Raw genomic sequence first — 44,166 nt, forward strand, 5'->3', positions numbered from 1 at the left:
ACCTCCTCCTACTCGATTAGTACGAGGGATAATAGGCGCCTCTCATACAAAATTATTTCTTCTCTTCTAAACGAGTTTTAATATATTTAAATCCGTTCTCTATATGCTCTTTCATAGCAATAGCAGCTTCATCTTTATTTCTATTTTCTAATGCCTGAATAATTCTTTTATGTTCTTCATAAATTTCGTCTTTCCGGCTTTCGCTGTAAGACGAAACATTTCGATTATGCAGGATTACATCATTAATTTGTCCAATCAAATTGGTAAGTGTATTATTATTTGCATATTCAAATAAGGTTTCATGTATTGAGGTATTGATTTCTGTGTATTTTGTATAATCGTTAGTTACCTTTGATTTCTCCAGGAGTATTTTTAATTTTTCTATTCCTGTTTCATCAATTTGTTCTACTGCTAACTGGATTGCTTTTACCTCCAAAGCTTCGCGACACTGATATACTTCAACGAGTTTCTGAGATGAGAATTCTTGAACAACTACCCCACGCCAAGGAATAATTTTGACAAGTCCTTCGGAAGCCAACCGTCTAAAAGCTTCACGAACTGGGGTTGAGCTTACATTCATTTGTTCACTCACTGCTGTCTCAGTAAGACGCGTGCCTGGTTCTATTTCTCCATTAACAATAGCTGATTTAATATTGTCATATACAACCATATTTAATGGTTTCCGGTTGACAGTTTTAATTTTGGATATGCTCAAAACATTTCCTCCTTAGGCTGCCCAATTTATATGAACTTCCTCTTTTACAAATAACCATTTAATTAAAGAATAAATGACCATTATTACAATTACAATTAAAATTTAAAAGATGTGATTTTGCAATGATTATACTAACAACCTGCTCTGACATAATCATTGAATCACTGCAGCTACTTGGAAATCTGTTAATTCATTCTTAAATGGAGTAAAAGGAAAAAGAAGAATCGCCATGCTATGCATCGTGATTCTTTTTATTTTTGCTAAAAAGCTTCGCCTCTCTGGCTTTTCTTTCCTGCAAAATTTTGATTTGTAATGTCACCAACACCGCCTCTCACAAGTAATGGATCGATTCCTCAAGCTAACATTTTAAAGGGAAGAAAAAAATATTTTATATATTCTATAGAATATAGTATTGAATATTTTAAATAATCAACCTATAATAAAGTCTAACTAAAGTAAATAGTAATAATTGTTCAAATTTTTACGATTTACTGTTAGATAATCATTTTTCATATAGGAGGAATAAAATTGAACCGAATTTTGATGGGTAAAGGTGCACGTACGATTGTAGAAATATGTGCGGGTGTAAAACCAGGCGAGCAGGTTGTGATTGTTACGGAACCAAGACAAATGAAGATTGCTGAAGTTATTGGTTCTGCAGTAGATGCAGTGGGTGCTGAACCAACGATTGCAGTGATTACTCCACGCGAGTCTGATAGTCAGGAGCCGCCGGCAACAGTTGCAGCTGCAATGAAGGAAAGTGATGTTTTCATTAGTGCGGTATATACATCCATAACTCATACAAAAGCAGTAAAAAATGCGGTAGCAAATGGTTCAAGAGGGGTAATGTTAACTCAGTTTGATGAGCAAATGCTTATAAAGAGTGGGGTAAATGCTGATTTTCCGAAAGTAGCCCCTATTTGTTACGCAGTTGCCGAGGCTCTTGAAAATGCAAACGAAATTATTTTAACAACTCCACATGGAACAAATTTAACAATGTCGGCTACCGGCAGAAAGAGTAATGCAATGACATGTATGGTGAAACCTGGGCAATTTGCACCAGTGCCAACAGTAGAAGCGAATGTCTCACCGCTTGAAGGAACAGCAAATGGGACGATCGTTGCAAATGCGAGTATTCCTTATATCGGTATTGGAGTAGTAGATGAGCCAGTTACTGCCATTGTAAAAGACGGAATGATCACTTCTATAACAGGTGGAAAAGAGGCAAGAATTCTTTCTGATAATCTAGCATCGAAGAATGATCCAAATGTTTATAATATTGCTGAAATTGGAGTGGGTCTAAACCCAGAATGTAAGTTTATCGGTTCCATGCTAGAGGATGAAGGGGTATATGGTTCGGTACATATTGGAATCGGTTCTAGTTTGACTTTAGGTGGTAACGTAGTTGCTGCTTGTCATTACGATTTAATTATGACAGATGTAACTCTAGTCGTTGATGGTCAGACAATTATTAAAGACGGCGAAGTCTTAGTAGGACAAACTGCAATAGAAACCGTTTAAACATAGGGCGTTAAATCAAGGGAAAAGCTAGATTAATAGTATCTCCCAAACGCTAATCAAACAAAATGGAGGAGAAATCTATGAAAAGAAGTTATTTATTGTTCCTGCTGTTTACTGCTTTTTCACTTTTGTTAGTGGCATGCAGTAATAAAGAAACGGCTACAACAAAAACTGAGAATGGCAATGAAACAAAAGAGGAAGCCCCAAAAGAACAAGTATTAACAATTGGATTACCGACCGATATTGATACATTTGATATTCATAATACGACCAGTAGCGGTACAGAGGCAGTATTAACCAATATGTTTAGCTATTTATATAAAAGAACAGACCAACTAGAAGTTCAACCCGATCTTGCTGAAAGCCACAAGATAATTGATGATAAAACGTGGGAATTTAAATTAAAGCCTGGTATCACTTTCCATAATGGCGATCCATTAACAGCAGAAGACGTAAAATTTACTTTTGAAAGAGTCGCAAAAGATACCTCTTTAAAAAGAAATTCATATTTTGTTAATTTTGAAGAGGTTGAGGTAATTGATGAGTTAACGTTGAGAATTCATACGAAGGAAACTGAGCCATTAATGTTAAATAGAATTTCACGAAATGGTTTAGGAATTTTGCCTAAAAAGTACATTGAAGAAAATGGATTAGACACCTTTTTGAAAAATCCAATTGGCTCCGGTCCATATCAATTTGTTGAATGGGTAAAGGATTCTCATATTACATTTAAGCCATACAATGATCACTTTGAACTTAAGCCTGAATGGGATAAAGTTGTATTCCGTGTCATTCCAGAAACTTCAACTCGTGTTGGTGAATTAATTGCTGGAGGAATTGATTTAACTTCCACAATTCCGCCAACTGAATGGGATCGAATTAATGACAATGAAGGCACTTCAATTACTGAAGGAGATACAACAAGAATCATGCAGCTTATTGTTCGTCATACGGAAGGTTCCGTAACTTCAGATCCACGTATACGTGAGGCAATTGACCTTGCTATTAATGATGAAGTGCTAGTAAAACATATTAATAAAGGTGCGGGAATTCCTACACAAACAGGTACGCCTCCTGGGGTAACTGGGGCTCATCCAACATTAAATAACTCTTTCGTTTATGATCCAGAGCGTGCGAAGGAATTACTTGCTGAAGCTGGATATAATGGGGCTGAAATTAACCTCCAATCACCAAACGGAAGATATACATTAGATAGTGATGTAGCACAAATCATTCAAACAATGCTTGAAGAAGTCGGTTTTAAAGTGAAATTAGAATTAATGGAGAACAGCCATTATTTAGATGTTTACGATGCAAGACAAAACAAAGAGTTATTCTTAATTGGTTTATCTAACTCATTATTTGATGGATCCCATGCATTAGAATATTTCTACACTGAAGGTGCTAAAGGCATGACTGATTATAGCAACCCAGAATTTGATGAGCTTTTTGCTCTTTCTGAGAAAAATATGAATCTTGAAGAGAGAGAACAACAGCTACAAAAAATGCAAGAAATTGTCGCTAAGGATCTCCCGAATATTAATTTATATCAAATGAAAACAGCCTACGCAATAAGGGATCATATTACATTTGATGCTTCATTAACTGAACATTTTTATATTCCTAACATTCATAGAAAATAAAATGAGGGATATTTGAAGGGAGGTATTCATACCTCCCTTCAATAAATAGGGGTGAAATCATTGAGAAAATTTTTAGCCAAGAGACTAATGCAATTAATACCTGTCCTCTTCATTATTTCCTTCATTGTGTTCGGATTAGTATATGTGGCAGGTGACCCTGTTACATTAATGCTTCCTGAAGAGGCTACGGCAGAGGAAAAAGAAACATTAAGAGAAGCACTCGGATTAAACAAACCATTCATCGTTCAATATGGTATTTATGTACTGAATTTATTGCAAGGTGATTTTGGAGAGTCATTTAGATATAACACGGATGCATTATCGCTAGTTTTAGAGAGAGTGCCAGCTACATTAGAATTAGCTTTTTACTCAATGCTCATTGCAGTAATCATCGCGATTCCCTTAGGGATACTATCAGCTACGAGAAAGAATTCAATAATTGATGTTTTTGCTTCAAGTACTTCAGTACTAGGAAAAGCTTTGCCAAACTTTTGGATGGGAATTATGCTTATTCTTTTATTTGCTGTTAATTTCAAACTTTTCCCGGTGTCTGGCAGGGGAACGTTTGCCCATGTTATTTTACCAGCAGTTACATTAGGAACTGGAATAGCAGCAGAAATTACCCGTTTAGTCCGCTCGAATGTTCTGGAGATTTTACAGCAAGATTACATTAAAACAGCAAGAAGTAAAGGTTTAAGGGAATTTTTTGTTGTGTATAAACATGCGTTTAAGAATGCCTCTATTCCTGTTATTACAATTATGGCATTGCAAACATCGTCAGTTGTATCTGGTGCGCTAGTTACTGAAACGGTATTTGCATGGCCAGGTATCGGGCAACTCATTGTTCAATCTGTTAATGGACGTGATATGGCAGTGGTGCAAGCAGCAGTTTTTGTTATTGCCATTATGGTAATCAGTATCAATTTAATTACGGATATTTTATACAGACTTGTAGATCCAAGAATCAAATATTAAGGTGGGGAAAACCTTGACCATAAATGTTCAGATTGAAAAACACAAAAAGATTACTAGAAATCGATCAAAGGGGTTTATTTTAGGATTAAGGTCATTGTTAAGAAGTAAATTAGGCTTAACAGGATTTATTATTTTTTTGATCGCTTGTGTTACAGCAGTTTTTGCTCCGATCATTGCTCCGCATAACCCTGCTCAAATTAATACAGCCCATATGTTTGTTCCTCCGGTATGGATGGAAGGCGGGATGAAGGAATACATTCTAGGTACGGATAACTTAGGAAGGGATGTTTTAAGCAGAGTCATATATGGTACCCAAATTTCCTTGTTAGTCGGCATATTAGCTGTTGTTGTTTCTGGTGCCATTGGACTTGTCTTAGGTCTAGTTGCTGGATTTTATGGGGGCTTTATCGATAATGCCTTAATGCGAGTAGTTGATGCGTTTCTAGCTATCCCAAATATTTTATTTATGCTTGTTATTTTAGGTGTATTGGGTCCAAGTTTATGGACATTAATCATCGTGCTTGGTGTTACGAACTGGATCATATATGCAAGAATGATCCGCGGAGAAGTATTGAGTATTAAAGAACGTGAATACGTCATGGCATCTAGATCAATAGGAACAAAAAACTTTCAAATTATTTTCAAGCATGTATTACCAAATGTTTTTTCTTCATTTATCGTTATTTCAACATTGAGTGTTGCGACAACGATTATTTTAGAGGCATCTTTAAGCTTTCTAGGATTAGGGGTTCAAGCTCCAACCGTTTCCTGGGGTGGGATGTTAAGTGAAGGTCGAAATCATTTAGCGACAAGCTGGTGGATTGCAACTTTTCCAGGTATCGCAATTACGATAACGGTTTTAGGCATCATATTTATGGGCGATTGGTTGCGTGATTTACTTGATCCGCGATCCTAGATGTATAGGGGGAAGATGAAGGTGAAGGTGCAAAAAAAGGAAACATTATTAGAAGTGAAAAATTTAAAGGTTGGTTTTGATACTGATAACGGCCCTATCCTAGCTGTAAATGATGTTTCTTTCAAAATTAATAAAGGTGAAATCGTTGCAATTGTAGGAGAATCAGGGTCTGGAAAAAGTGTAACAGCCAATTCAATCATGGGACTAATATCAGCACCAGGAAAAATTAACAATGGTGAAATCCTATTTGATCAAAAAAATTTAGTTTCAGTGTCGCTAAGAGAAATGAGATCAATAAGAGGGAACGATATCTCGATGATTTTCCAAGAACCGATGACTTCTTTAAATCCATTGTTTACAGTAGGCGATCAAATTGAAGAAGCGATTCGCTTACATCAAAAGGTATCCCGGAAGGAAGCGAAGGAAAAAACAATTGAAATGTTAAAAAAGGTAGGAATTCCACGGTCCGAGAAAGTGTATTCATCCTATCCTCATTTACTAAGTGGAGGCATGCGGCAACGTGTCATGATCGCAATGGCTTTATCCTGTAATCCTAGATTATTGATAGCGGATGAACCGACTACTGCGCTGGACGTAACGATTCAAGCACAAATACTAGAACTTATGAAAGATATTATTCGTGAACAAGATACGTCAATTATATTAATCACCCATGATCTTGGGGTTGTTGCTGAAATGGCTGACCGAGTCATTGTCATGTATGCAGGACAAGTAGTTGAAGAAGCAGATGTATTTAAATTGTTTAAACAGCCAAATCATCCGTATACAAAAGGTTTATTAAATAGCACTCCGAAAATTCATGAAATGTATGAAGAACTGATTTCCATTGAAGGGATCGTTCCAAGTCCATCTGAAATGCCTAGCGGCTGCTTTTTTCATCCAAGATGTCCTGAAGCCAGGGCAGAATGTTCCATAAAAGCTCCACAGCTTCTTCCGATGGGCACTGACAGTAGTGTGCGTTGTTGGCTACATAATGAACAGAAGGAGAAGGAGGCTGCTAATCAATGATTGAAGTAAGTGGGAATAAGAAGGATCCTTTATTAGAAGTAAAAGGCTTAAAAATGTATTTTGACGTTACAGAAAAGAGATTTGCAAAAGAAAGACAATACTTACGAGCAGTTGATGGTGTTGACTTTTATGTTCATCGAGGGGAAACACTCGGAATAGTTGGAGAATCAGGTTGTGGAAAGTCGACTACCGGAAAACTCATTATGCAATTATTAAAACCAACTGAAGGCACAATCGTTTTTGATGGCAGTGATTTAAGTAAACTGTCAAATGAAGAAATGCGCAAAAAGAGAGAAGATTTGCAAATGATTTTCCAAGATCCATATTCTTCATTAAATCCGAGAATGAGAGTTTTTGATATTATTGCTGAGCCATTAATTAGTCATCATGTTTTGTCAGGTAAAGACTTATATGATCGTGTGTTGGAATTGATGGAGGTAGTCGGGTTAAATCAAGCGCATGCATACCGGTTTCCACATGAATTTAGCGGTGGGCAAAGGCAGCGGATAGGAATTGCAAGAGCACTTGCTTTAAACCCAAAATTAATCGTTTGTGATGAACCTGTATCAGCATTAGACGTTTCGATTCAATCACAAATATTAAATTTATTAGTTAAATTACAGAAAGAGTATAACTTAACCTATATTTTTATCGCACATGGTCTTCCAGCCGTCAAGCATGTGAGTGATCGGATCGCAGTCATGTATTTAGGAAGAATCGTTGAAATCGGAAATAAAGAACAACTATTTAATCATACAAAACATCCGTATACTGAGGGATTGTTATCTGCTGTACCGATCCCGGATCCCGAAATGAGAGATAAGAAAAAACGGATTATCTTAAAAGGAGACATTCCAAGTCCTGTTAACCCTCCGTCCGGATGCAGCTTCCACACTAGATGTATGTATGCAACGGAAAAATGTAAAGAAGTAGTTCCTCAATTGACGGAGCAAGAATCGGGGCATTTTGTGGCATGTCATTATCCGATTGCAAACAAAAATTAATAGGGGTGACTATACATGTATGATCAACGCAAGAATAAAATCCTTTCTCATATGAAGGATCATGAAGTAGAAACGTCCATTATTACTTCGAATTTAAATATTTACTATCTAACTGGCTATTACAGTAATCCTCGTGAACGGCTAACGGCTTTAATTATCAATGCTTCCGGAGAGGATGTTTTGATTGTACCGAGCTTGGACAGACAGGGAGCTGAAATCGCAAAAGTAACAAAGGTAGTGGATTATAATGATCATGAAGACCCTTATTTATTACTAAAAACATTAATAAATAGCAGTAAAGTCGCTTTAGAAGAAAATCATTGGACACTAGAAAGGTTTAGAAAGCTTTCTCAAAATGTCTCAGATATTGCATCTGTTGATATCGGTCCCTGGATTGATCAAATACGGAAAATAAAAAGCGCTGACGAGATATTAAAAATTAAACGAGCTATTTCGATAACGGAAGAAGCTTTGGAATATGGCATTAGTCTTTTAAATCCTAAAATAACCGAAAAAGAGCTGGCCCTTGAAATAGAATATAAAATGAAAAAATTAGGCGCGGATAAATTAGGTTTTGACGTGAAAGTCATATCTGGCGAACGGTCTTCGCTCCCTCATGGAAAGCCGAGTACACAACCCATTAAAGAAAATGCTTTTGTATTATTCGATATGGGTGTGAGCATTGAAGGATATGTTGCAGATATTTCAAGAACGGTCGTGCTAGGTGAACCAACAGAAAAAATGATTCATATATATGAAACAGTCAGGGAAGCATTGGAAAGGTCAATAGCTGCTGTTAAGCCTGGAGTTAAAATATCAGAACTAGACAAAATTGCAAGAGATTATATTCAATCACAAGGTTATGGGCCGTATTTTATTCATCGCCTTGGTCACGGATTAGGACTCGATTTACATGAATATCCTTCCATACATGAAGGCAATATAGATGCACTTGAACAAGGCATGGTGTTTACCATTGAACCCGGAATTTATATTCCTGAAATTGGCGGAGTCCGTATAGAAGATGATGTTTTAGTAACTGTGAACGGAGTCGAAGTATTAACAAAAGCGGATAAACAATTACGAGTAAAGGTGAGATAACAAATCGAAACAATCCAAATCGCAAAAAATGTCCTTAAGAATAATGTAAATGTAACAGAAAGTGATAAGCTGCTCGTTGTCATCGATTCTACTAAAAAAGAATTAGGTGAGATTTTTTACAAAGCTGGAAAAGAAATTGGAGCTGAAACGGTTCTTGTTCAATTTGAACCAAGTAGTAAATCGGGTGTGGAGCCACCGAGTATTGTGGCCGAAGCGATGAAAATGGTTGATGTTGCTCTTTGTATTACGGAAAATTCTATATCTCACACGAAAGCAAGAATAGAAGCCGCAAAACATAAAACTCGGGTAGCAACTATGCCGGGATTAACGCTGGACATGTTAGTTGAGGGTGCGCTCAAAGCAGATTATATGGACGTGAAGAGAAATGGTGATTTGCTTGCGAAAGTTTTAGATGAGGGAAAAGAAGTCGTGATAAAAACATTTGATAAAACATTATCTTTTATTATAGATGGTCGAAAAAGTAAAGCGAGCAATGGGCTATTATTAAATCCTGGAGACTCCGGGAATTTACCTTCTGGGGAAACGTTTCTTGCACCGGTCGAAGGTACTGCTAACGGAGAAATAATTATTGATGGGTCGATTGCTGATATTGGAAAAGTAGAGAGTCCAATTCTATTAAAAATAAAAGATGGAAGACTTATTGAAGCAGAAGGAAAAGAAGGTCAAAAATTACTTCAGTTATTAGGTGATGGAGACGGAAGATTCTTAGGTGAGTTTGGAATTGGGACGAACCGTGCTGCACGAATAACAGGAAATATTTTAGAAGATGAAAAAGTATACGGCACATGTCACATTGCTTTCGGAACGAATATTTCCTTTGGTGGAAGAATAAATGCTGGTGTTCATTTAGATGCAGTGGCTAAAACTCCAGAGATACTCATAGATGGGAAGCTGATTGTTGCTGAAGGGAAAATTCAATTATAATTTTTAAGATTTAAAAAAGATTTAAGCATGAATGTTTTTATGCTGTACTATTAATTAAAAACTAATGGGTTCCCTCTTTATGAAACACTTAAAATGATTAAATAGCTAAAGAAAATTATTGTCTTTAGTAAGGAGAAGAATATGAGCATTTCAAAAATTAAATCAGTGGGCAGGCAGCCATTAAATGTGATGGTATATGAGAACATTAAACATGCCATTATCGAAGGGGATATTGAACCTGGCACTCGATTAACGGAAACAAAAGTTGGGGAACAAATGAACGTCAGTACTACCCCAGTCCGAGAAGCATTTCGCAGGTTAGCTTCTGAAGGGCTATTGAAAATTATCCCGTGGCGAGGAGCCATCGTGCAAGAGTTTTCTGGACAAGAGCTGATCGAAGTATACCAATGTCGTGAGTCGTTAGAAGGATTAGCCATTAAATTAGCCATTGAAACTATAGATAGTGAAGGAATAGAGAAGCTTGAAAGTTTAGTTGAAGAGTCTAAAGAGATGGATGATCTATCTGAATACGTTGAAATAAACTCCACAATCCATAATACCATATTAGAATACGCTCAAAACGAGACCCTTTCAAACTTACTTGGGCAGTTAAATGATGTGATTTATCATAACCGCAATATGTCTTCCTATAGTAAGCAAAGAAGAAACGAAATCTATTATGAACATCTTCAAATCGTCAGTGCAATCAAAAATGGTGATAAAGAGCAAGCGCAAAAAGCGATGGAGCTCCATGTTAATAATGGATATAGGTATATAAAAGAGAGATTGAAGAAATAGTTTTTTGGGCCAGCATCTTTTAATGGGTGCTGGCTGTTGTGGTTATGGGAAGTATGTAACAGATCCCTTTTATTCGTATAAGAATATAATACTCTGTTAACCAGTTAATCTATGATTCAAAATTTTTCTCCAAATCACATCGGATAGTGTAAATACACCTCTTAAATCTACAATTTAATTCTTCTTACGATTAGTTTCGAATGTTAAAATCATCTTTCATAAACTTATTCTTAGGACAAGTGTTATTACAATTACAATGTTCGCTTTAACACTCTCATTAAAGAAATATTACTGATGAATTTCATAAAGGTTTCTACATTCCCACGAAATTGACCCATTATTCTCGTAACTTATTATTTACGGTATTTCTATGTTTAATGTATTGAATATTTACGGAACCGTTTTCATAAATATTATTATCATATTATTAGAATTTTTAATCTACGGAACCGGAACCGTAAAAATATAGGGAGTGATGGTCATCCCAACAATTCGTGATGTGGCCAAAGAAAGATACAACGTTGCTAAAATCTAAAAGAAATTATCAGGATAAATTGTTGAAGGTTAATGAGGAATCAATGAAAAATTAAAGAGTTTTATTATGAAATTTCATCTGTAAGGAAAGAGTATGAGGAAAAAATTAGATAGAAGTGAAGAATTAAAAGGAGCAAAAAAAACAGATAGAAAGAGCTAACAACAAGAGAACCCGGTCATTTGATGATCCTCTACACTGCTTTAATAATTAATTAAAATATTGAGAGTCTGTAATGCATACTTGTATGCCCTTTATTATATGCCAAAATAGCTACCCGCTTTTTCTTAAGTGGATAGCTATTTTTAGGTTTGTCAATCTAATTAGGCAATTCCTGCTTTCATTAGCATTCCATCTAAAGGACGATCCATTTTGCTTTCCATCCACTTGGCAGTTTCAAGGAGATGTTTAAGGTCGACACCAGTTTCAATACCTATTCCATGCAACATGTTGACCATGTCTTCAGTGCAGACATTTCCTACAGCCTTTGGTGCGAATGGGCATCCGCCAAGTCCGGCAATAGAGGAATCGAATCTTCGTACACCTGCTTGATAGCCGGCGAGTGTATTGGCAAGGCCTAAGCCTCGTGTATTATGGAAATGAAGTCCTAGGGATAAATCCTTGCCAAAGTGTTCAAAAAAAGTTTTTATTACGATTTGTACTTGTAGTGGATTAGCTATACCGGTTGTATCTGCAAGGGTGATTTCAGAACAACCGGCTTCCAAAAACTTTTCCGTAACATCTAAAACCCTTGATAATGGTACTTCACCTTCAAATGGACATCCAAAAGCGGTACCGAGGACTCCAGAAACCCCCTTGTTAGATTCTACGCCTTCCTTAATAACCTTCGAAAGTTCATTTACCGCTTGTTCAACGGTCCTTTTTGCATTTTTTTGGTTAAATGTATCGCTCGTTGCGGTGACAACATGCAAAAAGTTCACATCAGTTTGGAGAGCGCGTTCAAGACCGGAGCGACTTAAGACAAGGCCTCCATAGCGGACATCATTTCTTTTTGGCAGTAGTTTAAGTAATTCTTCAGCATCTGCCATTTGTGGCACAACTTTTGGATTTACAAAGGATACGGCTTCAATATTACGAATTCCTGAATCTAACAACCTTGAAATTAATTCAACCTTTGTTTCAGTAGGAATTATTTTGCGTTCATTTTGTAAACCGTCACGGGGACCCACTTCACAGATTTCAATCATTTTACTTCCTCCCTTAATAGTTTATTATTTTTTATTTTTTCTAAGTTCTTCAAAACATTGTCGCGTCCCTGGAAAATATGTTCATGCATCGCAATTCGAGCGCGGTCCGATTCTTTATTTTTGATAGCCTCAAGGATGGTCTTGTGAACCTCTAGAGATTGTCTAAGTTGAAAGTTGTTATACCAATAGAATGATCGAAAAACAATTGGTATAACGATAACCTTAGAAAGATGAAAATGAATATGTGAATTTTTCGAGGCATCTAATATTGCCTCGTGAAACTTTTGATTCACATCTACTATATTTCGAATACTGAACATATCAAATTCAACATATTGGTCTATTACTGTTTCATATAATTCATTTGCTTTTTCCATTTTATCAATATCATTTTGAGTTCTATGAATGGCGGCTTGACCGGCTGCATAACTTTCAAGCAGTGTTCTTAAGTCGTATATTTGTTGAATATCCTTTTTTGTAAAATGCCTTACTCCTACTCCTCGTTTTAGGGGAATCACAAGACCTTCAGCTTCAAGTTGTCTTATTGCCTCTCTGATAGGAGTTCTACTTAAGTTCATTTGCTTGGCAAGCGATTCTTCAGCCAATCTTATACCGGGCTCAAACTCTCCAAGAATAATAGCCTCTTTTATAAATTCGTATGCATCCATGCTAACACCTCTAATCAATTGTATACAAAATGAAAATATTATTCAATGAACATTCAGTAAAATGCAATAAATTAAAAAATTTAGAATATTATATTGACTTTTTGTATACAGAGAATTAAATTTGTATACAAGAATAGGAAAATTCTAACTATAAAGAAATGATCTTTTAGTGTGGACAGGAGGGACTGTGATGGCCGAACAACGATTGCCATTAGAGGATGTACGTGTCATTGAGCTTGGTACTCTATTAGCTGGACCATTCTCTGGAAGACTACTCGGTGATTTTGGGGCTGAAGTCATTAAAGTTGAGCCGCCGGGTAAGGCTGACCCAATGAGAAATTGGGGGAAGTCTAAGGATAATGTAGGTCTTTGGTGGCCTATTCAATCAAGAAATAAAAAATCCATTACTTTGAATTTACGAGAGGAAGAAGGTCAGAAAGTTTTAAAGGAACTGGTCAAAGAAGCTGATGTTCTAATAGAAAATTTTCGCCCCGGTACAATGGAAAAATGGAATCTATCCTATGAAGAGTTATCTGAAATTAACCCTAAATTGGTTATGGTTCGTACCTCTGGTTACGGCCAAACTGGGCCATACAAACATCGTGCAGGTTTTGGAAGTGTCGGTGAAGCAATGGGAGGCTTGAGATATGTTACTGGCTTTTCTGATCGACCGCCTTCAAGGATTGGTGTATCAGTTGGAGATACATTGGCTGCTCTTTACGCAACCATTGGTTGCCTAGTTGCATTGCATGAACGAAATCATTCCGGAAAAGGTCAGATAGTCGATACTGCTCTATATGAATCTGTATTTTCAATAATGGAAAGCATTATTCCAGATTACTTACTTGCTGGCTATGTGAGGGAAAGGATGGGGAACATCCTTCCGGGTGTAGCTCCATCAAATATCTATTTTACAAAGGATAAAACTTACATTGTCATAGGTGCCAACGCAGATGGAGTATTCCGTCGCCTTTGTGAAGCAATGGAACAGCCTGAATTATCAGATGACCCACGTTTTGCAACTCACCATGCAAGGGCAGAGAATATGAAGCTACTAGATTCTATGATTGAAAATTGGACAAAAACACTTCCAGCAAAAGAAGCTCTCTCCATACTAGAGGAAAAAGGCGTGCCATCAGGACTTATTTATAATGCAAAAGATATCTTAGAAGATCCTCATTACAGGGAACGGGAAATGATTATTAAACTTGACCATCCTGAACTTGGAGAATTCCCAATGCCGGGAATTGTTCCAAAATTAAGTAGATCCCCAGGTAGAGTCAAACATTTAGGTCCTGAAATGATGGGAAAACATAATAATGAAATTTACAAACGGTTACTTGGTTTTAATGATGAAAGAATAAAGGAATTACAGAATAATAATATTATTTAAGAGGGCTGAATAATGGGAAAAACTTTATATGAAAAAATTTGGGGAAAACATATAGTTGTCGAAGAGGAAAATCAGCCATCAATTCTATATATCGATTTACATTTAATTCATGAGGTAACTTCACCACAGGCATTTGAAGGCTTAAGGATCAATAAACGAAGAGTGAGAAGACCGGATTTAACTTTAGCGACAATGGACCATAGCATTCCAACAACAAACCGATCCTTGCCTATTAGCGATGAAGTAGCAAAGAAACAGGTAGAAACACTTGTAGAAAATTGTAAGGAATTTGGAATTCAGCTTTTTGATTTACACAGCAGATATCAAGGTATTGTTCATGTCATTGCTCCAGAATTAGGTATTACCCAGCCTGGACAAACCATTGTATGCGGTGATAGCCATACTTCAACTCATGGAGCCTTTGGAGCCCTTGCTTTTGGGATAGGAACGAGTGAAGTAGAACATGTATTGGCAACCCAAACTTTAAAACAGTATCAATCTAAAACACTAGCAATCAATATAGAGGGAACTCTTCCTCAGGGAACGACTGCAAAAGACTTGATTCTCTCGATTATAGGGAAATACGGACATGATTTTGCAACTGGATATGTGATTGAGTACCGCGGGGAAGCGATACATAATTTATCGATAGAGGAACGGATGACTGTTTGTAATATGAGCATTGAAATGGGTGCAAGGGCAGGATTAATCCAGCCAGATGAAAAGACATTTGATTACCTGAAAGGAACAGTTTGTGCGCCAAAAGGAACTGAATGGGAAGAGGCTTTATCTGAATGGAAACAATTATACTCCGATGAAGAAGCGGTCTTTGATTTAACAATTGAATTTGATGCTACTGAAGTGATTCCTCAAGTAACATGGGGAACGAATCCCAGTCAAGTTGTAGGAATAACTGAAAGGGTACCTTCTTTGGAGGGGCTTCCTACAAGTCAATTGCGGTCAGCAGAAAAGGCATTGCACTATATGGGACTTACACCCAATGAACCGATAACAGATATTAAAGTCAATAAAGTTTTTATCGGCTCCTGTACAAATAGTCGGATTGAAGATTTGCGTAAAGCAGCTAAAATCGTAAACGGTTACAAGATAGCCGGTCATGTAGAAGCACTAGTGGTTCCTGGTTCACAGCTTGTAAAAAAGAAGGCTGAGGAAGAGGGAATAGATCAAATCTTTTTGGAAGCTGGATTTGAATGGCGAGAAGCAGGATGCAGCATGTGCCTTGGCATGAATGGCGATAATGTGTTACCCGAGGAACGATGTGCTTCAACGTCAAACCGTAACTTCGAGGGGAGACAAGGCAGAAATGCCAGAACACATTTGGTTAGTCCAGAGATGGCAGCGGCTGCAGCGATTGCTGGATATTTTGTAGATGTAAGAACTTGGCCGACTAAAGAGAATAAGGAGGTCAGGATTAAATGAAGTCTTTTACTGGATTCACTGGAATCGTAGCCCCATTGGATGTATCCAATATTGATACAGATGCGATTCTTCCAAAGCAATTTTTAAAGAGAATTGAAAGGACAGGGTATGGTCAGTTTCTTTTTTATGAGTGGCGTTATGAAAATGGAAAGGAAAGATCAGATTTTGTATTAAACAAGGATCCTTACCGAAATTCTCAGATTTTACTTACCCGAAAAAATTTCGGATGTGGTTCATCAAGAGAGCATGCTCCATGGTCAATAGTGGATTATGGCATCAAAGTGATTATTGCGCCAACATTCGCGGATATATTCTATAACAATTGCTTTAAAAACGGGATATTGCCAATCGAATTAAGGGAAGAAGATGTGGAGCAGTTATTTCAAAAAACGGCCGACTCAAATGGTTACCAGCTATCGATAGATTTAGAAAATCAAATTGTAACAGATAATGATGGATTTATTGGTCATTTTCAAATAACACCATACCGAAAAGAGCTCTTGATTAAAGGACTGGACGAAATCGGCTCTACCTTACAATTTGAAACACAAATTGCCTTATTTGAAAAAAACAGGGGTATCTATTATCGTCTTGATTCCAATATGTTTATACAAAACTCTTAATGTAAGCGGAAAACAACCTAAAAGCCAGTTGGAATCAATTTATTCAAATCAAAAAGAACAAAGCAGCAATACAAATTATCTCTTATCCTGAAAAAATGAGGAGGATTATTATGAATTGGAAAAAAATGATTAACTTGAGTAAGTTAGCTGCTATGAGTTTGTCTCTAATGTTGATTGCTGCAGGGTGTAATACACAAGACTCAGCGACTGAAACAACTACAGATGGTAAAGGTGAGAAAAAAATCGATGAAATTGATATTTCTGTTACGCATTACCCGACTGGCTTGTATGCAGTGCCATACGATGTAGGAATGGAGAAAGGATTTTTTGAAGAAGAAGGAATTAAAATTAATAAAATCATTGGAAGCAGTGGTGGAGGAACTACAGTAAGGAATGTTTTATCTGGAGATCTTCCGTTCGGTGATGTGTCTGCGTCTGCAGTCTTCCAATCATATTTGGCGGGTGCCCCGTTGAAAATTGTAAGCGGAGGAGTACAAAGTGTCGGTGATGTAGTTTATGTTACACGAAAAGATTCAGATATTAAAAAAATTGAAGATATTGTTGGGAAAACATGGGCGTTTACGAATCCAGGATCAGTGACAGAGACTACCTCCCAACTTGTTTTTGATGCTGCAGGAATTGATCCGAAATCATTGAAACTAGTGGCTTCAGGTGGGGTGAGTGAAGGGTTAACATTATTGAAAGCAGGAGAAGTGGACACATCACTACTGTTAGAACCGGCTTATTCAGTTCAAAAAGATGACTGGAATGAATTGTTACGCGTATCCGACCTTGTTCCTCATTACCAACAAAGTGTGATTATTACTAGTCCGCAGGTGATTAAGGAAAACCCAGATCTTGTTAAACGCTTTCTTACTGCCTATCAGAAATCGGTAGAATGGACATACGCTAATCCTGAAGAAGCAGGTAAGATTTTTGCTAAGTCCGCAGAAATTGACGAAGCAGCTTCTATAGCCGCAATTATCAGCTTAAAGGAAGCGAAACATTGGAGTAGCAAAATCGAAGTAGATTCTATCAATAATGTAATCAAGGGTATGAAACTTGCCAATACATTAAAAGAGGGTCAGGAAATCGTCTGGGAAGAAATTTTGAACATGGACTTCATTCCTGAAGACCAACGATTGGATCCATCCTTACTAGAAAGTAATAAATAATTGTTCATTAATGATTACAGCGGTTAGATATGATTTCCTTTTTTTGAATAACCGCTGTAATTACTATAAATCTTAGAACAAAGGGGAGGATACATATGGCTGAACCATTAATGAAAGTTGAGAATCTGACAAAAGTGTATACAAGCGACTCAAAAGATGTAGTCGCTTTACAGGATATTAATTTTACAGTCGAGAAAGGGGAATTCATCTCGATTGTTGGTCCAAGCGGATGTGGCAAAACAACATTATTAGAGGTATTGTCTGGACTGCGGCAGGCGACTTCGGGTTCGGTTAATATCAAAGGAGAAGCAGTAAATGGTCCCCAAAGGTCCATTGGAATTGTCTTTCAAGAAGAGTCTACTTTTCCCTGGAGAACTGTTGCAGAAAATGTAGAGTTTGGACTTCAAATGCAGGGTAGACCAAAGGCAGAGTATCGAGAAAAGGCAAAAAAAATGATTGAGCTCGTAGGTTTAAAAGGGTTCGAAAACTCATATCCTCACCAATTGTCGGGTGGAATGAGGCAAAGAGTGGCTATTGCGCGAACATTAGTAACCGAGCCAGAAATTGTTGTCATGGATGAGCCGTTTGGAGCATTAGATGAACAAACCCGACTGATACTAGGAGGAGAACTCCTTAAAATTGTAGAAAAAACGCAAGCGACAGTAGTGCTTGTCACTCACAGTATTCAGGAAGCTGCTCTGTTATCAGATAAAATTGTCGTCTTGTCCGCTAGACCAGGGAGAATTAAGCATCTGATTGAAAGTTCGCTGCCGAAACCGCGTGATGCCCATGCTTTGACAACTCCTGAATTTGCAGAAATCACACAAAAGCTCTGGTCAAGCCTAGAGGAAGAATCTTTAACGAAAAAATCAGTAATCGAATACAAGGAAAACAAGGTGGTAGGACAATGAGTCTTCATAAAGTTGTCCAAATTCTCATAGTCACCAGTTTATTAGTTTTATATGAAATTGCTACACGTATGTTATGGCTGGACCCATTTACTTTTATCCCTTTTTCTACGATGTTTATGAATATGATAGAAAACTTAAGTAATCCAGAATACGTAATAAATCATTTTGGCCTTTCAGCTTTGGAAATTTTGGCTAGCTTTATTGGAGCGGTGATTTTTGGAATTCTTTTTGGAATCATACTTTGGCGTTCAGATTTTGCTCATCATGTTCTTCAACCGTACTTAATGCTATTTTATGCGATTCCTTTTTTTGCTTTATATCCTATTTTTATTAGTGTTTTAGGTGTGGGGCAATTACCAGTCATTATTATAGGATTGCTGTTTTCAATGCCAGCAGTGATTACTAATACAGCAATTGGTTTCCGTGAAATTCGTAAGGTTCTTGTAAAGGTTGGATACTCGTTCAATCTTTCGTTCCGCCAAATGCTGTTGCATATTTATTTTCCGGCAGCATGGCCGTTTATCTTCACAGGAATTAAACTTGCTGCGGCCTATTCTATTATTGGTGTGCTCGCAACAGAGTTTATCTTGTCTGCTCGCGGATTAGGTTATACTATTTCTTATGCTTATAACAATTTTGATATTAATGGGATGTATGGTTCAGTTCTCCTTGTAATCATGATCGCTTTAATTGTTAATATCGTCCTTGGCTTTATCGAAAATAAGGTGTACAGAAGAAATATGTAATAGCCTAACAAAAAGCCTACATTGAAAGAGAGGAGAGTTTCATGAAATCAATTACTTCAGATCAAAAGTGGTATAAAATTGGAAGGTTTATGGTCCCCGTAGTAATTATCCTTTTATGGCAGATTATTTATCAAATCATAGGAGCGCCAGCTATGGCTTCTCCTTGGCAAAGTATTGCTGATTTAGGCAAAAACGCAACGATTTGGCTGGGGGATATGGGTAACACTCTTATAACTCTGTTAATCTCTTTTTTAATTGCAGCCATATTGGGTGTAACTCTTGGTTTTTTTATTGGATTAAGTTCTTTTTGGACAAAAACAATCTCTCCCTTGCTATTAGGATTATATTCGATTCCAAAAGTGACACTATATCCAATTTTTCTTTTAATCTTTGGATTAACAATTCAAGGAAGAGTAGCATTCTCTGCTTTTCACGGAATCTTTCCCATCATGATCATCTGTATGGAAGCAACGAGAACGGTTCCTAATATTTACCTTAAGTTAGCAAAGTCCTACCGTATGAGTTTTGTGCAAAAAGCAAGGCAAATACTTATCCCTGCAATTATGCCTCAATTAGTAGTCGGCCTTCGTATGAGTTTCAGTCTTTGCTTTTTAGGATTAATATTGGCAGAAATGTTTGCTTCCTATGAAGGATTAGGACACCGTTTAGTTCATTATATGTCGCTTAATGAACCGGCAAAAATACTGGCGCTGATCCTCATTATTATTTTTATTGCATTTTTCTTTACTTACTTGTTTCTTCTTTGGCAGGAAAAGAACGAATTAAAGATTGGTAAGCGTAAAATGAATTTATCATAATTCAAAATAACCGAGTTTGGGTTCATATATTGTCATAAAAATATCGCAATAAATTCGGTTGCCTGCATTCTGTAATACGACTTAAAGTCGTTGAATTTATTAAGAGCAATAGCATAAAGGGCAGTAACGTAAATCTGGGTAATGGGGAGTCAGTCTTTAGAAAAAGAGATGAGTAGCTTATGAGTAATCTAATGGTGAAACATAGAACGATTCCTATAGCTGATCCATGGCGTATGCTAGGTTTCCTATTTTTGGCTCAGTTAATGGTTGCCTTTGTAGGGAGGAGTATTGGGCCGCTAGGTTTGTTAATAGGGGAGGATCTTTCTTTATCAAAATCCCAAATTGGCATGCTACCCGCGGCTCTTTTTTTTGGCCAGGCCATGGCCTCCATTCCTTCCGGATATCTGACTGATCGGATAGGTTCTAGGAAATTGCTTTTAGTGGCAGCTTTATGTTTAGGGATTAGCTTTTTATCAATGACTTTTCTCTTGAATTTCTGGATGGTCATAATAATTGTGGTGATAGGTGGAGTCGGTTATGGTTCTATGCATCCAGTTACAAACAGGGGGATCGTCTATTGGTTTCCTCTCCGGCAGCGTGGTACCGCTATGGGGATTAAGCAAACCGGCGTAACTGCAGGTTCTGCTCTTGCCGGACTTCTTTTACTTCCTTTGAGTGCGAAGTTTGGTTGGCGTCCTGTCCTATTAGTTGCTTGTATTCTTTTGCTGTTTGGCGGGGTACTTTCCTATTATTTTTATAGAGATCCGCCAGAACAAAAGCAGTCCAAGGTTCATTCAGATTTGGGCATTTTCTATAAATCAATGTTTAATATGCTGAAAAACAAACCTTTAATGCTCGTAAGCTTAAGTGCAATGGGGTTGAACGGTTCTCAAATGTGCTTAAATACGTATATTGTTTTATTTGCCTATGAAAAGCTTGGAATCTCCTTGTTTTTATCAGGAATGCTCCTAGTGATTTCAGAAGTAAGCGGTACACTTGGGAGAATCGTTTGGGGGATGATAAGCGATCGCTTGTTAAATGGCCAACGAGTAATAATTTTAATGATGATTACTTTTTTAACAGCCGTTTCGAGTATGACCATCGCATTTATCCCTTCCGCTTCTTTTTGGGTGATGGTGCCTATCATTGCGATTTTTGGTTTCGCCGTTTCGGGATTCAATGGAATATGGATGAACCTTGCAAGTGAGTTGGTACCGCCAGAGCAATCAGGGATTTCAAGTGGTATTAGCTTAACTTTAGGCTCGGTCGGGGTTATGATTGTTCCTCCACTTTTTGGATTGATGGTCGACCAAGCCGGAAGCTTTACAAATGGATGGCTGCTGATCACAGGGATAATGGTTATTGTTTTTACAATGTTAAGCTACCTTTCCATTATAAATAAAAGAAGCAATGCCGCAGTTTAATGCAAAATATTGATTTGGAAGGAGATTTACAATATGGAATTTGATCCGTCTAAACTGGGTAATAAAGAGGTATATAAATTATTGACCGGGGCGGTTGTACCAAGACCAATCGCTTGGGTATCTACGACCTCGGAAGAAGGCGAGCTCAATCTCGCACCTTTCAGTTTTTTTACAGTAGCCTCGAGAAATCCGCCTATGTTATGTATTTCTATTGGACCGGGTGTCGGAGAGCGAGAAGGTACGGAAAAGGATACATTAGTGAATATACGTTCTCAAAAGGAATTCGTTATTAATATTGTAACGACTCCACTCGTTAACGAAATGCAAAAAAGCTCGGAGAACCTTCCGAGTCATGTGAACGAATTTGAAGCGTCCGGACTCACCCCGATTGATAGCTATTTGGTAAAACCGAAACGAGTAAAGGAGGCTCCGATTCACATGGAATGTAAACTAGAACAAATCATCCAACTTGGCAGTGACCACTTAATTATTGGAAGGATGATCCATTACCATATTGATGATGAGTATTATTTAGGAAACTATAAAGTTAATCTGGAAAAATTACAGCCACTTGGCAGGCTCGCGGGAAACTACAGTGAGAATAAAGATTTTTTCACACTACCAAAACTATAAAGTCTGCCGTACTAAAATTAAGCTTTAAAGAAATGATAGATTTACAAGACCGAAAAATTTATTAAAGGAGGATTTCATGACAGAGAAATTCCAAGGATTTGGAGAAAATATCAGTTTTGGAAAGAGACCTGCAGTCCTAGTAGTTGATTTTATAAACGGCTTTACAGATCCAGAATGTAAGCTTGGATCTAATTTAGATAATGAAATTAACCGAACTAAGAAACTACTTGATGAAGCAAGAGCTCATGAAATTCCAGTGATTTTTACTACAGTTGTGTATGAACCTCATTATCAAGATGGTGGATATTTTATTGATAAGGTTCCAGCACTGAAATGTTTGTTGCATGGAAGTGAGTGGATTAAGGTAGATGAGCGTCTTGAAAGGAGAGATGAAACAGAGCCACTTATTCAAAAGAAGTATGCGAGTTCTTTTTTTGGAACATCACTGTCCTCTATCCTTTCATATAAACAAATAGACACACTTATTATTGTAGGTTGTACAACTTCGGGTTGTATTAGAGCTACTGTTGTTGATGCCCTTCAACATGGATACAGATCGATAGTGCCTGAAGAGTGCGTAGGTGATCGATCTCAAGAGGCTCACCGAGCAAATTTATATGACATACAGACTAAGTATGGTGAAGTAATTAGTGTCAATGAGGTATGCGAATATATTAAAGGTTTATAAGAGATATTTGATTTTATTAATTTTAGGAGGATTAGCATATGTATAGGGTAGCAGTTGATGTAGGAGGAACATTTACTGATATTGTTCTTCAAAATGAGAATACTGGTGAAATTATTGGAACAAAAACTCCTTCAACTCCTTCAGATCAATCGATAGGTTTAATGAATGGAATTAAGAAAATTTGTGATGAAAACAATGTAGATATCTCTGAGGTTCAATCAATTATTCATGGAACAACTGTAGCAACGAATGCTGTCCTGGAAGGAAAAGGAGCCAAGGTTGGTCTAATAACGACTGAAGGGTTTGAACAGATTTTACACGTTGCAAGATCATGGACACCTGCCCCTATCAGTGCGTGGATGGGGTTTTTAAAACCAGACCCTCTTGCTGATCTTGTTTATACAAGAGGAGCAAAAGAAAGAATAACTGCTCAGGGAGAAATCCTCATAGCTCTTGATGAAGAACACATATATAAGGAGATTCAATCACTTTACGATGAAGGAGTTGAAAGTTTAACTATTAGTCTTGTAAACTCCTATGCTAATCCTACCCATGAACAAAGGATTCGTGAAATAGCTGAAGAAATTAACCCTAATATACTAGTTAGCATTTCATATGATATTTTGCCTGAATTCCGTGAGTATGAAAGAACACTTACAACTGTTATGAACTCCTATGTACGTCCCTCAATGCAAAAATACTTAAGTAATATACAAATTAAACTGAAGGACCATAAACTTAATAGTCGTATTAGTATTGTTCGTTCAGATGGTGGATTAATGAGTATACCAGCTGCTTCTTCACGTCCAGTTCATACAATGCTTTCTGGACCATCAGGTGGTGTTACAGCATCTGCAATGATAGGTATTCAGACTGGGAATCGCAATGTAATTTCCTTTGATATGGGAGGGACTTCTACTGACGTTTCGTTAACCTTTGATGGGAAACCACGTGTATCTCGTGAAACCAAAGTAGGGGTTTTTCCAGTAAAATCTCCGTCTCTAGAAGTAGTAAGCATTGGAGCGGGTGGTGGTTCTATTGCTCATGTCCCTCTAACAGGTGCACTTCGTGTAGGACCTCAGAGTGCAGGTTCTGAGCCAGGACCAGCAAGCTACAATCGAGGTGGAAAAGAACCAACAGTTACTGACGCCAATGTTGTACTTGGTTATTTACCACCAAGCCTTGTAGGTGGAGAAATGAAGTTAAATGTTGAGGCTGCAAAGAAAGCACTAGAAAGTGTGGCTGAAAAGTTAAACACTGATATTTACCGTGCTGCTCAAGGTGTATACGATATTGTGAATGAGAATATGTATGGAGCTACTCGAGTAGTTTCGGTAGAGAAAGGGTATGATCCCCGTCAGTTTTCACTTCTTGCCTTAGGTGGAGCAGGTCCACTTCACGCAAATGCTCTAGGAAAACTAACAGGAAGTTTCCCAGTGATTGTTCCGCCTACACCAGGAGTGTTATCGGCATTAGGATTCTTACAATCTGATATTCGAAATGAGTATTCAAAAACATATATTCAAACCATTAGTCAACTTGATAGAACTATCCTCATTTCTGAATTAAATAAACTTCATCTTGAATGTGATGAATGGCTTGAACAAGAAAAAGTTCAAGTGTTGCAACGAAACATTAAGTTTGAAGTAGATGTACGTTATTTTAGACAGGGTCACGAGATCCCAATGGAGGTGACTATAGAAGAGTTAGAAAAAGAAGGACCACTTATTTTATCAAAGCGTTTTGATGTAATCCATGAACAAATTTATGGATTTAAGATGGAAACAGAAGTTGAAATTGTGAACATTAGAGCCGTGGCAATTGGAAAAGTTTTGTCCCCGTCCATCCCACTTTCAGATGAAGGAACTGAAGACGCTACTCATGCAATAATAGACGAGGATCATGAGGCCTATTTCAATGGAGAGTTTGTTAATACACCTATCTATGAACGAAATTTATTAAGGCCAAAGAATAAGTTGGAAGGTCCAGCTATCATTAGTCAGAAGGATACAACTACATTAGTCTTACCGGGTTACACAGCGGAAGTTGATAAAAATATGAACATCCTTATTAAGAAAGGAGATTTATAATGACGAAAATTGATTCCATTACCGTTGACATTATTGAAAACGCTTTAAAGAATATAAAAGAAGAAATGGATGTAACGTTATTTCGGTCAGCTATGTCTCCAGTAATCAGAGAGCAGCATGACTGCTTCCCGATGATCACAGATTCAGAAGGTAAGATGGTGGTAGGAAACTTCGGTTCACATGTTCCTGAAGTCGTAAAGCAATTTCCAGAAGGAATTAATGAAGGCGATGTTATTTTTGTAAGTGATCCATATAGTTGTGGAGGTTCGATTTCTCATGTTAATGATTGGATGATTATATTACCTATTTTTAGTGAAAATAAACTTGTTGGCTATTCATCAATGTTCGGGCATGTAATGGATGTTGGCGGCCCAGTTCCTTCTAGTATGCCTGTAACGGCAACTTCAATTTATGGGGAAGGTGTTCGTTATCCACCAGTCAAGCTATATGATAAAGGTGTATTAAATGAAGCAATTATTAGAATTATTAAAGCTAACACAAGAACGCCAATGGAAAACTACAGTGACTTAATGGCAATTGTTGCCTCATGTCGAACAGCAGAAAAGCGTGTAAAAGAACTATGTGAACGATTTGGTGTAGAAGCTTATTTTGGTGCATTGGATGCATTGTTAGAGCGTACTAACAAAATGATGCGTCAATTGATTCAAAACTTTTTACCAACGGAACCAGTTTCGTTCGAAGATTACATTGATGATGATGGTTTAGGGAATGGTCCTTTTAAAATGAAGCTTACTATATGGCGTAAAGGAGACCAAGCTTATTTTGACTGGACTGGAACAGATAAACAATCGCCTGGGCCGATTAACTATTTTTTAAGTGAACCAATGTTTAAAATGTTTATTGGTGCCTTCTTAATTTCAGTATTTGATCCAGCTATCAATTTTAATGATGGTTTCTATGATGTACTTCACGTAGAAACACCAGAAGGAACTTTAATGAGACCAATTGAACCAGCTGCTCTTGGTTGTCGTACCCACGCATTAAGTCGGTTGTTTGATGTGCTAAGCGGAGTACTATCTATTAACACACCCCAGAATAGCCCTGCCGCTGGATATGGGACTAGTCCGTATTTTATTTACTCCGGCTATGATGAAGAGAATAACTATTTTAATCTAATGGAAGTTATGTATGGAGGGTTACCAGGTCGACCAATAGGTGACGGTCTTGATGGACACTCATGGTGGCCAGCATTTGTAAATATTCCAACTGAGTATCTCGAAACCTATTATCCGTTGCGTGTAGAATACTATCGTACCGGTATTGATTCTGGAGGTGCTGGGCTCCATAGGGGTGGAAATTGCAATGAAAAACTCTATACCTGCCTTGCACGTGGTACCGTTTCCATTCATGATGATCGTGCTACTCTGCAACCTTGGGGAATTAATGGTGGAGAACCAGGTTCTTCATCTTCAAAACTACTAATTAAAAAAGATGGGACTAAAATCCCGTTGGCTTCTAAGGTGGACAACATTGAAGTTGAACCAGGAGATCAAATTTTGTTCATTACAGGTGGTAGTGGTGGATGGGGAGATCCTATTGAACGTGGACCAGAAAAGGTTTGTTTAGATGTGAAAAGAGGATTAACTAGCATTGACAAAGCCAGATCTTCATATGGAGTAGTGCTTAAACCAGTGACACTAGAAATAGATAAAGAAGCAACATTGATGCAAAGAAATCAAATAAAAAGCAATAGAGGCAACTTAGCAGCTTTTAACTTTGGAAACCGAGGTGAAGTAGTAAAAGTTTAAAAAATCTTACTCAGGGGTGGATCAAGTGAAAGACTATAGTACATTGATTATAGAAATATCAAATAATGTCGGAAAAATTAAGTTAAATAGACCGAATAAAGGGAATTCAATAACACTAGAATTAGCGAAAGAATTATACGAGATATCTGAATATTATAAAAATAACGAAGAAGTTAAAGTAGTGGTTTTAGAAGGTAATGGAAAGCATTTTTCAGTAGGAGGTGACCTTGCGTCATTTGCTGATACGGGGGCTAACATTACTGCTCATTTAAGAGAGGTAACCGTTTTTTTACACAAAGCAATTAACAATTTTGTAAGTATGAAGAAGCCAGTAATTGCTATTGTGAATGGTACCGTAGCTGGAGCGGGAATAGGCTTAATCTGTTCTGCAGATATAGTGATTGCTTCTGAAAAAGCTCAATTTGTTATGGCGTATACTAAAGCTGGTTTGACTCCGGATGGTGCATCTAGTTATTTTTTACCTCGTTTAATTGGAATGAAGAAGTCCTTGGAATTAACACTTTTAAATCGAATGATTTCAGCTGAAGAGGCAGAATCTTGGGGGTTAGTTACCAAGGTATGTAAAGAAGAAGAGATAGAAAGCGAGGTAAAAGAGATTGAAATTAATCTCGTAGAAGGCGCCACAGAAGCTTTAGGAAAAGCCAAAGCTCTTCTTTATGAATCTTTTAATAACTCACTATTAGAACAGATGGAATATGAGTCCTTAGAGATATCCAAAAGTGCCTCAACTTCAGAAGGTTATGAAGGAATCTCCGCTTTTTTAGAAAAACGGAAGCCTAATTTTATGAAAAAAGTTTACTAACAAAGGAAGTAGAATCGGAATAGGAAAGATAATTTATGAGAAAATATTGGGTAAACTTGTTGTGAATCAGAGGGGGAACTAACCGTATTGATCTTCACTGATTTGTCTATGTTACTGCACCCGAAAAGTTTTACATTATTGTGGTAGCACTTGTACCTTAACACGTGAAGCATAAGTGCATTGGCATTAATGGGTGACTATGCAAAATGTAGTTGAATTACAAAAAAAGTATTAATAATCTTAACAAGTGCAAAAAAATTATTCCTTTAATTAAAAATAAAAGGTCTGGATATTTAATTCCAGATCCTTTTATTTTTTCTAAAACTTCGACAAAGAATCCAATACATCCGCCAAAACACTGTATGAATCCTTCAAATACCTGCTCGTTGTCGTAATGTTGCTGTTGTCGGCGAGCTCCGTACTTTCACATTGGATAGCTCATATACACGAAGGCATGCGTAAGTAAATAAATTATTGCTTGCTCTCTCCGGAACTTTTCCTCCGGATATACTCCCCTGCTTTTGACGGGTTTCTTCCTTATTATATATAAAAGATCTTCAAACTCCTTCTCGGTTAAGACACATGATGTTCTCAAAATGAATTCATTAATATCCTGATTAATTGGAAATTTAGAGAATAGCAATCAATAAATAAACGAATATAAAAAATAATCTAATTTATCTGCTATAATAAAATATAAAAATCAAATTGGAGATTTTAAGATAGTTATAGAGGAGGGGACAATTTGTTTGATTTTCAAAAAATAAAAAGTGAATTTCTTTGGTTTCAGGAGTTAGATTCTTTTCAAAATTTCAAAGAGAAATTAGAACCATCATCTAAATTACCGGAAATTTGCTTTTTAGGTATTCAAACACTGGATACAGTTGAGTTTATTCGATTGAACAAAGAACAAAACAAATTTACCTCCTTAGAGAAAAGGATAGGCTCGATTGTTGATGTTGAATTACTGCCCCAATGGATTGAAAAAAGTGAATTTTTTGAGGTCACTGTTCTTAGGATTAATGGTAAAGTCTCTGGATGGATGGAGACAACAGCTTTACTTTCTACTATTTATGTCCAGGAGCGGGAAAAAAATAGACTTCAACAAATTGAAATTGAAGAAAAAAACTTAGATCTAAAATCAATTTTTGAAACCACATATGATGAAATTTTTGTAGCGGATAGCAATGGTATTACATTGAGAGTTAGTTCAGCACTTGAGAAGATATTAGGAATCAAGCGTGAAAATATTATAGGAAAATCGGTTTATGAGCTTGAAAAAGAGAGGATATTTTCCCCTTCCGTGACTAGAATTGTACTTGAAAGTAAGGAGAAGGTCTCGGTTGTACAAAAAACGAATAATGGAAGAATTCTTCTGGCAACAGGGATACCGATAAAGGACAAGGATGGACGTATTTTGCGTGTTGTTAGCGGTTCAAGAGATATTACAGAGATAGAGAGACTTCAAAAAGAGCTGGCTGAAACCCGGTCCCTAATTAAGTGGTATAAGAAACAGTTAGATGAAGTAACGCCAATTACTACAGAAAAAATAATATACCAAAGTCCCAAAATGGAGAAATTAATGGAACAAGCAAAAAGAGTAGCTGAAGTAGACTCTATAGTGCTCATCACTGGGGAATCAGGTGTTGGAAAGGAAGGCTTAGCGGAATTTATACATCTTAATAGCAGCAGGTCGGACAAACCGTTTGTAAAAATCAATTGTGGCAGCATATCTGAATCATTAATTGAATCTGAACTGTTTGGATATGAAAGAGGAGCATTCACTGGAGCTTCTAAAGATGGAAAAATAGGTCTAATTGAGGCATCTCATCAGGGCACCTTATTCTTAGACGAAATAGGAGAGCTTCCTTTGAATTTTCAAGTAAAGCTTCTTCGAGTTCTTCAAGAAAGAGAAATTACTCGAGTTGGAAGTACGGTAGCAATAAAAGTTGACATTAGAATCATTGCAGCAACAAATAGGGATTTGATTAAGGAAATTGAAAAAGGAACTTTTCGGGAAGACCTATATTATCGATTGAATATTATTCCAATGCATCTCCCTCCATTAAGGGAACGAAAAGAAGATATTGTCCCCTTAATACATTACTTTCAAGGAGTGTATAATGCCCGATATCATCTAAATAAACAATTTTCAAATCAAGTTATTCATAGGTTACTTTCTAATCCGTGGAATGGAAACATTCGAGAATTAAAAAATACAATTGAAAGACTTATCGTTTTATCAGATGGTCAGTTGATAAAAACAGAGGATTTACCATTTACTTTGAGTCCAGACGATAATGTTAGCGCAGATCATGCTATTGAGGTAAGAGAACTATTACCACTTAAAACAGCAAAGGCGTTATTAGAAAAAAAAATGATGGAACTAGCTACTCAAAAATACTCCACCACTAGTGAAATTGCGAAAGTATTAGAAGTAAATCAATCCACTATTAGTAGGATTGTTAAGAAAGTTCAATGCAAAAATGCATAATGTTTATGCAAAAAAACATATTACAAAGGCGGCCTAAATTTACGGAATATTTAAAATATAATAAAATCATTATGCGTTTTTGCATAAATATATTTAGAAAAAAGCAAGAGATCCCTCAATCTCTTGCTTTTATTTTTGGCACAGTACTTGCAAGTATTATTAGCAAACGTCATAAACAGGGAGCTGATTTTAATCATTGCTAACGAATTATAAAGTTGGAGTTGTTCAAATGTCATGCGTATTAGGTGATAAAGCTGCAAATATGGAGAAAGTCATGCTCTATATTAAACAAGCAATTGATCAAGGGGCAAAGCTCATTGTACTTCCTGAGCTATTCTCTACAGGTTACTGTGTTGAGGACTTAGATATAAAACTAGCTGAAACTTTAAATGGCGAGACTATTAGTAAATTACTTAATGTATCACAAGAGAACGATATTTATATTGCAGGAGCAATTATCGAAAAAGGCAATGAGCATGGAATGCTATTTGATACTGCATTTCTTGTTGGTCCAGAAGGATTAGTTGGTCATCATAGGAAGATACACCTTTGGAACGGAGAAAAGGACCGATTTTTAAAAGGGGATGATTACTCAGTATTTCAAACAAAGTTAGGATCAATAGGGCTACAAGTTTGTTATGAAATAGGTTTTCCTGAAGGGGCTCGAATTCAAGCCCTTAAAGGAGCAGATCTAGTACTTTATCCATCTGCGTTTGGGTTACCTAGATTATATGCTTGGGAGATTGCTTCTCGTGCACGAGCTTTGGAAAATGGAATTTTTATTATTGCAGCTAATCGTGCGGGAAGGGATAAAAATGTTGTGTTTGCTGCACATTCAAAAATTATTTCTCCTAATGGTTCTGTTGTTGTTACCGCAGGAGAAGAGGAAGGAATTATTGTTGGAGAAGTTAATTTAGACTATGTAGCTCAACAAAGAAAAGAAATTCCTTATCTTGATGACATAGAACAAATCAAAATTCTAAATCACCTAACAGATTGTTTATCATACCGAATTTAAGGGAGGGAAAGATAGTGAAAAGTACACGTAAAATGAGCGCCTTTATTATGAGTATAACGATGATTTTAGTTTTGTTTATCAGTGCATGCAGCTCTTCTAATACGAGTTCCAATGCCGGAAAAGGCAACTCCACTCTTGAAGCCATTAAAAAGAATGGGAAGGTTACTGTAGGAACCGAAGCTGCATTTGAACCATTTGAATTTATAGAGAATGGAAAAATAGTAGGCTATGGATCTGACATTCTGGCTGTTATTGTAAAAGATTTAAATGTTGAACTGGAGCAACTGGATCTTCCTTGGCAGGGAATTCTCCCAGGGCTTGATGCAAAAAAATTCGATTTTGTGGCAACTTCAGTTTCTATTACGCCGGAACGTGCTGAAAAGTATGACCTAACCGTACCGATTGCAGATGGTACATTAGCAGTCCTAAAAAGAAAAGGGGATTCCTCGATACAAAAGCCTGAAGATATTGCAGGGAGGGTAGTTGGTACACAATTAGGATCCGGACAATTAAAAGGATTACAGGCATATAATGAGGAGTTGAAAAGTAAAGGAGAAGGTGTAAAGGAAATTAAAGAATATGTTGGGTACCCTGAAGCCTATCAGGAACTAGCGACAGGTAGAATTGATGCCGTTATTAATACAAAGGCGAATTTATCGACAATATTGAAAAAGAATCCAGATACTTATGAAATGGTTGATACATTTGGTGAACCGATGTGGCTATCTTGGGCTGTTAGAAAAGGAGACAAAGAACTTCTTGAATATCTAAATAGTAAAATTTTAGAGTTGCGTGATAATGGACAATTAGAAGAAATGCAAATGACATGGTTTGGATTTACGATGGAAATTCCAGATTCCGGCTACCTGCCAGAATAAAGGGTAGGGAGAGGAGCGTATGGATATTAAATTTGATTTAATTATCAATAGTTTACCGGTTTTGTTAAAGGGAGCCATGATTACCCTCCAGATGTCAATATTAGCCATAATCATTGGAACATTATGTGGATTATTACTAGCCATTTTCTTGCTCAGTAATAACAAGTTTTTAGAAGTTCCTACGCGAATATTTATTAATTTAATGAGAGGTATTCCTTTCTTAATTCAGATTTTTATTGTGTATTACAGTTTTTCAAGCTTTGGTATAGAGATCCCAGCATTTGCAAGTGGAGTATTGGCAATGGCCCTCAATACAGCTGCCTTCCAAGCTGAAATAATAAGGGCAGGTATTGAATCTATTCCAAAGGGGCAAAGCGAAGCAGCTGTCGCCTTAGGTATTTCCAAACGGCAATCGATGTTGCGAATTATTATTCCACAAATGTTTGTGAAGATCCTCCCTTCTATTACAAATGAGCTAATTACTTTATTGAAAAACTCATCACTTGTTTCTGTAATAGCTGTAGTTGACCTAACTCGTGTTGGGCAGCAGATAGTTAGCACAAGCTACAGTCCGGCAGAAATTTATATTGCTGTAGCATTATTATATTTCCTAATGAATCTAGCAATTTCACAAGGAGCAAGATTTATAGAGAGAAGAACGGCCATCTATCGCTAGGGAGGTTGAAAAATGTTTTTCGATGTAACGATGGTAACCCGTTATGGCGTAGTCATGTTAGAAGGGTTTCTAACTACTTTATATATTTGCTTCATAGGACTTCTGCTTGGTTTAGTGTTAGGAGCCGTTGTTTGCTGGATTAAAATGAGGTTTTCTAAATGGGGTTCGGGTTTAGCTAATGTCTATATTGAATTTTTCCGAGGAACCCCCTTTTTAATCCAGCTTTTTCTTTTATATTATGTCGGTCCGGTATTTGGTATCGACCTAAGTGCAACGGTAGCAGGGATACTAGGGCTGAGTCTTTACGGTGGGGCATACTTTGCAGAGATTTTTCGATCTGGGATACAGTCAATTCCTAAAGGACAAATTGAGGCAGCTCGTGCATTAGGAATAGGAGAGAAAGCCATTTTGGCAAGAATTGTGATTCCGCAGATGTTAGGACTCATTATTGCTCCTTTAACTACTCAAATCATAACATTAGTTAAAGAATCGGCTATTCTTTCAGTTATTACTGTTCAAGAGTTAACGTTTGTTGGCCAGCGTGCGATTAGCGAAACATATAATTACGTTGAAGTTTATACGATGGTCGCACTATTATATTGGGCACTGGTCACCACCTTATCCGGACTATTTAAGAGATGGGAGAGATATTCGACTGAATATATGAGAGCTAAAAAAACCCCCTCTAATGGAATCTTAATAATAAAAAAACAGGATATGAATATTAAAACTTTGTCCTGATGAAAGAAGGGAGAAAAATGACTGAAACATTAACGAAAACAGAAGCAATTATAGTAAAAGGATTAAAGAAATCTTTTGGTCACCAAGAAATATTATCATGTATTGACTTAAATATTAAACACGGTGAAGTTGTTTGTATTATTGGACCTAGTGGTTCTGGGAAAAGTACGCTGTTACGCTGCCTAAACCTATTAGAGAGTCCAACAGGAGGAAATATATCTATAGATGGTGATGATATTTTTCCGCAAAAAGACACTTCTAGGAAAAATGAAATGAACCTGCGCCAAATTCGCTCTAAAGTTGGAATGGTCTTTCAACAGTTCAATCTTTGGCCACATAAAACCGTCATAAATAATTTAATTGAGGCCCCTTTGCTTGTTCACAAAAAGGATAAAAAACAGGCAGTGGAATTTGCAGAAAAACTATTGAAGAAGGTTGGATTAACGGAAAAGCGTGATGCATACCCTTCTAGTTTATCAGGAGGACAACAGCAGAGGGTTGCTATAGCAAGAGCACTTGCGATGGAGCCTAAAATAATGTTATTTGATGAACCGACATCCGCACTTGATCCCGAGTTGGTAGGAGAAGTTTTAAAAGTCATGAAGGATTTGGCCTCCGAAGGTATGACGATGATTGTGGTAACCCATGAAATGGGTTTCGCTCGTGATGTAGCTGATAGGATTATCTTCATGGATCAAGGCATTGTAGTGGAGGAAGGGCCGCCAGCAGAAATTTTTTCACATCCAAAAAGTGAAAGATTACGCCAATTTTTGACTAGCGTGCTTGGAAATAAATAATAACTTTAGTGATTATGAGGAGGAGATATTATGTACGAACCAAATAAACAATATGTTAAACAAAAATTGAATTTACCATTCACAGGAATTTGTTCCTTTGGTAAGTATCCGATTTGTACAAATCTAGATGAACTGGATGCAGATATTGCTATTATTGGAGTTCCGTATGATATGGGAACCCAATGGCGTTCTGGTACTCGCTTTGGCCCGCGCAGTATTAGGGAAGGGTCTACCCTTTATAGCTTTGGATTAGAAGGTTCCTACGATCCGGAACGAGATACTATGTTTTTAGCACCACCATTAAAAATTGTCGACTGTGGAGATGTTGATATTGTTCATGGCGATCTTAAACAAAGCTTCGAAAATATTGAACTAGCAATAAGGAAAATAGTATCAAAAGGGGCATTCCCTGTTGTATTAGGTGGAGATCATTCCATTACAATTCCAGTGGCAGAGGCCTTAGATTCACTAGGACCTTTATGCGCCATTCAAATAGATGCTCACTTGGATTGGGCAGACGAGCGATCAGGACAACGTTATGGTCATGGAAGTCCAATGAGACGCATGGCTGAAATGGATCATATTAATGAAATGGCTCAGCTCGGCATTCGTGGAATTGGAAGCAGTAAAAAAGGAGATTTTGATGATGCTAGGGCTTACGGAAGTGTGATTTTGAGTCCGAAAGAAATAAGAAAAATAGGGATTGAAGGTGTATTAAGCCGTATTCCAAAAGGTGGTCGCTATTTCCTTACAATGGATATAGATGGCCTGGATCCATCACTTTGTCCAGGAACAGGTACCCCATCTCCGGGGGGCTTTTATTATGATGAAGTAAACGAATTATTAGAGGCCATTACAAATCACGGAGATGTAGTAGCATTTGATCTTGTTGAAGTAGCTCCTTCCTATGATCCTACAGGAATGACAGGCCAAACAGCAGCACGGATAATTCTCGATCTATTGGGATTCATCACAAAAAAATGGGAAACAAAAAAGAGCACTGTAGTAGAGAGTGAAACAGTTGATGCATGAAAGTGAGGGAAATGAATTGGAAAAAAGAGAATTTTTAATTCCAGGTGGAACAGGTTATTCATTTAAATTAAATAAAGGACAATATTTGAAAGTTATAGACGTAGAAGGGAAGCAAGTCGCTGACTTCATTGCAATAAGTGTAGATAAAAGGGATGAGTACTTATCTACTGCACATACTCGTACAATGAATGGACGGCTCTTCGTTACGAAGGGTGATAAGTTGTTTAGTAACTATCGCAATGCCCTTTTAGAAATGGTAGAAGATACTATAGGCGTGCATGATACTCTTTATCCTTGTTGTGATCCACAACGGTATAAACTGGATTTTAATGTTGAAAATCATAGAAATTGCCGGGATAATTTTGCAGAGGCTCTTAAAGAATACGAGATTGATTATGGATTTATACCAGACCCACTTAATTTATTCCAAAACTCTCCAATCAATCACGATGGCACCTTTGCTGCTATCGTTGAACCAGAATCACAACCTGGAGACTATGTTGTATTTAAAGCATTTTCAGACCTGATTATTGGAATCTCTGCTTGTCCACAGGATATGGTACCAACCAATGGATATAATATTACAGATATTAAGGCGGAAATTTTCAATAAATGGTAAAGAGTAAATTTAAATCCACTCTATTTGAAAAATAGTAGACATAGGGAAAAAGGAATCACGTACAGGAGTATCGTGATTCTTTTCTCTTTCCTAACCTGAAATTTAATCTTAGCAGTTTCATATAATCCTTATTAATAATTGTTCAAATAACCTTTACTTCCAAGTCTTCGCCACACATATAGCCATTGCGAACGAAATAGAGTTAGATAGGGAATAAACTCCTGTTGTTTTATTAATAATAATGTATCTGATATTTAACTTGAATTTTCTGATAATATTTATTATTCTAAATATTATATATGTCGACGGACGACAGCTGTTAGATAGGGAGCCTGAAGCCAGCTAAAAAGACTCAAGAATAGTTCAGAAATCAGCAATACGTTAATAATGGCAATTTCTGTTTAATCATTAATGATCATGTTCAAAAAAATCTATAAAAAGGACTCCCAATTAAGGAGGTGTTAGTAAAAGAAATTTTTTTTGTAAGAAAGACAATAAATCTATTAAATTCAAGGAGGATTATTCATGAAAGGTTTTAAGAAATACCTTTTAACAGCTATTTCAATTGCTTTATTAATCTTTTTATCAGCATGTGGTAATAAAGAAACAGCTAATAACTCAGCAAATAGCGGTGACGGCAATGAAGTTCAGAACTTAACAATAAAACTTGCCCATGAGGTTGCAGAAAATACTTCTCAACATAAAGGTTCTCTTGCATTTAAAGAATATATAGAAAAAGCTTCCGATGGAAAAATCAAAGTTCAAGTGTATCCGAATGGACAACTTTTCGGAGATAAAGATGTTTTTCAAAATATCGTTGCAAATAATGTTCAATTTACGCAAATAGATATGGCGAAATTGGTTGGTGATGACCCACGTTTTAATATTCCATCATTACCATTTTTATTTAAAGGGGATGATGAGGCCGTTAAATTCTGGGAAGGCGAGAAGGGTAAGGAAATTCTATCAAGCCTTGAGAAAGATGGACTTTATGGTCTTGCAATGTGGCCGAATGGACCGAAGCATCTTACAAACAACATTAGACCTATTAAGTCACCAGAAGATTTAAAAGGCATAAAATTCCGCACTCAAGGTGGTCAAGTATTAGAAAAGGTATTTTCAACAGTCGGGGCTGGCTCCGTATCGATGCCATTCACTGAACTTTATACTGCCCTACAACAAGGGACAGTTGATGGTCAAACAAATACATTTGTAAACATTGAATCAAAAAAGTTTGACGAGGTTCAGAAGTATTTAACTATTACAGGAGAAGCACGGGTAGACTTAGCGTTTTTTGTAAACAAAGAATTTATGGATAGTTTGAATGAACCGACACGAAAGATTATTGAAGACGGTGTAAAAGCGTCTACAGAGGCAGCAATAAAAGCTGCTAAAGAAATGAATAAGGAAGCCCTAGAGAAAATCAAAGATAGAGGAAATATGGAAATAACGGAACTATCCGATGAAGATCTACAAGCATTCCATGATGTTTGGGCTCCTGTTTATGATGCATTTTCTGATGTAATAGGTCAAGAGTATATTGAAGCTGCTAGACAAGCCAACAATTAATTGATGAACAAGATTGTGGAATTATTTCCATAATCTTGTTTCATATTTCTTTTATTTGGAAAGGAGGCTATTTAATGAAAAAGGTATTTCAGATTTTTGAGAAAGTGGAGGAAAGAATAGCTGTAATTCTATTTATTCTTGGGTCTATTATTTGTATCTATGGTATTTTTATGCGTTATGTCCTTAATGCTCCGGTTACTTGGTCAACTGAAATTTTTGAAACACTAATGGTTGCCTCTATTTTTATTGGTTTTGGAATGGCGCTAAAGGATGAACGTCATATAGTAGTAGACTTAGTCTATGATAGGATGTCTCCAATTAATAAAAAGGTGATGAATATAATTAGTAACTTACTTGGATCAGGGTTTAGTGTTTATCTAACAATCATGGGCATTAAAATGGTGAATGTTGCTCAAAGTCAGGGGAGGGTAAGTATTGATGTTGGGATTCCGATTTGGATTACTTACTTAATTATGCCAATCGGAATGGCGCTGCTTTCATTGTATTTCCTATTAAGAACTGTCAAAGCAATTCGTACCCCAGCTCATAAGGAATTATATGACAAAGAAGATAGTGTTAAAAATGCAATTTAGTAGAATGGGGGTCCGTTATGAATCCAACAGTGGTATTACTTATTTCATTTTTTGTTCTATGTTTGATTAGAGTTCCTATTGCTGTCAGTCTTGGATTATCGAGTATTTTTGCATTATTTTTAATTGATTTCACTATGTATCCAGTTATAGAAAAAATGTTCCTATCCGTTAATTCATCAGCTTTAATGGCAATTCCTGGATTTGTTTTTGCAGGTATTATAATGGCCAGGGGCGGCATTTCTTTCTATTTAATAGAAGCACTAAAATCATGGGTTGGTCACTTTAAAGGAGGACTTGCACTTGCAACAATCCTAGCTTGTATGATTTTTGCTGCTATTTCTGGTTCTAGCCCAGCGACAGCAGCAGCTATTGGCACGGTCATGATTCCGGCAATGGTTGAAGCAGGTTATAGCAAACGGTATGCAATGGGACTTGTTGCAGCCGCAGGAACCCTTGGGATATTATTACCACCTTCTATCCCACTAATTATTTATGGAGTTGTTTCCGAACAATCAATTGGAGACCTCTTCACTGCTGGTATTTTACCAGGTATACTCTTAGGCTGTCTTTTAATGATTTCAGCTATTATTAATGCGCGAATAAAAAATTACGGTACAATGCCAAAAGCCAGTATGTCAGAGAGAATTAAAAAATCCCGAAAAGCTTTATGGGGATTTATTTTGCCAGTTTTAATTTTAGGTGGTATTTATACAGGTATAATGACTCCTACGGAAGCTTCGTTTGTTGCGGCTCTTTATGCAATCATTATTTCTGTGTTTGTATACAAGGAAATGAAACTTGAATTATTTTATAACGTCACGAAAGAATCAATTAATATCACTGCTATGATTTTCCTAATCATAGCATCAGCAAATATATTCGGAATGTTCTTAACAACTGAACAAATTCCTCAAACGGTGGCTCATTGGATTGAATCAAGTTCTACAAATGTATGGGTATTTTTAATAGGTGTCAATTTAATGTTCTTTGTATTGGGAATGTTTCTAGATGCTGTTTCTATCATTCTCATTACTTTGCCGATTTTATTACCAATATTAATCATGTTTGACTTAAATTTAATTCACTTCGCAATTATTATGACAATAAACATGGAGCTTGCGATGATTACGCCGCCTGTCGGGTTGAATCTGTTTGTGGTAAGTGGGATAACAAGGGAAAAGGTAGGAAATGTTGTACGCGGTGTTGTCCCATTCTATGCAATATTGATAATAGGTCTGGTTGCTGTCATAATTTTCCCTCAGATTTCACTATTGTTGGTTAAGTAGTATAAAAATTTATTAGGAGTGAATCTAATTGAAAACAAAAGAGGATTTATTAACCTATGATATTACGAAAATTTCTAACTTGATTAAGGAGAAAAAAGTGACTCCAGTAGAAGTTACTTTACAGCTGCTAGATCGAATTGCAGATGTTGATCAGGTAATCAACTCTTTTATTACAGTCGATCGAGAGGATGCAATTAGACAAGCGATACAAGCTGAGCAGGAAATAGAAGCAGGTATATACAGAGGTCCGCTTCACGGAGTTTCTATAGGGCTAAAAGATTTAATTTATACAAATAACATGAGAACTACAATGGGATCTGAAATATATCAAGACTATATTCCAGAATACAATGCCACCGTTGTTGAAAAATTGAAACAAGCTGGAGCTATTATCATTGGAAAATTAAATACACATCAATTTGCATATGGTCCTACTGGTGATCGCTCTTTTTTTGGCCCAGTAAAAAATCCTTATGATACACAAAGGATAACTGGAGGATCAAGTAGTGGGTCTGGAGCGAGTGTATCTGCATGTTTAGGCTTTGGATCTTTGGGAACCGATACAGGTGGATCTATAAGAGTACCAGCTTCCTTTTGCGGAGTTGTTGGAATAAAACCAACATATGGGAGAATTAGCAAATATGGAGTTTATCCTCTTTCTTGGACACTTGATCATGTTGGTCCATTAACTCGAACTGTAACAGATAATGCAATTTTTCTAAATTCTATTGCAGGGTATGATCCTAATGATCCTAGTTCAATCCAGCGCGATACTGAAGACTTTTCCCGATTTATAGGAAAAGGAATTGAAGGCATGAAAATAGGGCTACCTTCAACATACTATTTCGATGATTTGAACGGAGAGGTAAGGAACATTATTGAAAAATCCATTGAGGAATTACGTGATCTTGGGGTGACTATTAAAACTGTTGATTTACCAAACATTGAAAAGTTTGCGGAAGCCCATAAGGCCATTTTAAGAAGCGAGGCATATGCAGTTCATGAAAAAAATTTGATGGATTATCCAAATCAATGGGATGACGAGGTAAAAGAGCGTCTATTAACAGCACTTGATACAAAAGGGTATGAATATGCACAAGCTTTGCAAACTCGTCAACTTGCTAAAGATGAGTTTAACAAGGCTTTAGAGGAAGTCGATGTACTGCTCACTCCTACCTTGCCGATATTACCACCGAAAATTAATGAACGTCATGTCGATCTAGAAAAATATGAAGGACAACACATACGTTGGTCGATTATAAAGTTAACCGCACCTACAAACTTTAATGGCTTTCCAAGTTTGTCCTTACCATGTGGATTTTCTTCTGATGGAATGCCAATCGGTGTACAGTTTATTGGTCGGGAATTTGACGAAGCAACATTATATCGCTTTGGCTATATCTTAGAACAAAAGCTTTCTATTAATACATCGAAATTTACCATTGATAAATAATAGAAGGGCCAGACTTTTGTTTTGTGAGGATGTTCAATGGATGAAAAACAACCGAAATTTCGTATGTCTTTTAACAATGTTAAATTGAGGTGTTTTCACCTCTTTTTTCATAAGGGGAAATAAACATTTCTTCACTATATTCCCTTGTTTATTTATTTATTTATGGAAGAGGAAGAAAGTTTTCAAACTCTACTCCTGTTAGTCAGCAGAATTCTCTAAAATACTTTTTTTGGAAGAGAAGTCTGGAATTCCTAATGATTTGGTAACGAATAATGCTTTAAAACCTTAAATAAGAGACCAGGTACTTAAAGAAGTCCTGTTTTAATGAAAAGTGACCAATCTTTGAAGTGAACCCAAAAAGTTAGACACGAATATTAGGCAGCCTCTTGGGCATGAGTTCGGTATTGTACGGGACTCATGCCCTTTAGTTTTGCCTTAATTCGTTTGTGATTATAGTAGTAAATGTAATTTTCTAATTCTAGTTTAAAATGCTCCATACTCTCGAATTCTTTGAGATATAGTAATTCAGACTTTAATAAGCCAAAGAAATTCTCTATGACTGCGTTATCTAAACAATTCCCCTTACGGGACATACTTTGGACGATTCCACGTTCTTTTAATGCGTGTCGATATTGCTTCATTTGATAATGCCAGCCTTGAATTGTTTCGTTGTCCTCATCAGCTGTTTTTAAATCTTGGATATCACTCAAAGGATTCTGCTACAGCTTATTATTTTGATTGCCCAGGAATAAAACTTCGCAGCGAATTTAGTCGCCGGTTGATGGGAGAGAATTATATGATGAGTATTACATAAGAAAGGGAGGAGTGAACGTGTATTATGTATATTATGTGACGAGTTTGATTTTGATAAGTTTAAATTAGGAGCTAAGCTTCTTTGCTAATTAAGTGGGATGAATAGTCGATTTTCATATTAATCTTTATTTATCACTTAAGAGGAAGGAGATATTAGAGGTATTTCATTAGAAAACGCAACTCTAGCATTGAACAAATAGGGTGCTCAAATCTATGTATCCATAGTATTGAAGCACCCATTTTTCACTAGCTGTTCTTAATAATCGTATTCGTGTAAAAGATACTGCTCATTTATTAAATGTACACAAGCTTTCGCTATCATACTGTTTCTTTGACGGCGTACCCTAGTTCACTCAATTTCTCCCGGATTTTTTCTTTTGTTTCTGTAGTGGCAGGGACTAACGGTGAACGCACGGTGCCGCCTGTAAAACCTAGAACTTCAAGCCCTGCTTTTAAGTTCCCCGGGAACGGAATTGCGTCCACAATATTGTAAAGACCTATCAATTTTTTATTAAGCTCTGCCGCTGCTTTCACATCGTTTTCTTTTACTATTAGGTCGTACATCTTAACAATTTCCTTCGGGATAAGATTTGGAATAACACAAATTGTTCCATGCCCTCCAATCGCAAGCGTCGGCAGTAACGTATGCTGATAACCTGTTAAAACAGAAAAGTTTGGAACGTCTTTCGTTGCATCAATTGATTGAGAAATGATATCAAATTCTGTTGTGTTTTTTATTCCTACAACCCCATCAATCTGACTTAATTCATAAATTAGTTCTGCATCAATTTCTACTCCTGTTCCTCCAGGATAGTGATAAACAATGATACCTATACTTGAATTTGCGGCAATTACTTTAAAGTAATCGACAATTCCTTCTCTTGTCGTTTTCAAGTAATGTGGTGTTAGGATCAATGCGCTTTGTGCCCCTGCATCTGCAGCAAATTGTGTAAGTGCAATAGTGTCTTCCGTTCTGTGGCAACCTGTTCCAGCAATTACGGGAACACGACCATTTACATCTTTGATAACTTCCTTAATCAGTTCCTTTCTCTCTTCTGTAGTTAATAACGTATACTCACCTGTACTTCCGGCTACCACTACTCCATGTACACCAGATTCAATTAAATGATTGATAAGCTTTTTGTTTCTAATAAAATCAATACTTCCATCCTCATTAAATGGTGTTGTTAAAGCTGGAATAATTCCTTTAGGTACATACATTTCTATACCTCCCGTTTGTTTTTTGTTTTAATGGACTAATGGTATTACCTTTTGAGGAAAGTATAACAAAGAGTGAATTAAAAGACAATACTAAATTTACAGAAAATTATAACATGTTGAAAAATAAAAAACTCATGATGGTTCCTCTTAAAATGTAAGTAATGAACAAACATTTTTTAGTTCCATCTTGAGCTTGTAGTTCACTTATAGTATTAATCGTTATTAATATCATACTCACTATTCAATTGTTTTTTTTGCTCTAAAACTTCAATTTCTGTATTACGCTTTACATGTTCTGACATGGATCGGTGGGCTTTTTCTGGATCCTGAGATATGATTGCAGCTGCGATAGCGGACAATTCATCAATCGCTATTTTACGGTATTGTTTATCAGCAACTTCTGCTAACATAAGGGATGCCCTATTAAAGACCTCATTAATGCCAAACATAATCGCTTCCCTAATAGAATTTTTAGAAGCTATAGCTATTTGGTTGTGAAAAGAAACATCAAGTTCAACTAACTTTTCCCAGGAACCATTTTCTGCTTCATTCTTATACAACTCTAGAATTCTTAATAACTCTGTGACATCTTCATCAGTTCTTCTTTTGGCCGCCCAAAATGCAGTTTCTGCTTCAAAACTTCCCCGAAATTCCGATAAATCTTCAATAGTTGCTCCTCGAAAACGAATTAAAGCATTAAAAGCTTTTGATAAATGAGTAGATTTCGAATCGGTTATAAATGTACCTCCACTTTTTCCTCTGCTTACTTCAACAATTCCCGCACCCTCCAAAGATCGTATCGCTTCTCTTAATGTAGCACGGCTTACGTTAAATACAACTGCCAGATCTCGTTCATTCGGGAGACGATCTCCTGGATTTAGACTCCCACTCGAAATAGCGTCTTGAATTTGTTCCGCAACGTCTTCAAAACCACGTATTTGTCGCGCTGCTGAAAATATCCCATGCATATTTTTTGAATCATTATTTGTATTCAACTAATCTATCTCCTTTTCTTAAGAAGTAACAATAACAAGACAGTTTATAGAAAAAGGTCATGATGAACTTACTTTATTTTTCCTTTTATTAGGTAAACCTTCACGTAATATATGTTATGAAAAAAATCCCACCTTGTAAAGCTGATAACTTGGTTAACGTAAAGGAACAACTTTGTACTATGATTTACATAAAGATATTCTATTTTCCTAGAGTTTTGAACCCAATTCTGCCATGAAACAATTCACAAACCTATTTATCTCTTATCTTCTAAGACTGGATTCAGTGGGTGTATATATCTAGAGCATTAATAAAACACTGTTTGTTCTTTACTTTAATACTTTTTAAATTTTCTGTATTTTTAGTATTGTCTTTTAATTTCCTCTTTGTTATAC

39 protein-coding genes and 2 pseudogenes are annotated in these 44,166 nt (G+C 36.7%); 34 read left to right on the forward strand and 7 right to left on the reverse strand.

Translation table 11 applies throughout. The features are described from left to right. Positions 1-52 precede the first annotated feature (52 nt). A complete protein-coding gene (locus tag V7127_RS21680) occupies positions 53-715 on the reverse strand; it encodes a GntR family transcriptional regulator (protein WP_335345653.1) in 663 nt (220 codons plus the stop codon). A gap of 528 nt (positions 716-1,243) precedes the next feature. Between V7127_RS21680 and V7127_RS21685 the strand changes: the two genes are divergently transcribed. The 9 genes from V7127_RS21685 to V7127_RS21725 all read left to right on the forward strand — a co-directional run bounded on the left by V7127_RS21685 (position 1,244) and on the right by V7127_RS21725 (position 10,647). Then, positions 1,244-2,236: an aminopeptidase gene (locus V7127_RS21685; protein WP_335489556.1), complete on the forward strand. Its 993-nt coding sequence runs from the start codon at positions 1,244-1,246 to the stop codon at positions 2,234-2,236. Positions 2,237-2,316: 80 nt separating this feature from the next. Further along, the gene (locus tag V7127_RS21690) at positions 2,317-3,879 is read left to right on the forward strand and encodes an ABC transporter substrate-binding protein (protein WP_335489559.1); all 1,563 of its coding nucleotides are present in this window, start codon (positions 2,317-2,319) and stop codon (positions 3,877-3,879) included. A 60-nt stretch (positions 3,880-3,939) separates the two neighbouring features. Continuing rightward, on the forward strand, positions 3,940-4,854 hold the full coding sequence (locus V7127_RS21695; RefSeq protein WP_335354716.1) for an ABC transporter permease: 915 nt from the start codon (positions 3,940-3,942) through the stop codon (positions 4,852-4,854). A 31-nt stretch (positions 4,855-4,885) separates the two neighbouring features. After that, positions 4,886-5,770 carry an ABC transporter permease gene (locus tag V7127_RS21700; RefSeq protein ID WP_335489591.1) on the forward strand — a complete coding sequence of 295 codons (885 nt, stop codon included), beginning with the start codon at positions 4,886-4,888 and terminating at the stop codon, positions 5,768-5,770. Positions 5,771-5,785: 15 nt separating this feature from the next. Beyond that, positions 5,786-6,799: an ABC transporter ATP-binding protein gene (locus V7127_RS21705; protein ID WP_335489562.1), complete on the forward strand. Its 1,014-nt coding sequence runs from the start codon at positions 5,786-5,788 to the stop codon at positions 6,797-6,799. Further along, positions 6,796-7,803 carry an ABC transporter ATP-binding protein gene (locus V7127_RS21710; RefSeq protein ID WP_335489565.1) on the forward strand — a complete coding sequence of 336 codons (1,008 nt, stop codon included), beginning with the start codon at positions 6,796-6,798 and terminating at the stop codon, positions 7,801-7,803. The genes V7127_RS21705 and V7127_RS21710 overlap by 4 nt, the downstream gene beginning before the upstream one ends. 15 nt (positions 7,804-7,818) lie before the next feature. After that, positions 7,819-8,904 carry a M24 family metallopeptidase gene (locus V7127_RS21715; RefSeq protein WP_335489568.1) on the forward strand — a complete coding sequence of 362 codons (1,086 nt, stop codon included), beginning with the start codon at positions 7,819-7,821 and terminating at the stop codon, positions 8,902-8,904. A gap of 186 nt (positions 8,905-9,090) precedes the next feature. Beyond that, the gene (locus tag V7127_RS21720) at positions 9,091-9,849 is read left to right on the forward strand and encodes an aminopeptidase (RefSeq protein ID WP_335345646.1); all 759 of its coding nucleotides are present in this window, start codon (positions 9,091-9,093) and stop codon (positions 9,847-9,849) included. 141 nt (positions 9,850-9,990) lie between these two features. After that, on the forward strand, positions 9,991-10,647 hold the full coding sequence (locus V7127_RS21725; RefSeq protein WP_335489571.1) for a GntR family transcriptional regulator: 657 nt from the start codon (positions 9,991-9,993) through the stop codon (positions 10,645-10,647). 855 nt (positions 10,648-11,502) lie between these two features. Here the strand turns inward: V7127_RS21725 and V7127_RS21730 are convergent. After that, on the reverse strand, positions 11,503-12,387 hold the full coding sequence (locus tag V7127_RS21730) for a hydroxymethylglutaryl-CoA lyase (RefSeq protein ID WP_335489574.1): 885 nt from the start codon (positions 12,385-12,387) through the stop codon (positions 11,503-11,505). Next, complete coding sequence (locus tag V7127_RS21735; RefSeq protein WP_335345643.1) at positions 12,384-13,055, reverse strand: GntR family transcriptional regulator; 672 nt, start codon at positions 13,053-13,055, stop codon at positions 12,384-12,386. The genes V7127_RS21730 and V7127_RS21735 overlap by 4 nt, the downstream gene beginning before the upstream one ends. A 190-nt stretch (positions 13,056-13,245) precedes the next feature. On the opposite strand from V7127_RS21735, the gene V7127_RS21740 reads away from it, so the two are divergent. The 13 genes from V7127_RS21740 to V7127_RS21800 all read left to right on the forward strand — a co-directional run bounded on the left by V7127_RS21740 (position 13,246) and on the right by V7127_RS21800 (position 27,588). Beyond that, positions 13,246-14,448, forward strand: a complete 1,203-nt coding sequence (locus V7127_RS21740; protein WP_335354718.1) for a CaiB/BaiF CoA transferase family protein — start codon at positions 13,246-13,248, stop codon at positions 14,446-14,448. Positions 14,449-14,460: 12 nt separating this feature from the next. Next, entirely contained in the window at positions 14,461-15,888 is a 1,428-nt protein-coding gene (gene leuC, locus V7127_RS21745) for a 3-isopropylmalate dehydratase large subunit (protein ID WP_335345641.1), read from the forward strand. Then, a complete protein-coding gene (gene leuD / locus V7127_RS21750) occupies positions 15,885-16,511 on the forward strand; it encodes a 3-isopropylmalate dehydratase small subunit (RefSeq protein WP_335489577.1) in 627 nt (208 codons plus the stop codon). The genes leuC and leuD overlap by 4 nt, the downstream gene beginning before the upstream one ends. Positions 16,512-16,621: 110 nt before the next feature. Beyond that, positions 16,622-17,686 (forward strand): ABC transporter substrate-binding protein, encoded by a 1,065-nt coding sequence (locus tag V7127_RS21755; protein WP_335489579.1) that lies wholly within the window; start codon positions 16,622-16,624, stop codon positions 17,684-17,686. A gap of 95 nt (positions 17,687-17,781) precedes the next feature. Then, positions 17,782-18,597, forward strand: a complete 816-nt coding sequence (locus V7127_RS21760) for an ABC transporter ATP-binding protein (RefSeq protein ID WP_335346228.1) — start codon at positions 17,782-17,784, stop codon at positions 18,595-18,597. Then, positions 18,594-19,343, forward strand: coding sequence for an ABC transporter permease (locus V7127_RS21765; RefSeq protein ID WP_335346227.1), 750 nt, complete (start codon positions 18,594-18,596; stop codon positions 19,341-19,343). The genes V7127_RS21760 and V7127_RS21765 overlap by 4 nt, the downstream gene beginning before the upstream one ends. Positions 19,344-19,384: 41 nt before the next feature. Further along, positions 19,385-20,161: an ABC transporter permease gene (locus V7127_RS21770; RefSeq protein ID WP_335346226.1), complete on the forward strand. Its 777-nt coding sequence runs from the start codon at positions 19,385-19,387 to the stop codon at positions 20,159-20,161. Between the two features lie 179 nt (positions 20,162-20,340). After that, a complete protein-coding gene (locus tag V7127_RS21775; RefSeq protein ID WP_335346225.1) occupies positions 20,341-21,585 on the forward strand; it encodes an MFS transporter in 1,245 nt (414 codons plus the stop codon). 33 nt (positions 21,586-21,618) lie between these two features. Further along, positions 21,619-22,218 carry a flavin reductase family protein gene (locus V7127_RS21780; protein WP_335346224.1) on the forward strand — a complete coding sequence of 200 codons (600 nt, stop codon included), beginning with the start codon at positions 21,619-21,621 and terminating at the stop codon, positions 22,216-22,218. A 76-nt stretch (positions 22,219-22,294) separates the two neighbouring features. Next, complete coding sequence (locus tag V7127_RS21785; protein WP_335346223.1) at positions 22,295-22,906, forward strand: isochorismatase family protein; 612 nt, start codon at positions 22,295-22,297, stop codon at positions 22,904-22,906. A 38-nt stretch (positions 22,907-22,944) separates the two neighbouring features. Further along, positions 22,945-24,996, forward strand: coding sequence for a hydantoinase/oxoprolinase family protein (locus V7127_RS21790; protein ID WP_335346222.1), 2,052 nt, complete (start codon positions 22,945-22,947; stop codon positions 24,994-24,996). After that, entirely contained in the window at positions 24,996-26,765 is a 1,770-nt protein-coding gene (locus tag V7127_RS21795; RefSeq protein WP_335354721.1) for a hydantoinase B/oxoprolinase family protein, read from the forward strand. The genes V7127_RS21790 and V7127_RS21795 overlap by 1 nt, the downstream gene beginning before the upstream one ends. A gap of 25 nt (positions 26,766-26,790) precedes the next feature. Further along, complete coding sequence (locus V7127_RS21800; protein ID WP_335354722.1) at positions 26,791-27,588, forward strand: enoyl-CoA hydratase/isomerase family protein; 798 nt, start codon at positions 26,791-26,793, stop codon at positions 27,586-27,588. A gap of 451 nt (positions 27,589-28,039) precedes the next feature. On the opposite strand, the pseudogene V7127_RS21805 reads toward V7127_RS21800, so the two are convergent. Continuing rightward, positions 28,040-28,165, reverse strand: a pseudogene (locus V7127_RS21805) (tyrosine-type recombinase/integrase); the annotation flags it as partial. A gap of 168 nt (positions 28,166-28,333) precedes the next feature. On the opposite strand from V7127_RS21805, the gene V7127_RS21810 reads away from it, so the two are divergent. The 12 genes from V7127_RS21810 (at position 28,334) to V7127_RS21865 (ending at position 40,744) form a co-directional block, all read left to right on the forward strand. Continuing rightward, a complete protein-coding gene (locus V7127_RS21810) occupies positions 28,334-30,082 on the forward strand; it encodes a sigma-54 interaction domain-containing protein (RefSeq protein ID WP_335354723.1) in 1,749 nt (582 codons plus the stop codon). Between the two features lie 196 nt (positions 30,083-30,278). Further along, positions 30,279-31,100: a carbon-nitrogen hydrolase family protein gene (locus V7127_RS21815; RefSeq protein WP_335489583.1), complete on the forward strand. Its 822-nt coding sequence runs from the start codon at positions 30,279-30,281 to the stop codon at positions 31,098-31,100. Between the two features lie 14 nt (positions 31,101-31,114). Further along, positions 31,115-31,978, forward strand: coding sequence for a transporter substrate-binding domain-containing protein (locus V7127_RS21820; RefSeq protein WP_335347232.1), 864 nt, complete (start codon positions 31,115-31,117; stop codon positions 31,976-31,978). 19 nt (positions 31,979-31,997) lie between these two features. Next, the gene (locus V7127_RS21825; RefSeq protein ID WP_335489586.1) at positions 31,998-32,654 is read left to right on the forward strand and encodes an amino acid ABC transporter permease; all 657 of its coding nucleotides are present in this window, start codon (positions 31,998-32,000) and stop codon (positions 32,652-32,654) included. 12 nt (positions 32,655-32,666) lie between these two features. After that, positions 32,667-33,395, forward strand: coding sequence for an amino acid ABC transporter permease (locus V7127_RS21830; protein WP_335354725.1), 729 nt, complete (start codon positions 32,667-32,669; stop codon positions 33,393-33,395). A gap of 17 nt (positions 33,396-33,412) precedes the next feature. Then, positions 33,413-34,192 carry an amino acid ABC transporter ATP-binding protein gene (locus V7127_RS21835; protein WP_335347229.1) on the forward strand — a complete coding sequence of 260 codons (780 nt, stop codon included), beginning with the start codon at positions 33,413-33,415 and terminating at the stop codon, positions 34,190-34,192. 30 nt (positions 34,193-34,222) lie between these two features. Beyond that, complete coding sequence (gene speB / locus V7127_RS21840) at positions 34,223-35,224, forward strand: agmatinase (protein WP_335354726.1); 1,002 nt, start codon at positions 34,223-34,225, stop codon at positions 35,222-35,224. 16 nt (positions 35,225-35,240) lie between these two features. Beyond that, positions 35,241-35,843 carry an urea carboxylase-associated family protein gene (locus V7127_RS21845; RefSeq protein WP_335347227.1) on the forward strand — a complete coding sequence of 201 codons (603 nt, stop codon included), beginning with the start codon at positions 35,241-35,243 and terminating at the stop codon, positions 35,841-35,843. A 525-nt stretch (positions 35,844-36,368) separates the two neighbouring features. Further along, entirely contained in the window at positions 36,369-37,412 is a 1,044-nt protein-coding gene (locus tag V7127_RS21850; protein WP_335347226.1) for a TRAP transporter substrate-binding protein, read from the forward strand. A 74-nt stretch (positions 37,413-37,486) separates the two neighbouring features. After that, positions 37,487-38,005: a TRAP transporter small permease gene (locus V7127_RS21855; protein WP_335347225.1), complete on the forward strand. Its 519-nt coding sequence runs from the start codon at positions 37,487-37,489 to the stop codon at positions 38,003-38,005. 17 nt (positions 38,006-38,022) lie between these two features. After that, positions 38,023-39,291, forward strand: a complete 1,269-nt coding sequence (locus V7127_RS21860) for a TRAP transporter large permease (RefSeq protein ID WP_335347224.1) — start codon at positions 38,023-38,025, stop codon at positions 39,289-39,291. Between the two features lie 28 nt (positions 39,292-39,319). After that, a complete protein-coding gene (locus V7127_RS21865; RefSeq protein ID WP_335347223.1) occupies positions 39,320-40,744 on the forward strand; it encodes an amidase in 1,425 nt (474 codons plus the stop codon). A gap of 374 nt (positions 40,745-41,118) precedes the next feature. Here the strand turns inward: V7127_RS21865 and V7127_RS21870 are convergent. From V7127_RS21870 to V7127_RS21880, 3 genes and pseudogenes are all read right to left on the reverse strand, one after another. Continuing rightward, a pseudogene (locus tag V7127_RS21870) lies at positions 41,119-41,403 on the reverse strand (IS3 family transposase); the annotation flags it as partial. Between the two features lie 472 nt (positions 41,404-41,875). Then, entirely contained in the window at positions 41,876-42,778 is a 903-nt protein-coding gene (gene dapA / locus V7127_RS21875; RefSeq protein WP_335354728.1) for a 4-hydroxy-tetrahydrodipicolinate synthase, read from the reverse strand. A 212-nt stretch (positions 42,779-42,990) separates the two neighbouring features. After that, positions 42,991-43,773, reverse strand: coding sequence for a FadR/GntR family transcriptional regulator (locus V7127_RS21880; protein ID WP_335345475.1), 783 nt, complete (start codon positions 43,771-43,773; stop codon positions 42,991-42,993). Positions 43,774-44,166 lie beyond the last annotated feature (393 nt).

It is taken from the genome of Bacillus sp. JJ1773 (assembly GCF_036962035.1).
GTDB lineage: Bacteria > Bacillota > Bacilli > Bacillales > Cytobacillaceae > Cytobacillus.

Bases quoted from the DNA above. Each gene is read 5' to 3' on its own strand.
- V7127_RS21725 (WP_335489571.1), top strand. From the start codon at position 9,991: ATGAGCATTTCAAAAATTAAATCAGTGGGCAGGCAGCCATTAAATGTG.
- V7127_RS21705 (WP_335489562.1), top strand. From the start codon at position 5,786: ATGAAGGTGAAGGTGCAAAAAAAGGAAACATTATTAGAAGTGAAAAAT.
- V7127_RS21830 (WP_335354725.1), top strand. From the start codon at position 32,667: ATGTTTTTCGATGTAACGATGGTAACCCGTTATGGCGTAGTCATGTTA.
- leuD (WP_335489577.1), top strand. From the start codon at position 15,885: ATGAAGTCTTTTACTGGATTCACTGGAATCGTAGCCCCATTGGATGTA.
- V7127_RS21710 (WP_335489565.1), top strand. From the start codon at position 6,796: ATGATTGAAGTAAGTGGGAATAAGAAGGATCCTTTATTAGAAGTAAAA.
- dapA (WP_335354728.1), bottom strand. From the start codon at position 42,778: ATGTATGTACCTAAAGGAATTATTCCAGCTTTAACAACACCATTTAAT.
- V7127_RS21780 (WP_335346224.1), top strand. From the start codon at position 21,619: ATGGAATTTGATCCGTCTAAACTGGGTAATAAAGAGGTATATAAATTA.
- V7127_RS21860 (WP_335347224.1), top strand. From the start codon at position 38,023: ATGAATCCAACAGTGGTATTACTTATTTCATTTTTTGTTCTATGTTTG.
- V7127_RS21790 (WP_335346222.1), top strand. From the start codon at position 22,945: ATGTATAGGGTAGCAGTTGATGTAGGAGGAACATTTACTGATATTGTT.
- V7127_RS21740 (WP_335354718.1), top strand. From the start codon at position 13,246: ATGGCCGAACAACGATTGCCATTAGAGGATGTACGTGTCATTGAGCTT.
- V7127_RS21795 (WP_335354721.1), top strand. From the start codon at position 24,996: ATGACGAAAATTGATTCCATTACCGTTGACATTATTGAAAACGCTTTA.
- V7127_RS21760 (WP_335346228.1), top strand. From the start codon at position 17,782: ATGGCTGAACCATTAATGAAAGTTGAGAATCTGACAAAAGTGTATACA.
- leuC (WP_335345641.1), top strand. From the start codon at position 14,461: ATGGGAAAAACTTTATATGAAAAAATTTGGGGAAAACATATAGTTGTC.
- V7127_RS21765 (WP_335346227.1), top strand. From the start codon at position 18,594: ATGAGTCTTCATAAAGTTGTCCAAATTCTCATAGTCACCAGTTTATTA.
- V7127_RS21835 (WP_335347229.1), top strand. From the start codon at position 33,413: ATGACTGAAACATTAACGAAAACAGAAGCAATTATAGTAAAAGGATTA.
- V7127_RS21755 (WP_335489579.1), top strand. From the start codon at position 16,622: ATGAATTGGAAAAAAATGATTAACTTGAGTAAGTTAGCTGCTATGAGT.
- V7127_RS21775 (WP_335346225.1), top strand. From the start codon at position 20,341: ATGAGTAATCTAATGGTGAAACATAGAACGATTCCTATAGCTGATCCA.
- V7127_RS21735 (WP_335345643.1), bottom strand. From the start codon at position 13,055: ATGGATGCATACGAATTTATAAAAGAGGCTATTATTCTTGGAGAGTTT.
- V7127_RS21855 (WP_335347225.1), top strand. From the start codon at position 37,487: ATGAAAAAGGTATTTCAGATTTTTGAGAAAGTGGAGGAAAGAATAGCT.
- V7127_RS21850 (WP_335347226.1), top strand. From the start codon at position 36,369: ATGAAAGGTTTTAAGAAATACCTTTTAACAGCTATTTCAATTGCTTTA.
- V7127_RS21785 (WP_335346223.1), top strand. From the start codon at position 22,295: ATGACAGAGAAATTCCAAGGATTTGGAGAAAATATCAGTTTTGGAAAG.
- speB (WP_335354726.1), top strand. From the start codon at position 34,223: ATGTACGAACCAAATAAACAATATGTTAAACAAAAATTGAATTTACCA.
- V7127_RS21690 (WP_335489559.1), top strand. From the start codon at position 2,317: ATGAAAAGAAGTTATTTATTGTTCCTGCTGTTTACTGCTTTTTCACTT.
- V7127_RS21730 (WP_335489574.1), bottom strand. From the start codon at position 12,387: ATGATTGAAATCTGTGAAGTGGGTCCCCGTGACGGTTTACAAAATGAA.
- V7127_RS21770 (WP_335346226.1), top strand. From the start codon at position 19,385: ATGAAATCAATTACTTCAGATCAAAAGTGGTATAAAATTGGAAGGTTT.
- V7127_RS21825 (WP_335489586.1), top strand. From the start codon at position 31,998: ATGGATATTAAATTTGATTTAATTATCAATAGTTTACCGGTTTTGTTA.
- V7127_RS21715 (WP_335489568.1), top strand. From the start codon at position 7,819: ATGTATGATCAACGCAAGAATAAAATCCTTTCTCATATGAAGGATCAT.